Raw genomic sequence first — 54,298 nt, 5'->3', positions numbered from 1 at the left:
TGCGCGCACCCATCGCAGTCTCGATACGCTGGTGGATGTTTTGCACGGCCATGGCCTGCATGAAGTCGCGGATCTGATCGCGCAGGAAGCGCACTATCTGCTGTTCAAAGACCCGGTGAAGGCATGGAAGGCCTTCCACGAAATTCGCAACGATTCGCTCGCGATCGGCGTGCATCTGTACTACCACGGCCTCGTCGGCGAAGCCGCGGAACGCGCGCTCGATAAAGACGCGCATCGCAAGGCCTGAACTGCACCGGCAATTCAAACGTCCACTGAGCGAATGAACTCGTCGACGTAACGATTGAATGCTGCCGGATGCGCGAGATTCATCCCGTGCGAGGCGCCGCGCACCGTTTCGCGGCGTGTATCCGGCAGCCATGTTTGCAGGGCCGTCGCCGTGCGGCGGAACATGTCGGGACTCTTTTCTCCGTCGATCAGCAGCACCGGGCAGCGCACCTCGGCCGCCTGCTCGGGTAGGTAAGCCGGCAACGGGTCGCGGAATTGACGCGCGAGCGTGTGTGCGTTGTCAGTCGCCATCTTGCGAAAACCCGGCGTGCTCATCGCCCAGAAACCAGGGCGGCTCACCGAATCGACGAACAGTTGCAAGCCCGCTTCCACCTCACCTGTTTCGATCAACTGCGCGGCTTTTGCGCGCAATGCGTTCACGGTCTCCGGCAAACTCGCGGGCGGTCGCCCGGCAATCTGCAACGGTCCGCCAGGGTCGGCGAGCGTCAACGTGCGCACGTACTGCGGATGGCGCCGGGCGAAATGAAAGGCCACACACCCGCCGCGAGAATGACCCACCACGTGCGCCGGCCCGGCACCGAAACGATCGATGAATTCGGCCACGTCATCCGCATGTTCGCTCCAGCTAAACGGCTGGTCGGGCTCGGTATCCGTCACCGGCCAGTAATGCGTGAGACTCACCGTGACGCAGCGGTATTGCTTCGCCAGACCCGCGAGTTGTGGCTGCCAATAGCGGTAATCGCACAGCGAGCCATGCACGAACAGCAGCAGTTCACCTTCCCCGGCTTCCACATAGGGCATGCGCAAGCCGCTATGCAGTTCGATAAAGGACGGGGATGCGGGAGAGGAAGAAGCGGAAACGGATTGATTCACAGGTGGTTCACGAACGGCGCGGCAACGGCTGAAACCATCAGCGGTGCCGGCTAGAAAAGGATTTGAAGAAGAAAGCGTGTTCGCGTCCCTGAATTTGGGACAAGGGGCGTATTGTCACACAGCCATTCAATATGCGCCGAGGCTCGTTCGGCGTGCGTGTCGCGCCTTATATGCCGAGCGCCTCGCGAGCCGCGCGCCGTGCCCGAAGGGTCATGCCACCTGCAACGCGGGACGTCCCGCATCAAATCATTCGTAGGCGGTATCGTCGAGCAAACCGGCGGAGGCCGCCGCGCCCGCGCCACGCACCGCGCAAGTGAGCGGTTCATCGGCGACGCGGACCTCGAGCCCGAGTTCATTGGTCAGGCGGCGCCCCAGATTGCCGAGCAGCGCGCCACCGCCGGTCAACACGATGCCGCTGTGCGCAATATCGGTCACCAGTTCGGCCGGCGCCGTTTCAAGCGCACGTTTCACCGCGCCGATCACCTGACGCAGCGGACCCTCGATCGCATCGGCGACATCGTGATTGCTCAACTGAACCGTGCGCGGCAAGCCGTCGTCGACGCTGCGCCCGGTCGCGTTCATATGCTCGATCGGCACCTCGCGCAAGGCCGAACCGATGCCCTTCTTGACGTGTTCGGCGGTTTGTTCGCCGAGCAGCACGCCATACAGATTGCGCACGTAACTGACGATCGCCATGTCGAAACTGTCGCCGCCCACGCGAATCGAGCCGCTATACGCGAGGCCGCCGAGCGAGATCACGCCGACCTCGGTCGTGCCACCGCCGATGTCGACCACCATCGAGCCAGTCGCCTCCGAAACCGGCAGGCCCGCGCCGACCGCCGACGCCAGCGATTCGCCGATCAGACTGACCTTCCAAGCGCCGGCTGCCACCGCGGCTTCCTTGATCGCGCGACGCTCGACCTGGGTGGCGCCAGCCGGCACGCACAGGGTGAATGCGGCGCGCCGGCTGAACAGCGGCCGCGGCCGGGCCATGTCGACGAATTGCCGGATCATCTGTTCGGCAGCGGAAAAGTTGGCGATCACGCCGTGCCGCATCGGCCGTATGGCTTCGACGTTGCCCGGCGCGCGGCCGAGCAACTGGCGCGCTTCGGTGCCCACGGCCGTCACGCGTTTTTGCCCGGCGGCCGACTCTTTCTGGAAAGCCACGACGGACGGCTCGTTCAGCACGATGCCGCCGTTGTCGGTATAGATGAGGGTATTGGCCGTGCCGAGGTCCACCGCCACGGAATGACGGAACAGTCGATCGAAAAGCGGGTAATACGGCGTCGGTCTGGCCATAGGAAGGCTCTGATGTGTCGTTATCCGCCCTTGCAGGGCAATATGGAAAATGCGCCCCCGGTCACCCGAACCGCGTGGCACGCCCAGATGGGCGTTGCGCGGTCCGCGCGGCGGGAGTGATTTTCATGCTAATGAGCAGTTAACGGCAAGCAGATCAGAATCTTTAGGGCCACTTTTCAATTGGGACCGTGTCAGTCGCGCGACAAAGCGCCGAGCGCATGCTCCAGCGCCTGCTTGCCGAGTTCGACGCCGTCCGCGTTAATCGTGTGGCCAATGCCGGGCAAGGCGTACGCATCGACCGTGTAGCCGGCGTTGCTGAAGGCATCCGCAGCGTATTCCAGTTCCTGTACCGGGATCACTTCGTCTTCTTCGCCGTGCACGAGCGTGAGCGGCGTACCGTTCTGCGCGACGATCACCGAGGCGAGCCGCCCCGAAAATGCGACGACGGCCGCAGCGCCTTCCGCGCTAGTCGCCACGTGATGCATCGCCATGATGGAGCCTTGCGAGAAACCGACCAATGCAAGCCGATCGAAAGAAAGCTGCCAGTGCGCCAGTTCCACCTCGAGCATGTGCCGCAATGCCGGATAGGCGGCGGCCACACGCGCCTCGCGATTGCCCTCGTTGACATCGCGCAGGCTGAACCACTGGCGGCCGCCAAAGCCGCCGTCGAAAGCGTCAGTGCCGTCGAGCGAGACAAACGCCACGTCCGGCAGACTCTCGCTCCAGATGTCCGCGAGCGGCATCAGATCGCGCGCATTGCTGCCCACGCCGTGCATCAGCACCACGAGTGCCTTGGCCGGCGTGATCGCCGGCGCGCGCCGCCAGCCGTGTTCGAATTGCTCCCAAGCCATATTCAATTCCTCTCTCTGTACCCGCCGTACTTTCGGTTTCACCGCGCGTGGTGTCGCTCCATGCGGCCTCAGGCGGGAGCATACGCTGCCGGATTCAGTTCTGTCGCCCGATCTGCATGGCTCGACGACGCCAAAACGCGAATACAGGTATGCTTTTTTGCGAGCATTCGAGGGACCGCCCAGCTCATTGCCCGGGTGGTGAATAGAAAGCCGTGCAGAACGTCCGTCGCATCGCCATCCGGAGAATCGTTTGAGCCAGCCCTCTTCCGCGCCCGCCGCTGCCCCGCCTGCACCACCTACACCACCGCCTCTGCAAGGCGGCAAACTGGTTCTGGCGACCATCGCCGTTGCGCTCGCCACTTTCATGAACGTGCTCGACACGTCGATTGCAAACGTTGCGATCCCAACCATTTCGGGCAATCTCGGCGTCTCGGTCGATGAAGGCACGTGGGTCATCACGGTGTTCGCCGCGGCCAATGCCGTCTCGATTCCGCTGACCGGCTGGCTCACGCAACGCATCGGCCAGGTCAAGCTGTTCGTCGGCGCGATTCTGATGTTCGTGCTGGCTTCGTGGTTGTGCGGCATTGCGCCCACGCTGCCGATCCTGCTGGTCGCCCGGGTGTTCCAGGGCGCGGTGGCCGGGCCGCTGATCCCGCTCTCGCAAGCGATTCTGCTCGGCTCGTATCCCAAGGAGAAATCGTCGACCGCGCTCGCGCTATGGGCCATGACGGCCACTGTCGGCCCGATTGCCGGCCCCGCGCTCGGCGGCTGGATCACGGATAGCTACAGTTGGTCGTGGATCTTCTACATCAACATTCCGGTCGGCATTTTCGCCGCCGGCGTGACGTGGATGATCTATCGCACCCGCGAGTCGGCAACCCGCAAGCCACCCATCGACGTGGTCGGACTCGGCCTGCTGGTTACATGGGTCGCGTCGCTGCAGATCATGCTCGACAAGGGCAAGGACCTCGACTGGTTTTCGTCGCCGGTGATCGTGATTCTCGGCATCACCGCGGTGATCAGTTTCGCGTTTTTCCTTGTGTGGGAATTGACTGAAGAAAACCCGATCGTCGATTTACGGTTGTTCCAGCAGCGCAATTTTCTCGGCGGCACGATTGCAATTTCAGTGGCATACGGCGTGTTTTTCGGCAACCTGGTGCTGCTGCCGCAATGGATGCAGGAGTATCTGAACTATCGTTCCGTGGATGCCGGCCTCGTCACCGCGCCGCTCGGCGTCTTCGCGGTGCTGCTCGCGCCGGTGATGGGCCGCGTGCTGCCGCGCTCGGATGCGCGCATCATCGCCACGCTCGCATTTATCGGCTTTGCGATCGTGTTTTATATGCGCTCGAAGTACGTGATCGAAATCGACACGTGGCACCTCGTTCTCCCCACGCTGCTGCAAGGCATTCCGATGGCGCTGTTCTTCGTGCCGCTGACGGCGATCATTCTGTCCGGCCAGCCGCCGAACAAGATTCCGGCGGCCGCCGGCCTGTCGAATTTCGCGCGGGTGTTTTGCGGCGCGGTGGGCACCTCGATCGCCGGCAACGAGTGGAACAACCGCACGGTGCTGCACCATGAACGGCTTACCGAGCAGGCTACGGTGAACAACCCGCTGTTTAACCAGCAAATCGATTCGACACAGTCGTTGCTGCATCTGAATACGCAATCGTCGCACGCGCTGTTCGATTTCACGGTGAATACTCAGGCCGCGATGATGGGCCTGAACGACATCTTCTTTGTGTCGGCGATCATTTTCATTCTGATCATTCCGCTGATCTGGATTACGAAACCGGCCAAGGGCGGCGGCGGAGCGGCCGCGTCGGGCGCGCACTGATCGCGGTGTTTTTCGGCGCTGCCTCAACGGAGTTAACGGAGTCAGCGGAAATAGCGGGCGGGCGTGTCGCCGAAGGCATCCCGGAACACCGCGATAAACGAGGACACATCGTTGTAGCCAACTTCGAGCGCCACCTGCGTGACGCTCGCCCCGGCGCCGAGGTGCTCCAGTGCCACCAGCAATCGCAGTTGCTGCCGCCACTGGCCGAAGGTCTGCCCGGTCTCCTTGACGAAAAGGCGTGCCGCCGTGCGAGCGGTAACGCCGGCGGCCCGGGCCAGATCGTCGAGCACCGCCGGTTCCGCCGGGTTAGCGCTCAGCGCTTCGGCGATCCGCTGGATCCGTGGATCTTGTGGCCAGTGCAACGCCAGAGGGGCCGTGGGCAACCCCGACAGGCGGTCCAGCAAGACTTGCAGAAGACGCTCGGCGGGTTCGTCGAACGGTTTGTCGTACGGTAGTTCTGCTGCGGCACCCAGCAAAGCTTCCGCCAGAGGGTCGAGCGCCAGGGCAACGCTTTGCGCGGGTAGCGGCGCAGCGTCCGCATCGGCATACAGCGAATGGAGTTGCACCGGCTCGGCGGCCGACAGGTAATGCTGCACGTTCGCCATCAGCCAGAGCGCGTGCCCCGTTGGCACGACCCATCGTGAGGTTTCGGTGCGCACGGTCAGCACGCCGGCGCTCACGTGGATCAGCCGCGCGCGACGGTAGGCGCGCCACGGTTCGTCCAGCACGTTGTAACGCTCATCGACCACGAATACCGGACGCGCGACGCCGTCCGGATCGAAGGCTTGCGTCATGAAATGTCTGTTTTACCCGGTTACTGTAAGAAACACAGTAAGACTAGCATAGCCTTCGCGAAACGCTGTTCGAACCCGGCGCGCCTTGCCGCATGAACAATTTGCGCCAGGTTGCCAGTAGAATCGCGGCTTCAAACGGTCCGAGCCCAATGAACTACGCATCCATCCTCGAACATATTCATCGCGATCTCCAGCCTTTTCTGGGCACCGGCAAGGTCGCTGATTACATTCCCGAGCTGGCAAAAGTCCCGGCCAACAGCTTTGGCATGGCGATCGTCACGCCGTCCGGCGAGGTCTTCCGCATCGGCCAGGCCGATACACGCTTTTCGATTCAGAGTATCTCCAAGTTGTTCGCCTGCACCATGGCTTTCCGGCTGCTCGGCGACGAACTGTGGCAGCGCGTCGGCCGCGAACCGTCGGGCACGCCGTTCAATTCGCTGGTGCAGCTTGAAGCAGAGCAAGGCAAGCCGCGCAACCCGTTTATCAACGCTGGGGCACTGGTCGTCACCGATGTGCTGTGCCGCCGCTTCGTGCGTGCCGAGACGGCGCTGGTGGAGTTTATGCGGCGGCTGACCGGTGAGATCACGATCGACTACGATTCGCGCGTCGCGCAGTCAGAGCTTCAACATGCAGACCGCAACCAGGCGATGGCGCATTTCATCGCGAGCTTCGGCAACATGGACATGCCCGTCCACGCGGTGGTCGAGGCGTATTGCCGGCAATGCGCGATTTCGATGAGCTGTGTCGAGCTGGCCAAGGCTGCGTTGTTTCTGAGTAATGGAGGCGTTGTGCCTTCGACCGGGGAACGCATCCTCGACAGCAGTTCGACCAAGCGTTTGTCGGCCCTGATGCTAACCTGCGGCACCTACGACGCTGCCGGCGACTTCGTCTTTCGTGTCGGCTTGCCGGCGAAGAGCGGCGTGGGTGGTGGCATCGTCGCGATACTGCCGGGCGAGATGGCGGTCTGCGTGTGGTCGCCCGGGCTCGACGCGAACGGCAACTCACTTGCCGGCGCGAAGGCACTGGAATTGTTGACCACGATTACTGGGCGGTCGATTTTTTGATTCTTTGTCACCACCGCAGTTGCCGCGTGGCGCGCTTACCGGATGTTCTCCATCCTCGTCATGCCACCACCGCCCCCATCGGCCGACCTCCTAGCCCGCCCGCTCAACCAACTCCGCCAACACCGTCTGATAACCGGTGCTGCCAATCACCCGCTCATTAACGCCGCCTTCGAAATCGATCCACCCTGAATTGAAGCCGTCGATCATCTCGATGCGCGGCACAGGCCACGCCGTGCCTTGCGACTGGAACAGCGCCTCCCACTGATCGTGCGGCACAGCCTGAGCCATCACCGAGCATCCAAGCACGCCGCCCAGCATCGCGGCGATCTCGTTTTGCTTATAGCGCTGCGGCCCTTCCATCTCGATCACGCGGCGCCCCTGCCACGACTGAGTCAGCGTTTCAGCGATCACCCGGCCGATATCCGCGGTTGCAATCATCGGATACGCACGATCGAGCGGTTGCAGGAAGCTCGACATCACACCCGTCTCGCGCGCCGGCGCGATATCCCACAGCGAATTCTCCATAAACCACGCGGGCCGCAAAATTGCCGTCGGAATCTGCAGGTCCGCAAGTGCTTCCTCAAGAATATGCACCTGCGCAATGAGACCGAGACCCGACTCGCGCTGCCCGCCGATCGACGAGAGCGCCGCGACGCGCTGCGGCCTCGCCGTCACCAGCGCCTCTTTCAGCGCCGCCACCGCCGCGCGAGCGTTCGGATAGCCCGGCTGCGGCGCGAAATTCGGCGCCACCATCACGAAGGCGCCCGCCGTACCGCTAAACGCCGCGGCGAGTGCATCCGCGTCTTCGAAGGACGCGATCGCCACTTCGGCGCCCCGCTCAACCCACTCCGCCGCCTTCTTTTTGTCGCGTAAGACAGCGCGCACTGCGTGTCCCGCGTCCAATAACGCGCGTGCTGCCGCGCCGCCCACCTTCCCTGTCACACCGGTGATTGCATACATCTTCATCGCTCCTTGAACACGGTCAATACCGTTCTGAGCGTGATTCTCGGCGTTTCCCGATGATTTCACGAGAGCATGAATGTCATTTGCTTAATGACTCAGTGGCATTAAAAGCCCAATCCGAGCCACAGCGGTGCAAAAAATGAGTTTGACAAACTATCTTTAGATATATATCTTACGACACATCTTGAGACACAAATGGGAGTCCCCAGCATGCGTCATCACCATCGTTTTTCCCGTTCGCGTGGCGCGGACGAAGGTTTCTTCGCAGGGCATGACCGCCCGTCGCTGCATGCGCTTTGGCATGCCTTCGCCCGTCATTACGAGTTCCGCGGCGAGCGCGGCGGCGAACAACGCGGCGAAGACTTCGAACGCCGTCATGGCGGCCGCGGCGACTGGCACGAGTTTCATCGCGAAGAGCGTAGCCGCGGCGACCGGCACGAGTTCCACGGCAACGAGCGTAGCCATGGCCGCCACGGCGGACGCAATGACCACAGCGACCGCGACGGTTTCGGTCACGGTCACCGCTCCGGCCATCACGGCTACGACCGCTTCTCGCTTCACGCACTGTGGCACGCAATCGGCCGCCATGACGACTACCGCGGCGGCGGTCGCGGCGGACGCTTCGGCGGCGGTGGCCCGGGCGGCTTCGGCGGCGACGGCGACGGTTTTCCGCGCGGCCGCAAATTCAGCTCCGACGATCTGCAATTGCTGCTGCTCTCGATGATCAACGCGCAGCCGAGCCACGGCTACGAGCTGATCAAGGCGCTCGAAACGCGCTCGAACGGCTTCTACAGTCCGAGCCCGGGCATGGTCTATCCGGCGCTCACGTATCTGGAAGAACTCGGCTACGTGACCGTGCAACTCGAAGGCAATCGCAAGCGTTACGAACTGTCGGAAGCGGGCCGCGAGTACCTGGCCATCAACCGCGACCGCGTCGAATTGATGCTCGCCAAACTGTCGCATATCGCCCGCAAGATGGATTCCGTGCGCCGCGCGTTTGCCGGCGAGGAGCCCGCCGACATCAGCGAAGGCGGCTGGCTGCCCGAACTGAGCGAAGCACGTCGCGCGCTAAAGCATGCGCTCCTGCGCCGTGACAACGTGCCGGCCGCCGAACAGCGCCGCATCGCCGCGATCCTGATGCGTGCGGCGAATGAAATCGAAGGCGAAGGCAATCCCGGCAGCGATCAAGGCGGTAATCAAGGCAGCAAACCGGCCGCTTGAGATCGCGCTATCCAACACCCGCGTTCGAAGGTGCCCATGCGCACCTTCGCGCGCGAATCAAACCAACAGGAGTGGCACCCTTATGCTGACAAACGACAACCGAGCCGATCTGGCAGTCCACCGCGTGCGGCATCCGCTGAAGTTCCGTCTGTTGCAGGTCAAAAAGGTCCAAGCGCTGAACCCGCATCTGATTCGCGTGACCTTCACGGGCGAGGATCTGCACGACTTCGTCTCCGCTTCGTTCGACGATCACATCAAAGTGTTCTTCCCCGAACCCGGCGCCGACAAGCCCGTACTGCCAGAAGCCGGCCCTGACGGCCCCGTGTTTCCCGAGGGCCAGCGGCCGATTGCCCGCGATTTCACGCCGCGCCGCTTCGACGCTGAAGCGCGCGAACTGGACATCGAGTTCGCCATGCACAAGGCCGGCCCGGCTGCAACGTGGGCGGCGCAAGCCAAAGTGGGCCAGTACCTCGGTATCGGCGGCCCGCGCGGCTCGCTGGTGATACCGACGGGCTTCGACTGGCATCTGCTGATCGGCGACGACACCGCGCTGCCGGCAATTGCTCGCCGCCTGGAAGAGTTGCCTGCCGGCACACGCGTCGCGGCGGTGATCGAAGTGGCCGATCCGTCGGCACAGATCGAATTCGCAACGCAGGCCGAATTGCACATGGTCTGGCGCCATCGCAGCGAATCGGACTATCGCGGCGAGACGTTGCTGCAAGCGGTACGCGAAATCTACTTGCCCGAAGACGGTGAAGGCTATGTATGGGCCGCCGGCGAATCCGCGACGATGCGTGCAGTGCGCTACCACCTGTGCACGGAACGTGGCGTCGACAAGTCGCGCATTCGCGCGGCCAGCTACTGGAAACAGGGCGCCGAAGCGGTACATGAATCGCTCGACGACTGACTGTCCGCAGCATGCGCGCAACGAACTGCGCGAGCCTTGCAAGCGGCGTGCGTCGAACAAAAACAAGGAATTGACCGATGTATTCAATTAGCACAAAGCACGAGCGACGTTTGCTGTGGCTGCTTGCGCTGACGCAGTTCACCATCAGGTTTTCTCCTGGTCAGAGGGTGTCAACTTAGGACGGGAAAGCCCGGTGGCAAAGGATCCCGCCACGGATTTGGTGAGGTTGACACTCTCATACGGTCTGCAACCTCATATGGCCGGTCTGCCGCGATAACGGGGAGTTAGCAGTACCAGCGAGAAAAGCTCGGAGTCGCCTTTCCGCTTCGAGTACCTTGTGCAGAGGCACGCTTTCAAGCTGAGCATCATAGAGCGCGAGCAGCGCCTCAAAGTCGCTGATTGCCTCAGGTGCGAGTCGCCACTCCCCCGTCTCATGAGCGCACGCCAAGGTAGTCTCAACCGCGCACTCGGTAATCTTGAACTGCTCCGCCGGCTGATGGCCGTAGCCGGCGCGCTGCAAATACCAACCGAGGTACACCGCACGCATGAGTTCGTTGACTAGATGGCCATTCCCATGGCCGTCGCGACACGCCACCAGTGCAAGATGACAGGACAGGGACCGTTCGCGCGCCGAGGCGCGATCCATCGGCAGCAGGAGTGCCTTTGTCAGCGGCTTGCGGGTTCGCCCAACTAGAGACTTGTTTCGCTTGGAGGACATGTTTTCGAAAAGCTGGCGCCACTTGAAGACCGCTGGATTATACCGAAGCCGTGCAAACTGCAGCCCTCTGTAGCGTCAACCAAAGCCCGAGTTCGACCGAGGTGAAATGGACCCTGCCTTCCCTTTGGGGACGCAGGGTTCTACAGGAACGTAGAGGCCCTCCAGAACCGATTGGCATCAATGGGCCAGAGTGGAGTTTCGACGCGTCCACTTGCGGAATGGAGAGCCCGAATGAATGCTACGGCATACGGACTGGATGTCGCAAAGCAGATCTGATAAACGGAGCAAACCATGAATGCGAGGGAAGTCAGGTGAACTGAAGTTGAAGGAAGCGCAGAATCGGCGACATTACACCGGGTGACATCCACATCCTTGTTGCCCGGGGCAGCGATGCGGATACGGCGGCAATCGAACTCACGGCACAATAAGACGATCACCGAGCGCAATTGAAAACGCGGCACCATCACGGCGCCGCGTCTGCTGCGATGATTGGCAGCGAATGGGCTTGTTGACCTCGGCTCTTGACTTCGCTGGCGCGCTCCCTCAGCTGGCTCCCTTACTTGGGCTCTTGTGCCTCATTCTTGATCGCCTGGCCGCCCTTCGAAATGTCCTGGCCTGCGCCCGCCATCGTGCTGCAGCCCGCGAGAACCGCGGTACCGGCAATCAGCATCCATGCAATCAATCGAATCATTATCTTCCCCTTGTTCAAATCAGGATCGGAGCAGATTAATTTTAGACGATTTTGCTGTCGGTGCTGCCTGCTTGGCCTGTCGGCATCCCCTCTTTCGACCGACATCGGCCAATCCCTCGAACCGCTCGACATCTATTCGCCGACGTGGAACGCCGTGCCGGGCACTCGACAACTCGTCATTTACCCCGACTGCATCATTCGTAGTCTCAATTGGGGTTGTCGTCCTCCCGGGTCCGTCCCCCTGTTTCTCCCCAAAATCGTCACCTCACGCGCGGAAAATGTCGCATACAGCCCGTTTCTGAAAACTCTCTGGCGCTCGGGCCGTGTGATTGTGCCTGCGGACTCCTGGTACGAGTGGATCGGGACAGACGACGGTGTGAGGCACACCCTATGCGATATTGCCGAAAAGGTCGGGGCCACTGTTCCTCGCCGGGGTGGCCATCCTGCAACCAGACAACGAAGCACACGATGATGACGGGTTCATCGTCATCACAACAGCGGCCAGATCAGGCCTGTTCGATGTGCATGGCAGGAGTCTATTGATATTCGCGGCTGACGCCGCCCGCAAGTGGCTGGACCCAGCGACATCCGCTCGGGAGGTCGAAGATGTCGCGCGCAGCGCGGCAGTGCCCGCCGAAGAATTCGAGTGGTTTCCGGTTAGTCCGTCAGTCAACCGCGTTGGGAACGACGGTGCGGAATTAGTCAAACCAGTTTGACGGGCGCGTCATCAAGAGAAAAGACTGCCCGGGCGGCTGCTTTGAAGCGCAGTTAGCGTCGCGAAGTCGTCCGGGTTTCGCTCACCGACTCACTATGGTCGATGCACACGAACGGCGCTCTTTTATCGCGCCGTTAAATCAGGTAAGAGCCTGTCGAACTCGCGCCTCACCATGGCATAGCATTCGCACTCGCGCTTTTCGAGCCCTGGCCACTCCAACGCCGCGATATGGCTGCAGCGATGGTGACGAATCGGTCCGGCATCCTGCAGTTTCATCGCGGCGTCTGTAACCCCGGATCGCCGGACACCGGGCATGTTGGCAAAGCGGGCGGCGCCCACGGACCCCTCATCGTCACGAATTCCTCGGCCGAAGTCGGGTGAACGCCGACCGTCATGTCGAACTGCGCCTTGCTCGCGCCCATCTTTACCGCGATCGCGACGCCCTGGATGATTTCGGCCGCATCGCGTCCCACCATGTGGCTGTGCTCCCCGCGTGGGTTGAACCGGTAGACTGCTGGCGCCCCTTCAACGGCCCCTTGGTGCAAAAAAAAACAGACATTCGCGGACAGTGCTTGCCGGGCCGAAGACGCGTTCAACTTCCGCCCCTGAAAAATCGCGGTTGCTGCGTTGCACAGGTTCACTGTTCAACGCGCAGCAAGCCCCATGGTGATAGCAGCCAGGACTAGCGGCATCAGAACCGGCTTAACGAAATGGTGATCGAATCCGCTGTGCATCGATTCCGCCCGTTCAGAGAGCGCGGTTAGACCCGTAATGGCCACCAGCAGTGGCGCAGGTGTCGCCCGGACGCGGCGGATCTCTCTCGCCACCGCGCGCCCGTCGAGACGCGGCATTTCGATATCGAGCAACACTGCAGCGGGATGCCACGCGCCGTATTCGGCGAGCGCGTCTGCACCGTTCCTGGCGGTCCGGATGTCGAAACCGCAAACACAAAAGAACAGTACGTACGCGGCCAATAAATCTGGATCGTCGTCCCCGATGAGCAGGCGCGTGACTCCGGTAGTAAACATTTCGATTCCCCAGGTTGCTTTGCAGTTGCAGCAATTTCAGGACCTGGGTAACCAGTGAGAATTTTTGCCCGCATGGAGACTGGAGAAATATCGCTACGTTTCACCGTGAAGGCCCCACACGGGTCGGTTCAGCGGTGTGCCGCGACCCGCGTAGCGTGCGTAGATGACCCGGCAGCGGTAACGCTCAGCTTGCGGAGACTGCATATCGAGGCAAGGCGATCGTGAAGACACAACCGGTGCCGGGCACATCGCGGACGCTGAGAACACCGTTATTTGCCTCGACGCTGCGCCTGGCGATTGAAAGACCTAGCCCCAGTCCGGTCTTATCCGTGCCGTTCTGGGTAAACGGCAGGAACATTCTTTCTGCGTTACCGGACGGAAGACCGCCACAATGATCCTTCACATCGATCAGGACGCGGTCCGACGACGCGTACGCGTCCAACGTCACTTCGGTGTGATAGTGCGTGAATTTGAAGGCGTTTTGCAGCAGGTTTCCAACCGCCGAATAAAGCTGGTCGCGATCCCCGCTGATGGCAAGCCGCGGATCTACAGTGGAAACCGTCAATACGCATCCGCGAATCTGGGCCGCAAGGTCAGCGGCATATTTCACTTCAGCGATGAAGTCGGCAACAGAAAACATCCTCGATTGCAGAGAAATTCCTGCGGCCGTACGAACCTCGTCCAGAGAGTGAGCTATCACATCACGCAATCCGTCCAGGCTCCGCTCCAGAACCGACCCTGTGGCTCCAGACAGACTTAGATTTCCGGTTTTTGCTGCGGTAAACGCGAGCGTTGCAGTCTGAAGAAAGTTACGCAGTTCGTGCGCGAAAAACCCCAGCCGCTCATGCATTTCAACAGCTTGCCGATCCGCAAGCGCAAAATCGCGCTGATAGCTGAACTCGGTGACCGCATCGGCAATCGCGTTGTCCAGACAGCGGTTAAGGGTTCGAAACTCGTCTATCAGAAACGGTGCATCGCGCTCGTACGCGAGATCAGTAATTGCCTGGCACAGGTCCCCATAGTCGTGGACGACCTGGTCAACCGAGAACCCGAGCTTCAACAACTCCCGTCCGTGCTGCGCCGCTGACTCGCCGATTTCGGATAAGGACGCCCCCCCGCCTGAGGGACCTGAAATTTTGCGGCTGTCCAGGGGCTCCGATGTCTGTTCCGTTCGAAGCGTCCTGATGAGCTGATCCAGGAACAGCGGCACCCCATTCTGAAGTTGCTGCGCGGTTGCTTCTCGCGCGGGCCTCTGTGCCACCTTCGCCCGGCAGCGTTCTATCAGTTCATTGCGGTTGTTTGCCAGAAAAACGTGCATCATGATGCGCCCCTGGATGTTGGTTTCGTCTTTCTATGCGTGGCGCCAGCGGCACGGCCGGACGTTACTCACGGCGACGCGGTATTTGCCCACTGGCGCATCGATCGGCGATGTCGAAGCCCAATGACACGACACCCCCACTAGAACACCATGGCCGACTTCGTAGATCGCAAAAAACTGCTGCTATGGAGCAAATTCCCTTTGCGCTGACAAAGTGTGACCGAGATCTCTTTCGAGTAACAATTACCGCACGTACCATATTACGCGCTCTTCGCATTCGGGTACGTCTTTCGGCGAACGCGGGGAAATCAAGTTATCGCGCGCATATGAAGTCACTAAACCCGACATGTCGAGCCCGATCAGCGCCGCGGCAGCAAGCTAACCAAGGTTCACAAATAGCCTGCCGGCGCTGCCTTGAGACGACATACTTCAGGTACTTCAGCACTATTTTCAGTGCGGTGGCGCTCTCGATCAGAGCCTACTAAGCGAGTCATATCCCGCAACTTCAGTGTAGACAGCATCCCCGTGTTCTCCGTTGGCCGTTTTTTGCACAGGCGCGAATCTATCGGATCGAAGAAAACTCTTTCGAGGTCGCGGAGACTCAAACCGAACATGCTTAGAAATTCTTACCTCAATAACCCTGACGATCAAGGCCACGCGGAACGGCTCTCCTACCTGGTTATCGGGCAGCTTGCTGCGCACGCGCGCAGCAGTGAATGATTGAGAACAGATCACATGGCCGATCTGATGGGCATCTGGCTCACCGGCAATGGAGCGCATTGCGATTGGCCTAGGCGGATTGAACTGGGTCGGCTTTCGGAGGAGCTTGCCCCGTAATTTTCAACCATACCCGGCTTTACAAATTCCGTCGCACTCGCGACGTTGTTCACGGGGAACTGGTCCTTTGACTGCAGGTCGCCGATCACGCGTGGCATCTACGAAGTTTGTGAAGGCCGTTTGCAAAAAAGCTAACTTTCAAGCGGCGCCCCGAGTTGAGAGCCGCAGGCGAAGCAGACTCTCGGCGAGGTGCGCTGTCTACCCATTAACAGAGTCAGCGACTGTCTCGACACTTCGATATAGCAGGCTGGACAAAGGGGTGCACCCTCATCCATAAAATTGACCCAAGAGTCGAACAATTCGACCATCTGCACTTTTAAAGCGCCGGCGGCTTCAAGGTAATCCAACAGTCTGTGCAACAGCAACGGCTGCCGCGCGGCAGAACTCCGTTGAAAGCTCCCGCTTCGCACGCATGCAACGCGAGTTTGCGTAAAAGGCTGTGCGCGAGACCAGCCCCCTCCCGAAATTCCCGTGCCACCTGCTGTTTTTTTGTATCCGCACAAAAAGAAGCCGCAGCGACTGCCACGGCCATCGGAATCACACACGTCGGCATCAGCCATACGCCGCGCAATTATCCCCACGCGCGGAACGCCTGTCGGTACGCTACCGTACATCTTGTCAACGTGCCTTACGAAACGATGTTACGGTGACAGAAAAGTAACTCGAACAACGGCACCGAGATCACTGTCATCTCGGTTCAACGCGCGCAATCTCCCCATCTTGAGATGTCCCCACTATGAGGAAAGAGATGGGTTCGAACGATCAGAAATCCGCTGTCCTGTAGAAAAATCGGATACGGAACCCGAGCATCATGTCCAAAGCGCAGATCTCGCCCGCAGCGATCGTCACGCTGTCCGGTCGCACCATCCACGGCCTGGTGAGAAGTCGACCAGCGAGGAGTCGAACTCGGATTCCCTCTGCAACAGCGCGTCACCAGCACGTGCTGAACATGTTCATGTCTTTGGCGCAGCATGGGTCCGGCCGACGCAGCGCTGACGCAAGAATGACTGTCCGAAACCGGATACGGCACCGTACGGACTTCAATCCAGGTTACGAGCAGCGTACTCGCGTGCGCGTTGAAACTTCTGTTTCAACGCATTCGATATGGCCACACTCAGAATGGTCATCCTGGACTGCTCGGAACGACGGCCGACTTTTTCATGTCGGATAACGCCCATGAACCCGCCGGCCCTACCCTGTTCCTCCTGCCTCGAGCTGGCGGCCCCTGCCGTTGGCCAACGGGTGAACCTGCATCGGCTCCCTCTCGCTATATCGGCGCTACCCCGAATGCGTCAGCATGGTTGTCGTGGCGCGCAATCCCGATAGAGGTGGTTTGGTAGTACTCAAGACGGAATAGACGGAACGCTGTTCGCCTGAAGAAAGAGAAACTCTGGCGTGCCCGTGAGGCAGCCGGACAACGTGCTCGCTTCTGCGCTGACCAGCTCCCGCGATTCAGCAAGTGCGCTCCAGCGCGCAAGCGTCCGGCACCGGATAGACGCCGGTCGGAAGTCGGCGCAAAGATGATCTGTTCGATCGAATTCGCCGCACTGACGTTCATCCGTTCGCGAGTCCATCGAACTCCTTTGGAGACCGATCACGAGACTCATTGCACCTCCATCCCAACCGCGAGCTGCACCGGCGCTCGCGATAGCGTTTTTTCTCGCGATAACGGCGTTCGCCAATCCTGCGTGCGCTGCCTCGCCCACCCAGACTCAACCGCGCGCACGCGTGATGACCGTTGCGACCCATGACCAGGTCGATACGCGCATCAGTGGACTTCGCACGAGGCTTCAGATCACCGCGGCGCAGGAAGAACTTTGGCAAAAGGTCGCGCAGGTCATGCGTGACAATGCGGGCACGATGGACTCGCTCAGACAGGCGCGGACCAGTAACGCCAGCAGCATGAGCGCTGTCGACGATCTCAAGTCCTATGGCCAGATCGCCGATGCCCATGCGGAAGGCATCAGAAAGCTCACTCCCGCGTTTCAGGCACTGTACGACAGCATGTCCGACGTTCAGAAGAAGAATGCTGATCTGATTTTCCAGACTGACCATCACCACTCTGCAAAGAAAGGGTGATCTCGAGACACCCGCAACGGGAAGCGGACTGGCACCTCAATAAGGTCCCGGATCGCAGACAGGAGAACATCATGAAAACCCAAGGAGTGCGAGCCGCGTGCATGGGCTCGATGAGGACCAGAATCATGACTCCAGTTGGCCTGGCATTGGCCGTTGGCGGCATGTCCATGGCGCCGGACTTTGGGAAGGCAATGGCAACGACGGCAACGGCAACCACGAGGGCCAACAGCAGCATGGCGCGAATAACAACTATCAGCATAACCAGGGGCATTCACAGCAACATGGCATGGATAACGGCTCTCGGTATAACCAGGGGCATCAGTCGGATCAGGACAACCGGCAGGCTTATCAACATGCCGACAATGACCACCGTGGCGGCGACTATTACGGTAACCAGGACTATGTGTATGCGCCCCCAACCCGTGGTCTACGCCCCGGAGTCGGCACCAGGCATAAGCCTGTTTATACCGCTCCAGTTCCGGTAGAACGCAGGACTGCCCGGAAACTTCTCATCCGAAAACCCATTCGCTGATGACGCGGCGAACATTGCACAGTCGAAGCACGCCAGGATCACACTGATCCTGGCGGCTGCGCCCACGGCGCGAACAGGCCGAGATGTCGCGCTATCCTTACCAATATCCGTCCCTGCCGTGAAACTCGTGGAGCCTCTTTTCGTAATCGCGGGTGAGCGGAACGGAGTCGTCGTACTCAGGACTGCTCCTGATTGCGTCGCGACTGAGTCTGGTAGAAACAGTCGAGCCAACCCAGTCGATCAGGTCGATCCACCGCGTTGCCACCAGCACCTCCTTGCCACCGGGCCACCAGTTTCGCGTATCGACGGTCAGATAACGAATGGCCCACGCAACATCGTCGAAGATGAACCCGGAGACATGGCCTATGCTGCCATCGGCCACCTCGATGTGATAGCCCTCTACGGCATTTGTGCTGTGCAGATGGACATCCACGGGCGCCTGATGTGGGTCCGGGTCGGGGCGCGGGAGTGCCTCCGATGCCGGGTCTGGCGGCACGTCCTTTATGTCGAATGCGGGGGAGGAGCCCATCCCCCACAGGTTTAAACCACCCCAGTACGTCGGGTAGCCGTAGTAAAGGAGGTACTCGGTTTCGTGCTGACGCGACACCGGCTTATGCGTATCGATGTTCGGACTGTCCTGCACCTGTTGCCGTGCGAGATGCACGTGGACGGTGCCTGATTCCCGGTCCATGTGTTTGACCGAATACGGTGAGATCAGTACCTGCCGCTCACGCATCCAGTTTCCCCTGTCGACCACGAGATAGCGCACGCCCCAGGCTTCGTCGTCGAAATAAACATCATCGACACTTCCGATGTCGCCGTCACGCGCCGCGACGGTGCATCCATGAAGACTCTTTATGCTTCGCAACATGTTCGATACTCCTTCTCTGCTTCCGGCTGTCGACGCCCCGATGCCCCGAGATCTCCGTTAAAAAGGACCGATGTTCGCAACATGCTCTTTTACCGGGTGATTTCGGTTCAATGGAGATGTCCTCCGAACAGACCGAGCAGTCCAATGACGATCAGGTAGATCGCAACGATGTAATTCAACAGGCGAGGCACCACGAGAATCAGAATGCCGGCGATCAGCGAAACCAGCGGACCCGCGTTCGTGAGAATGTGCATGCCTCCTCCGTAAGATTGAAAACGGCAAATAGACACAAACCTGCACCGCCTGCGTCGCCCGCTATAGTGATTTGAGCCTGGTGACCTTCGTGCCTTCGAGCGTTACGCCGGCCATCAGCCCGCTGTTTGTGAGCACAAACGCTTCCACTGGCGCCGTCGCGGTGGTGGTATCAATGTTGCCGTTCGCGCCGACTTTCAGTACCGCCACTGACGCGTCACCGCCAGCCGACCAGCCTTCGCTATTACGGAATCGGGCGAGAGCATCCTCGGTCATGAACAGGAAAATGATGGCTTTCGATTGCGCGCCGATCTGAAGCCCGATCGAACCGGTCGTAGTGCTGTAGTACCCGACCGTGTTGCCACCGACTCGCAGCGAGCCTTCACCATACTGGCCGCCGACCCAGAAGCCGGCGGCGATGACCGACGGGAACACTAATACGCCACGCGCCTTGCCGACCAGTTCACGTGAGCCGTTGGCGGTCGTGTACAGACGTGCGAGGGTCGAATCGACGCCCGTGTCGATGGTGTGGCGCTTGTCGGCCTGGTGGCCACTGGCGTCGGATGTTCCGGTCGTCGTGCACCCCGAGACCGCGAGGCCAATAGCGAGGATCGATCCCGGCGTACTCCATATGAATGTCCGTCGCAGCATGATTTTCCCCAAGTTGTTCCTGGATGTCCCTGACGCTACGCGCAGGCGAACGCGAATGCGGTACGAAAGCGTACAAAAACGCGAAACAGGTCTCGATGAATAAGCCGGATTTGACTCGCAACCCGCGCATCACTTTCCAGTCGCTTTGGCGCATCGGCGCAGCGGTTGGTTTTTCCAGCAGTCCAGTCAGTATGTCTGTTGGCTTGATCCAGATACCCAATAGCCTGATCCACTGCGCTTTTCTGAACAGGTCCAGCTTTTCATGTGGAAACATGATTGCGGCGTCATCGCTTCGTCCTGGAAGACTGTCCAGGCGCCGATCAACCCGCGGCGGCACGTCGCAACACCGGGCGCCTTGATGCCTGGAGGAGTGACGTATAGCTGTCGACGTAATTCCTCGCCATCGTCCTGGCGCTGAAGCGGCGTTCGAACTGAGTTCGGATCTCTGTACGTGACAGGTCATCAAGACGTTGCAGTGCACCGACGGCACCCTGCACGTCTTCGCAGATATAGCCGGTGACACCTTGCTCGATTACCTCCGGTACCGAGCCGCGATTGAATGCAATCACTGGAGTCCCGCACGCCATCGCCTCAATCATGACAAGGCCGAACGGCTCGGACCAGTCGATCGGGAACAGCAGCGCCTTTGCACCCGAGAGGAACCCGGGCTTCTGCTGCTCGTTGATTTCGCCGAGGAATTGAACGTGCGCCTGCGACAGCAGCGGCTCAATCGCGGTCCTGAAGTATTCCTGGTCAGCTTTGTCCACCTTGGCGGCGATCTTCAACGGCAGGCCGCTTTTTGCAGCGATCTCGATAGCGAGATCGGGACGTTTCTCCGGACACATACGACCGAGGAAAGCGAGATATTGCGGCTCCTTCTGCGTTTGCGGCGTGAGCAAATCTTCGGGTAGACCGTGATGAATGGTGTCGAGCCAATTTGCCTGCGGTAGCGGCAAACGTTGCGAATTGGAGATCGACACGACCGGCGCCTTCGGAAACGTATTGAACACGGCTTGCAGTTCCGGCAGGTCGAGGCGGCCGTGCAGTGTCGTCACGAACGGCGTGTCGAGCCGCGAAAACAGCGAGAACGGCAGATAGTCGAGGTGGAAGTGCAACACGTCGAATTCGTGGGCAACACGGCGCACCTGTTCGAGCATCAGCATGTGCGGGGCGAGCACGTCGCGGGTAGACGGGTCGAGGCGCAATGCGCGCGGCCACGCTGCATCGAGCGTCGCCTTCGTGCGCGAGTCGCCGCTCGCGAACAGCGTCACGTCGTGCCCCAGGTCGACGAGCGCCTCGGTAAGGTAGGACACTACACGCTCGGTGCCGCCATAGAATTTCGGAGGAACAGCCTCGTGCAACGGGGCAATCTGTGCGATTCGCATTGGCCGTTCTCTCTGGAGCACGTGCTGTGGCTTCAAACTATTCCCGAATGACCAGCGATAGTCTCGAACGCTGGCGTCTGCGCGATTGCGCTGCCCCAGGTCTGTGACATGTGGTGAACCTCTCACCTGCGAGAACATACGTCTGTACGGTAGCGTTCAACGCCCCCGCCAATCGACCGGGCCATACCGTTTTCCTGTTTTTCACCGGATTGATCTTGCCGTCCGTGTGCGTAGCGGGCACAACGCGCGCTATTGCTCGGCCGCGCCCGGCGAGCCGCGTCAGCAGTCTGCGGTTTCGCTGAAGGTAGTCAAAAACTGGGCCTGGAGCCGGTACGTTCTGCGTCTCCGATGGGGGTATGATGGTCGTTGCTGGTCTCGTCAGCGTAGGAGGAAATCATGCCCTCAAACCCGACCACACGACCGATTCACCGGCCAGGACTTCCGGATCACCCCATCCACGGCGTTACGCCAGGCACCAGGGCGCCGGCGCCTGAACCTGCGCCAGGCACTCCGGGTGACGATCCTTATGCCGCAGGGGCGGAGCCGGTCCCGCACGAGCACCTACCGCGCAGGTCAGACGACAATTGAGTTATCTACGTGCTTAGCCTGACGCCGCCCGGGTGTGCTCAGCCAACCCGCACGTGACGGCGTCGAGTGAAGATCAGTGCTACACACCGAACCTACCGTGTGCCGCCTCAGCCGGGATTAGCCCGGCGTCATACAGGCACCGCGCACGCTCAATCCGTTCACCGTTGGCTTGATACGGCAGCAGCAACAGCCCGGCCCCGGCGCATTCGACAGGCCAGAGCGACGCCCATGCGCCCAGTTCTTCGGTCTGTTCGGCTGCAACGGTGTGGGACACACAACACCTCGATGTGTCCGTTAATACGTTCTCACCGCCGACACCGCAGATCTGTACGGCAGCGGTCAACACTCTTTGCACGATGCGTCAAGTCGCTGTTCCAATGCCATCGGGCGATCGATCGTGCCGTCCGTCCCTGCAGCGAGCGCATCGAGCGGCTATGGAGTAACCGGTTTTTGCAACGCGGCACGTTCGATACACGCGGAGACTGACGCGCACACAGGGAAATGCGTGTCCTGAGATCACCCCATGACACCTCCGACCTCAATGCGCCATCATCACCAGATCGCTCAGATCCCAAAAGTCCCGGGTCGGTCAATTGATGCAGCGCACAACGCTGCAGCCTGCACGATTCGGGAAGAACGCCACGATGGCGCACTTCCTCAACAGTCCGGGAAACGGGCGGGCTCAGCCAGCCCGCTTGCGCCACGCGGAAGGAACGGGACCTGTCTGATTGCAGTGGAGAGTTCTATAGTAAACAGGCCGCCACCCGTCGATTGGCTGAGAACCGCGGCGCAGCAATATGCCGGTTGGCTCAGGCAGACGAGGCTGACGGTACCGCGTTGGGATCCAGGAAAACGGCGCCCAAACTTACTGCGGAACAACCTTCGAGGAGGAGGTTCATCATGCTGCAAGCCAGTGAAATCCAGAAGCGTTTCACCCATCTGGAGCAAACCATTGAGAAAGCCTCGCAAGCCTGTCACGCCGACGCCACAGTGCCTAAGGAGCTTATGGACTGCGTTGATCAACTCGATAAAAAATCCGGAGGCGCAAAAAAAATAATTGAATCGAAAGACGAAAAGCGCATGCGTCAATGGATAGACGACCTTGAGCAGGTCGGCGACCGTGCAGAGCAGGCGTGTCAACGTGCAACCAATGTAAATGCGAAAGTAAAAAGTGCCGTCACCTCGGTTCATGCCGAACTTTCCGATCTGAAAAAACAGCTGCATTAACTCATTTTGAGTATGGGCAGCCCTGCCGCGGGCTCGAACGAAGGTAACGTTAGCCGTCGCGCACCAATCCGTGTCGGCACTCGCTCATGGCATGACGGTTGCGGGATAGAAGGTCTGGTCTTTTCACGAGGAGAACATCATGACCACACTTGACCCCAGCACCCAACCTGCAACTGGTGGCAGCGGCGCGAAGATTGTCGGCGGCAGAACTGGCGAAGGCCCCGGCCCGGATGTGATGGCGGCAGCCACGCTCGACGGTGACAAGGTCATCACTTCGGATGGCGAAGATATCGGCAAAATCTCCGACATCATGCTCGACGTGCGCGGCGGCCGGATCGCGTACGCCGTCCTGTCGAGCGGTGGGTTCCTGGGCATGGGCAACACCCTTTACGCAATCCCGTGGAGCGCGCTTGTCCTGGACGCCGACGAGAAGTGCTTCCGGCTCGGCGTCACCGCCGAGCGCATCAAGAACGCGCCCGGCTTCGACAAGGATCATTGGCCCGCGATGTCGGACCCGCAGTGGGGTTCGTCGCTGCACGAGTACTACAACCAGCGGCCCTACTGGCTGGCCACTCGCGGCGCAGTCGAAGGCCGGTCACTCGATCTTTAAGTCGCTAAAACCGGTGACGAGCGTGTCTATTGTGGTCGAGCCAACGGGACAACTTCCCAACTTATTCGAAATGCCGGCCGCAAGGTCGGCCTTTTCCTGTCACCAGCAGTTGCCGAAGGAGCTACGAGAGACAGGCTACAGGCGCGGGCTTCCGCAGAAGCACGCTCCAGAAATGTTCTTCACGCCGGCGAAGACGCGACTGAAACCGTTACGGTGGACACCGCGGCGTTGCGCGAGCACGAAACCCGGACACCCACCCATCTGCACAAGGTGGTCGCACACATGATGCAAATACAGTTCAGGGAGTTGAGTGCCCAACACCCGCACAAGGTGCAGTGCGGATAGGGATAATCGTTCGAATCGTGGAAAATCTGACGGCTGATGTTCGGGCAGCCTCATCTGGTCTGCGATTCGACGTTTGATCTGGTTTTGCCCTGCGCATGGTCGCGAGTTTATGAATATGCGCGCTACGATCAGAGGAGCTCTTTTATAGTGACGTGAGGTCAACCACGACGCGGCAGCGAAGAACGAACGTCGCTTCAAATACCCATGCAATCGAGCCGGTATGGAATCCGATATTGATCCGTCGTCAACGCCGCACAGCAACGTCAATTCGTGGATCGAGAAGTTAGGGCCCGGTCTGATTACCGGAGCGGCCGACGACGACCCGAGCGGCATCGCAACATACTCGCAGGCGGGCGCAGCGTTTGGTTACAACATTCTGTGGACGATCCTGCTGACCTATCCGCTGATTGTCGCCATCCAGGTCATCAGCGCCAGGATTGGTCGGGTCAGCGGCCACGGACTGGCGACCAATATTCGACGCCACTATCCCGCATGGCTGCTCTATGGCACGGTTATTCTCCTGCTCGTGGCGAACACGATCAATATTGCGGCCGACCTCTCGGCCATGGGCGCTGCCGTCAATCTGATCATCGGTGGACCGACGCATGTTTACACGGTCGGCCTCGCGCTGTTTTCGCTGGTGTTGCAGGTTTTTGTTCCGTATCGAAACTATGTCCGCGTTCTCAAATGGCTGACGCTTGTCCTGTTTGCCTACGTCGGCGTCGTGTTCGCCGTCCAGATTCCATGGATGACCGTCGCGATCCGGACCGTGTTTCCGCATCTGTCGTGGAACGGTGGCTACGTCACAACCGTCGTCGCGGTGTTCGGCACGACAATCAGTCCCTCCCTGTTTTTCTGGCAAGCCTCGCAGGAGGTGGAGGAGTTGCGGACACGACACGGGCGGCGCGCACTCAAGCATGCGCCGTCTCAAGGCGCGTCAAATCTGAAACGGTCGTGATGGCTGCTGCCGTTGTCGGGATGTTCTGCTTTCTGTAGGAAGCGAGCCCGACACATGATAGTTGTCCGGATGGGCCAGCCTCCGACCAGGAATCTGCCGCCACCGGCATTGATGCAGGCGGCAAGCGTGTCGCCTTTGATGTGGACAATCGCGGCGGTGCCCGACGGTTGATATGAACAATGACGCCGCCGTCTAATTGCGCTTTCTTACCGCCACTCGCAGAGGAAACCGCTTAGTGCCTCGACATTCCCGAGGCAACCGTGCGCAGCCGACATTTCTGAGCGAAGAGCCTGTTGCGCGAATCGCTCGCGCGTGATGTCGATCTGGCCGAGCGCAACCTGTTCGAATTCGGCAGTGACGATTGCGACCGTCTGCTTGCATCAGTGCTGTCGCGCGTAGAAGGAACCCGTATGAGTCGCCCACCCGATGGAACAGGAACACGGGTTTGACGCATCGAGTCAAGGGCGTTGACCGCTACCGTACAGACGTAGCCGGTCGTACGTGAGAACGTAGCGGTACACTCGCGCGCATCAACGATTCCCGGTCGCTCCCGTGAGGCATGCATTCGCGGACAGCCGGTGAACGGCGCAACGCAGCACGTCCTTGTTGTGACAGAACGCCTGATGCCACCGCACGTTTCGCCAGCTGGTCGCGATCGAAGTGTCGCGCGGCTGTTGAAGGGGTGTCGAATCTAAGGAGAGCGTCATGTACAACATCGTCTGGCTTGTGGGAGCCGTGGTCATCGTTCTGTTCGTGCTCGGCTATGTCGGATTGAGATAGACCTTCGCTGCAGGTAGAGAACATGGCCAGTGGGCCTGTCATGCATGAACGGCCGCTATGTGACGACGCGACTACGACTCACCGCTGGGATGATGATACGTCCCGGCCGCGATGGCACGCGCCGACCATGCATGACATCCGGTCCGACAATCCTGATCCAGCTTACTGAGAGGAGCCCGTGATGAAACTCGCCACGCAGACACCCGCCGACACCGCCCCTGTTGATCCGGCGAGCCGGCGCACCGCCACCCGGGCGGATGAGGATCAGGAGAACGTTGCGCCGCTGCCGCACGAGACCGATCAGTCAGCGGAATCGCAACATGAAGAGGGCACGCGCGCTGTCGGACGGCAGGCACATCAGGACCTTTCGCGCGGCCTGACCGATACTGACCGGCGCGGCGGCGACGCATATCAGAAACGCACCCAGAATGATGCGAATGCCAACACGCAGTCTCCCAAACACAAGGCCACGCGCAAGCGCTAGACGTTTGCATTCGCGTTTGCCGGCTGTGGGTCGCGTTCGTCAGCGTCGCCATTGCGTCGATAGTCGCGACGATCGGTCCGATCCCGGTCGGTCTGGGAACCTTCGAAGCGGCATCCGTGGCCATGCTGAGTCTGCTCGGCGTGTCGGTCGAGGCGGCACGGGCCGGAACACTGCTGTTGCGCGGCCTGACCTTCTGGTTGCCGATGCTGCCCGGCATCTGGCTGGCCCGGCGCGAGATCAGCCGAGCGAGGTAGCGGCCCGCGCCGAAGTTCGCGCGCTAGTGCCGCGAACAGGTTGGCTTTCTACGTGATCCTCAGATGTGCGAATAGCGGAATCTTCGCCGCGTCCAGCACGACCGCGAAAGCCGCCGCCCCAGCCAGCACACCCGTCACCACCGCGACGGGCAACGGTGTCATCGCGATCCCGCCAATCGCCAGGGTGATCGCGTTCAGCGTATAGGTCAGAATGCGTTGAAACGTGACGCGCCCCTCCTTCACCGCAGCCACGATGCCACTCAGCCCGGGTTCGATCAGCACCATACCGGCAGCGGATTTGGCGACGTCGGTCGCGGTCGACACCGCAATGCCGATTTGCGCCTGGCGCAGCGCGGTTGCGTCGTTAGCGCCGTCGCCGCGCATGCCGACTGCGTGCGTTACGGTTGAGCGGCATAAAGCGTAGCCGCATTCGCGTCAAACACCCCGTCGACCATCGCCCGAGCTTCGTCGACGATACGTGTCAGATGCCCGTCGCCAAGAAAGCTCTCCGCATAGATCTTGTAGATGTCCTCGGTTCCCGACGGGCGCGCGGCAAACCAGCCGTTCTTCGTGATCACCTTGATACCGCCGATCGCCGCATCATTGCCCGGCGCACGGTCGAGCACACGCTCGATCTTTTCGCCGGCCAGTTCGGTGTGAGGAAATTGCGCAGGCGACAGTCGCGCCAGCAGCGCGCGCTCCCGCACGCTCGCCTTGGCCTGCACGCGTCGTTCGACCGGCTCGCCCAGCCGCTGAGTCAGATCCCGGTAGATTTCTGCGGGATCGCGACCGGTGCGCGTGGTGATTTCCGCCGAGAGCAAAGCGGGCACGATGCCATCCTTGTCGGTAGTCCACGCGGTGCCGTCGCGTCGCAGACAGCTGGCGCCCGCGCTCTCTTCGCCCGCGAAGCCCAGCGAGCCATCGAGCAAGCCGCCGACAAACCATTTGAATCCGACCGGCGCTTCGTAAAGCGTACGGCCGCGCTTTGCCGTTACGCGGTCGATCATCTGACTGCTTACGACGGTCTTGCCAACCGCTGCGTGAGCGCCCCACTGCGGACGATGCGCATACAGGTAGTCGATCATGACCGCAAGGTAGTGATTCGGCGGCAGCAGCCCGGCGTGCCGGGTGACAACGCCATGCCTGTCGTGATCGCTGTCGCATGCAACGGCCACGTCGAAGTGGTCCTTCTGGTCAATCAGCGGTTGCATCGCATACGGCGACGATGGGTCCATTCGGATACGCCCATCCCAATCGACGCTCATGAAGCGGAAGGTCGGATCGACTTCGTCATTGATCAAGCTCAGGTTCAAACCGTAGCGTTCGGCAATCGGCCCCCAGTAGTGCACGCCCGCACCGCCGAGCGGATCGACGCCGAGGCGGATCGGTGCGCCGCGAAGCACGTCCATGTCGATAACGCTATCGAGGTCGCCGATATACGCGTTGAGGAAATCATGCCAGTGCGTCGTCGTGGCGCGCAACGCCTTGGACAGTGATACACGCAACAGGCCGTCGAGCCTGCTTTCGAGCAGCCCGTTCGCTGTTTCCTCGATCCAGCGGGTCACAGTTTCATCGGCCGGGCCACCGTTCGGCGGGTTGTATTTGAACCCGCCGCTATCCGGCGGGTTATGCGAGGGCGTTATCACGATGCCGTCCGCCAGTCCCGCGGTGCGGCCGCGGTTATACGCGACGATCGCGTGCGACACCGCCGGCGTAGGGGTATATTCGCCGTTTTGCGCGATCATGAGCTCGACGCCGTTAGCCGCCAGTACTTCGAGCGCGGTCGCGTACGCGGGTTCGGAGAGCGCATGCGTGTCGATGCCAAGAAACAGCGGACCATCGATACCCTGCCTCTTCCGATAGTGGCAAATGGCCTGGGTGATGGCCAGCACATGCCATTCGTTAAAGCTGCGCTCGAATGCGGACCCGCGATGCCCCGAGGTGCCGAAAGCGACCCGCTGCGCGGGGATCGAAGGGTCCGGAATATCGGTGTAGTACGCCGTGACAAGCCGGGGAACGTTGACCAGCATCCCGTGTGATGCGAGCTTGCCAGCAAGAGGACTGACGTTCATCGCGGTATCCTGTTGTAGTAGTGATTGGCGTGTCCGCCGCGTCATTGCAGATCGTCGGTACGTGCGGCAAGCGGACTTTTTTTACAGCGCCTTCAAATCAGGCAGCAGACGGTCGAATTCCCGCTTCACCACGCCATAGCACTCGCACACTCGCTTTTCGAGGCCGGGCCGGTCCAGCACCTCGATATTCCCATAGCTGTAGCGGATCAATTCGGCATCCTGCAACTTCATCGCCGCTTCCGTGACCCCAGGTCTCCTGACGCCGAGCATGTTGGCGATCAACTCCTGCGTCATCTTCAGCTCGTTCGACGGCAGGCGGTCCAGGCTGAGAAGCAGCCAGCGGCATAGCTGCTGATCGATTGAATGATGCCGGTTGCACACGGCGGTCTGCGCCATCTGCGTGATCAGTGCTTGCGTATAGCGCAGCAGCAGCCGCTGAACCGGACCGGCGCGGCGGAATTCCTCCTTCAGCAGGCGAGCATCCAGCCGGTATGCCAGCCCTGCGCTCTGCACGACCGCTCTGCTCGGGGTCGTTTCGCCGCCCATGAAGAGCGCAATGCCGATGAGCCCTTCGTTGCCGACGATCGCGATTTCGGCCGATGAACCGTCTTCCATCACGTACAGCAGCGAGACGATGGAGGTCGTCGGGAAATAGACGTGCGTGAGGCGATCTCCGGACTCATACACGACCTGTCCCAGCGGCATGTCCACCGACACCAGATGCGGGGCTATCCGCGCCCACTCCGCGTCGGGGAACACCGCGAGCAGATGATTCCCGTTTCGATGATGTTCGTGCTGCATGTTTCACTTTCCTCGCAGTCTGACAGAAAGCCGCGCTGCTGCCACGGTCTCATGTGCAATACGGTAAGTCTGTACGGTAACGTTCAGACCAGTAAAAACAACCATATCGCATCATTTATCAACATGACTGACACCGCGCATCCCGTCCAGCAACGGCACGAAGGCGAGTGTGAGAAGCACGGCGGCGAGCGGCAGCGTTGCGATGAAACCCATGTGCTTGAATCCCAACGCGCCCGTCACGCCGCCCACGAAGAACATCCCAAGCAGTGACGCCAGCAGCGCAAGTCTCTGGCGATCGGCGCGCACGCGTGGCGCTCGTAAACCTGGCGCGTTCCGATAGACCAGCTTTCCCAGTTCGATACCGATGTCAGTAACCAGGCCTGTCACATGGGTCGTACGGATTTCGGCTTTCGAAATCTTGGTGATGATCGCGTTCTGAAGACCCATCACGAAGCAAAGCACGCCTACCGTGGCGGAAACGAACAGGAGCCGGTGATGTTCCAGATTTGAGCCGAGCAACCCGAAGCCCAGCAGCAACGTTGCCTCCAGCAACAACGGCGTCGCATACACGCTTTGCGCGTGCCGGCGCCGTCCCCAGTTGATCAGGATCGCCGACGTGGCGGCGCCGGTGAGAAATGCAATGAGTGAACTGAGCCCCGCCACGACAAGGCCGATATCGCCAAGCGCGAGATTGTCGGCCAGCGACGACACGATACCGGTCATGTGCGACGTGTACTGTCCGACTGCCAGAAAGCCGCCCGCGTTGGCCGCGCCGGCAACGAACGCGAGCCAGCGCCCGAGACGCCGATTGGTCACGTCGGTCCGATGCGGGCTGGCGAATCCTCGAAGATAGTTTATCGGCATGATGGCGGATGAGTGTCAGTTGGATGCAGGTGCGGTAGAGGGCGCGCATCGCCATGATGCACCCGAACCGTGCCGGGTTCTATCACTGCCCGCCTCTTCGCCCCGATGCCGGTACGGCAGCGTACCGACTTCGGCCGCCGGCTGTTGCATGTTCGATACCTCGCCGCGGCCCGGTGCACCGATGAGCCGCACTCTGTCCAGCACCTCGATGTGGCGCAGTGTCCTCGAAGTCTTCAGGATGACATACCACTCACCGACGATCGGCATCGAGTGTGCGGTCGTACATAGAGACGCGTTTGTACGTTGTCGTACCGCATTCTCGTGCGCTTCAGTGTAGCGTGACCTCTATCGTCAACCAGCGGGGAGCAAATCATGCTTAGACGAACATTTATCTGGAGCACGTCCGGGTCCATTCTGGCACTCGGCGCGGTGGTTTCGGGTTGCACCATGACCGGCTCTTCCGACGCGAGCCGTGTTCAGCAAATGGACAAGCGCCACAGCATCGATGCTGGCGTCGATTCGACGCTAACGCGTCTTTACGGCATGGCGCCCGGCTCGCGCGAACTGATCGGCAAGGCACACGGGGTGCTGACGTTCCCTTCGGTGATCGACGCCGGCTTCGTGGTCGGCGGTCAGTATGGCGAAGGGTCCCTGCGTGTCGGCGGACGCACGATGGGTTACTACAGCACGGCGACCGGTTCGATCGGCTGGCAGATAGGCGCGCAATCGCGCGCGATCGTGTTCCTGTTCATGACCGACGAGTCGCTCAACCGCTTCCGCAGCAGAGACGGCTGGTCGGCTGGCGGCGACGCGTCAGTAGCCGTGCTGAAAGTGGGCGCGAACGGCAATCTCGACACCAGCACCGCTAGCGGACAGGTCGACGCGTTCGTTCTGACCAATAGTGGCTTGATGGCCGGCGCGTCGCTGGAAGGCACGAAAGTTACCCGGCTCACGTCGCTTTAAAAAGATGGACTCTGGGGCTCGCCGCTTGACGCGAGCCCCAGACTTTTCATGTTGCGGAGAAATCATGTTGCGAAGCATAAGAGACTTGCGCGGCAGCACCGTCCACGCATCCGACGGCGACATAGGCTCGGTCAGCCAGGTCTATTTCGATGACGAATCCTGGGGCGTCCGCTATCTTGTGGTCGAAACGGGCAACTGGCTCAACGACCGGCAAGTGCTGGTGTCGCCGTAATTCGGTCAAGCACACGGACCCTGGGTCGAGTGTCGTGCACGTCAGACTTTCCCGGCAGCAAGTCAGGGACAGCCCGGTTCTCGACACGCACAAGCCCGTATCGCGGCAGCACGAGATCGAATACCTGCGTTACTACAGCTATCCGACGTATTGGGGCGGCCCGAACCTGTGGGGCATGGGCGCCTACCCCGCCTACGATCCGACCGGCGTCCCGCCGGACGCGCTGCCCGATACGCCGTCACGGCCGACGTTGCACGTGGACCAGCCGCCTCCTGACATTCATCTGCGCAGTACCGACGAGGTCAAGGGCTACCACCTCAAGACAGCCGACGGCGGCATCGGCCATGTGTCGGACTTCATCTACGACGACACCGACTGGGCAATTCGTTATCTGGTGGTCGACACACACAACTGGTGGCCCGGCGGAAAAGCCGTGCTGATCGCGATTCACTGGATAGACGGAGTCGACTGGTTCGAGTCTGCAGTGTCGACGACACTCACTCGCGACGTGATCCAGAACAGCCCCGCATATGACGACTCGATACCGATCGACCGGCATTACGAAGTCGTGCTGCACCGGTTCTACGGTAGGCACGGGTATTGGTCGGATACCGATGCGGACGAGCGTGTTGCCGCGGAGTGATGTCTCGCGCAGGTCGCCCTTCTCGCCCAATCCGCACACCCCGGGATCGATGACCGTTCTCAGCGCAGTTAGACGATCTTGCGCGATGCCGCGATCGCTTCGTTGAGACAACGGAAAACGAATGCATGGAAAGGCACTGCAGGCAGGAGTAGATCATGAGACAAAATATTCAGAAACTGTATCAAGCCCGAATCCATACATTCACACCGGAGTGTCTGGAACTGCAAGATGGCAAATTTGATTTCCATCTTCGCCATGCGGTGGAAGGCTGCCTTCCTTCGGCCGACCAGCACTATGCCGTCGGCATTTTCGCAACCAGCGAGGAAGGCCATGCGGCGGCGCTTGCATACGGCGACAGATACATTTCGGAACACAAGTTCGGAATGTAGCGGCCCCGCCGTTCATTGATGAAAAGCTACTGTATCCGGCAGCGATCGGACCAGGTGTGGCCGTCGTTCAACCAGGAGCACTGCGTTATGGCAGACAAAATCATCTCAAGTGACACGCACGACGCCCATATGACCGTCAAGGATCACATTGCCGACGGCTGGGTGGCGACGCTCTGGATCGTTGCCAGGGGCGCCCCGAAAGGTAACGAACCCGCTACTACGCTCGACACTTTTTTCGATTGTGAAGACACGGCCTGGCATTCGGTCGAAACGCTTGCGCTCGCGAAGCTCAGCAACCTGAAATAAGGCCGGTCGCACATGCGCGCCGTGGAGCCGCTTGGCTGCGGCCTTGTCGCGACGCTTTTGCAGCAGGATATCGAGTTCAGCGCCTCGCTGATCAACTGCTCGCCACGCAGATAGGGCTCGCCGCGCGGCGCAACAAGCACTTCGTCGGTTTCTACAACGCCGTATGCATACATTCGACTTTGGGCTATCTGTCCTGAAAATCAGCTAAAAATCACCCGCTGCTCGACGCGATAGCAAGACGAGGTCGGACCGAACGTCTGAGAACCCGACGAGTCTGTTGGCGAGTCATCATTTGCCGGGCTTAGTGACCAAGACCGCTCCTGGCGATCTGCTGCTCTATGAACTGGGCGAACAGTGCATGCAGACGCGTCGTCGGATGAAGGTCGTCGGCGAAGATGTACGTCTGATCGGCATTGGGCGTCACGTAGGTCGCCGGTGAGCAAAGCAATGCTGTGTCATCCGGCGTTTTCGTGGGGTCGCAGGCCTGGCTGGTGTTTGACACGGCGAAGCCATTAGCCTGAAAGTGCCGCATGCTGTCGACAGCGAAATCACCGTGGCAAGAATTGCAGCACGTACCTTGTAATTTCTTTCTTGCATAGCTCATCTCCCGCTGGTCGACCGGGCAGATGCCCTCACGTGGCGGGCTTATCGCCAGCCTGCATATCGCTGTTGCGATAAGCAGCTTAGTTAAGCAAAGAGGATGCCCTATCGAGAAGCCATTCCGGACGGGCAGAACGCGCCAGCCTATTGCGACGCCGAGTCTTTAGTGCCACCCAGCCTCCCTTAGGGGTGCAGTCGCCCGCGGCAACCCATTCTCAACCGGCTATCCGCCTGCGACGATGAGGGCGGACGTGTCAACGCTCTTCACGCCTTTCACTTTCTCAGCGATGTCCTTCACATGATCGACGGCGTCCTGGTTCGACAGAGCTCCCTTCAGAACCACCACGCCATGAATCGTCTCCACGCTCACATCGAAACCCCTGCTGACGCTGTCCGCAAGGATCCCTGACTTTACCTTGGTTGTAATCCAGCTATCCGATGCGGCCCGCTCTGTCTTTGTGACGGCCTCGTGCGTCCGGGCCGATGCCTTGCTGCTCGCGGGTGTTTTCAGGTTGTTGTCGACGCTCTTGACGCCATCGACTGACTTTGTCGCAGCCTCAGCCACGGTCTTTGCGTTTGAGTTGCTTGCCGAGCCGTCAAGCGTGACCACGCCGTTAGTGGTGGTCACGCTGATATCAGATTTTTTGAGGCTGTCACTACCCATAAGTTTAGCCTTCACCCTGGTCGTGATGACGGTATCGGTGAGCGTCGCGCTTACGCTGTCGCTGTGGGGCTGCGGGATGGTGTCATCCCCCGATGCTGCGCCAGCCCTGCCGATGCTAACCCCAGTAACCAGACCGACGGCAATCAACACGTTGAGAACCGCGGTTCTGCAAAAATAGGTACTGCTCATGATGCTTCTCCGATTTGCTTTCTGTACGACTTGATTCACGAAAAGTGACTTGCCAATGTCCAAAGGAGCCGTTATTGCGAAGATGTCCAACTACTGGCGGTTCTGAATGTGGCCCCCGTCCTGGTTCTCGCCACGCTTGTCCGGCTCTCCAGCCTTGTTTTCTCGCCCGCTCTCTTGAGGCACCGCTTGAGCGCGTTGCATCTGCGACGAAGGCTGCATTGATTGCGCCTGATGCATCGGCTGTGAGGGTGGCGTCTGCTGCACGACGTGCTCTGGTTGTCGTTGTTGCTGTTGCTGTTGTTGCCGCTGCTGTAGCTGTTGTTGATTCGGCTGCGAATGCAGTTCCTGAGTCGACGATCGTTGCATAGGCGCTTGCTGCTGAGGCCCGGCGCGCGAGCTGCCCGGGTTGTCCTGCTGTTGATAATCCCGCCGCGTTACGGCATCACGTGGCTGATAGCCGTAGTTCGCGGATCGAATCGCATATTGTTGTTCTCCCGTACGTGGATACCGGTCCCCTGAGTACTGTCGCTGGTAGTCTGGCGGCGGGGCTGCACGTGGGGCGGCGCGCCGGTCACATTGGTCCCATCCGCTTCGACGAGCCTCCCAGTTGCGGCCCCAGTGCTCACTCCAGTGTGGCGGAGCGTTGGCACTCCAACCACGAAAATACGCAGGAGGCTCGCGGTAGTAACCCACGGGAATGCGCAGCACAAACGGTGGCACATCCATTGGCCCCACCGACTGCCACGGACCGTTGTACCAGTTGCTCGAATACCAGTTGTCCTGCTGGCACACCCAGTACAGGCCGTCGTAGAAGAAGTAATTCGAATTCGCTCGAGGCGCGTAGTACACGGGATAGCCCGGCACCGGAACGAGTTCGGGATACGACTGCATGTTGATACCAATGTTGACGCCAGGCACTTCGACGTCGACGCTGATCTGGCCGCGGACTGAGATTGCCGGGCACAACAATATCGACAACGCAATAATCAGGTAACGCATTTTTGCCCCCGATAAGGTGTACTTTTTCAGCGCAAGTGCCGGCTACTGTGTATTGATCCCTGCCAACCATTGCGCGCAGTTTCGGCGGACGGATGCCGATAGATACAATGAGTCCCCGAATTTGCAGCCGTAAAATCTCTTGAACGCCGAGCCCAGGACCCACACACGCCGCTATCGACGCGCAGCACATGTCGAAAATCTCCTCGCCACTGCGAAACCAGCACTCGACGTCACCCTGAACGGTCACCATCTTTCATTCCCACCGTGGTGTCACCCCACCCGGGGAGATATCCACGGATGATCTGACTCCGTCCGGGCGCGCCGGGCTATTTACCGATCTGGTTGCCGACCACGCCGCCTACGACCGCGCCGCCAACTGTGCCTACCGCGCTACCGCCTGTAAGCACCGCTCCCCCGACGGCGCCTATCCCGGCACCAGCAGCCGTGTCGACACCTCGCTGGGACATGCCGGAGCAACCCAAGCCTTCAATCGCGACAAAGAGCGTTAGCGTACCTATTGAAAATAAGCGAGTGCTGTTCATTTTGATACCACCTATATACGTAAATGACGCGATCCGATGCGTCTGCCACCAAGGGCCACCGATACAGGTTTCACTCGTCCGCCAGTAGACACTTTCTTGTTACCCGAATTGCCGGTTCCCGTCGGTCCGGCAGCGTACATGTGCGGCCGACCCCCATCCTTGAGATGTACGGTGGTAGAGGAAGCCGCTAAAAATAAATCGCAGGCGCGTCCGAATACGGTTTAGTCGAATCCCAACGCAATCAAAATCTACGGGAAAAATCGCTTTAATCTCGACAGACGGCCGGCGACATCTCTTTAAGCGCGGCAACTACATTGCCCAGACAAACGTCTGGCGCGCGTGAGCGGCATTTGAAATATTCATCGTACGATGTTCCGCTTGCCCCTTATAGCTAACGCTGACCGTGTAATGTCCACTGGGGAGAGAAACCAGCATGAACGGGCCATCCGAACTCGTCTCCAGAACAGTGTTCCCTTTGCCATCCGTGATCGTGACGGGGACATCCGAAAGATATTGATTCTGGTTGCTCGTCTTGCCGACGAACGTCAGCACCATGGGGTAGCTGTGCATGACGTCTTTGATCGCTCGTGCCTGGTCGCTCCCGATCCCCCCCGATAGATATGTCACGTCCCCTGCATGCTGTATCGCCGGAAGGTCCGTCTCCGCCGCAAAAGCGATATTCACGCCAAAAGCCACACCTAGAATCACTACCCATTGCAAGACGTTGCGCTTTTTCATGTCAGACTCCAATGAACACATCCATCCCGCGGCGCATCGGCCTGCTCATGCCTCGGGTAGTGTGATCATCGCGACATCAGATTGAATGCGCGCATTGCGCTGTGCTTCAACTTTTAACGAGTATGGTGTTCACCATTGCCGGCATTGCCTTGATGCATCGCATCCGCAGAACCCAAATCAGCTGTCTTTGAATTTTTCGCCGTAATGGCAGCAGCGGCCATTGCAAACGATCGAAGATTGCCGTTCTGTGTGCGGCGTGTCATGGGAAGTCCACGACACTCACGTACACGGTACGCGCAACACGAACCGTAGTCGGTACGGTGCCGTACTGGTTCCGGAGCAGCATGGTCGACCTGCACCGATGCAGCCCAATTGGCAAATACACAGGTATCTATATCAATAAGTAACGGCGGGTTTTGGCAAACTGGCTGACATGCCGTGATATGGATTGATTCCGCCGTTCAGGCAGCTGTGCAAACCAGTAACATTTCCGTCGAAACAGCTTCCGCAGTATGTCTTTGTGAGGTTTGCACAAGTGATTCTCAAAAGAGGGAGTCGAGTAGACGCTACCGTACAGACGAAAGAATGTCGTCCGGATCAAGATGATCTCAATAACAGGAGGCCACCATGTACATCCAACTTTCACCCGAGGCCATCCAGACTCTCAAATCGCTTGACCGAATTCCAGATCCACAGGCGCAGAGACTGTGCCCCGTGGCGGTGGAGCTATTGACGCTAGGGCTTGCATACGAGTCGCACAGCTATGGCGCCATCAATATGACCGCTGCGGGCCGGCTCTGGCTGAACCAGCATGCGGTGTAGCTCGCAATTGCACGCCGAACCCATTGCGCTGCCTGCAGTGGATATGCTCAAACCTGTTCCGGGTTCAGCCAATGGCGTAGTTGCCCTTGGGATGCTTGTGACTGCCATCCCACAGGGACTTACTTCGGTCGTAGTTGTCCACGATGCTGTGCGCGTCGAGTTCAGCCGGTACAGCCTTGTCGATTTCGTGCAAATCAACAGCAAAGGCGTCACGCGAGCACTTTGCCCCACTACGTGACGCCTCAAAACCTGTCGGCGCGAAAACAGCCTACGGCTGCTTCTTCAGTTGCTCCTTTGCATCGCCGTACGCGGCCCGTGTCTTGCCAACGACCTGTTCGACCTTACCCTTCACCTGGGTCGTTTCGCTCCCCGTGGCTTTGCCGACAGCTTCCTTGACCTTTCCCCTTGCTTCCTCGACGCGACCTTTCACCTGATCCTTGTTCATGACATTGCTCCTTGAAAATGACGGATGACCGAACTTCTCGACGCGTGCAGGTCACTCGTTTTCTGATGGCACGGTACGACAACGGCTGCCCGTGAACGGATCATCCAGACAGGAATTTTGCGCTCTTATATTCTGCCCAGAAGCAGCAATATGAGAACGACGACCAGCAGCACACCCAGCATCCCGCTTGGCATATAGCCCCACGAACGGCTGTGCGGCCAGGTCGGCATCGCTCCCATCAACAGGAACGCCAGCACGACTATCAATAGTATGCTCAACATGAAAGGACTCCTTTCCGACTCCGTGTTACGACGATCCCGTCGCCGCTCTCTCGTCACGTGCCTGAATCTTCAGGCCCTTCGCGAGGTATCTTCGCAAAATTAAAAGTGATACTGACCGGCTTCCGCACAACCCGGAAAAGACCCGCCCTGTAGCGTGAGGCTGGCATTGATTTGCCGCGCAGTCGGTACGGTGGTGGACATCGGGATTTCTTTTTTTTTCGCCCGGGGTTCGCGACTGCCGTGTGCCGGGGTACAGGGTTCAATTGCGTGCCCCCTTGATAAAGAGCACCAGCGGCATTCCACGGGAGTGCTGCAGGGGACACGCCCGTAGCTCGGCGCTGCCCGCCCGCGCAGGAATAGTGCGCGTTTAAATCGCCTTCAGATCAGGCAACAGCCGGTCGAACTCCCGTTTCACCACGCCATAGCACTCGCACACACGCTTTTCGAGTCCCGGTCGATCCAGGACCTCGATGTGGCCATGACCGTAGCGAATCAGCCCCGCGTCCTGGAGTTTCAGCGCCGCTTCCGTCACGCCGGATCTGCGCACGCCAAGCATGTTGGCGATCAGTTCCTGTGTCATCTTCAGCTCGTTTGACGGCAGGCGGTCCATGCTGAGCAGCAGCCAGCGGCACAACTGCTGGTCGATCGAATGATGCCGGTTGCAAACGGCGGTCTGGGCCATCTGGGTGATCAATGCCTGGGTATAGCGCAGCAATAACCGCTGAACCGGGCCGGCGCGATGAAATTCGTCTTTCAGGATGCGCGCATCGAGTCGATACGCCTGGCCTTCGCTTTGCACGACTGCCCGGTTTGGCGTTGTTTCACCGCCCATGAAGAGCGCAATACCGATGATCCCTTCGTTGCCCACAATTGCGATCTCGGCGGACGCGCCGTCCTCCATCACATAGAGCAGCGATACGATGGACGTTGTCGGAAAATAGACGTGATCTAGGCGATCGCCAGACTCGTACACGACCTGCCCCAGGGGCATTTCGACCGGTACGAGATGCGGCGCCACGCGCGCCCGCTCTGCTTCCGGTAGAACCGAAAGCAGGTGATTCTCTCTGGAATGTTGCTCGTTTTCCATGCCCCGCTCCCCGACATTCTCCAGAAAGTGCACCGTTTTCGCAGAATTGTTCTTAACAGTATCAGGCATCAGCGGCAGTTGCATGAATGCGCCAGACGAATCGGCGAGGATGTCGAACCTGACTAAACCGCGTTTAAATTATAGTTCGCGTGCGCCTGGTGGTACGTTGCGGCGCGCTGCGACGCGCCACCGGCCATGCCTTAACGGGTCTGCGCGGACAGGTCTGTCACCTGCGAGAAATGTGTCGTCCGCTGGCTGGCTCAGCAGCAGACTGAATGTGTGGCTGAATAGCCCGCCGTCACGCCGGCTCACCAGCCATGCGCCGTTCCAGCACGATCGGCAGCCGGAGCGTGAATTCGCTGCCCGTATCGGGGCCGGCACTGGTCGCCGACACCGTTCCGCCATGCGATTCGGCGACCGCTTTCACCACGGCAAGACCGACCCCCAAACCGCCGGCACTCGCCGCAATCGTTCTGCTGGATTGAGCGAAGAGCTCGAAGATATGTGGCAGGAGCGCCGCCGATATGCCCAGACCATTATCCTTGACGGACACCACAAGGTCCTTCCCGTCTGCGAGCACGTTCACGGTGATGCAACCTTTCTCCGGCGTGTATTTCACTGCGTTATGCAGGAGGTTGTTGACGGCCTGTGCAAGACGCACAGGATCGCCTTCAATGCGTAGTGCCCTGTCGGCAATCTGCACGGTGAGCGTCTGGCCGCGTTGGGCTGCCGCCAGTGCGGCTGCGGTGAGAGGGGCGGCCGGCGGAGAATGACTGGAAAAAGCGATCGACGCCCCTTGCAGCGGGCGTTCCATCATTTTATCTGTCACGTCCGCGTGGTGCGTGTCGGGCGTGCCAACAGACCACCGGAAAGATACTGGATGAGCTGACATGTTGATCCCCATATCGCGCCCTTCGGGTCGCGATGCGCCAATACCCGGTGGTTCGCCAATGCCTGCATCGCGAGAGCGACCCGAAGATCACTGGTACGCGCAGGTTGAAATAGCACGGTCTCACGGAGGATATGGTATGTCTGCACGGTGACGTTCAGATCAGTAAAAACAACCGCATCGAGCCCATCAAGGGGGATGGGCGGGCCCGCGTCGGCGTCCCGACTGCCTGCAGCGATGGATCACCGAACCTGCCGCCGTTTCTGACACCTATTTTCCGGCGACCCGCTCGCCGGCCTGCTTCCAGGAACAGGCCACATGATTGATTCGGGGCCGCACCTCGGTGGTTGCGGTAGGGGTTTGACTGCAGGTCATCGGCCTGCCACCGTACAGACATCTTCCGACGGACGTGAGACGCTGGCGCAGGATAGAACCGGATGCCCCCCATCATGACCAAGGTCGCTCTCAACACGCTAACCGTGCTCACTGCAATAGGCGCGGGGCTCATTCCAGTGACGTGCTGCGCCTACCCTCTCGATGCGCAACTCGACTGCAAATCGAACGCGCATGCGTTCATCGCCCCGCTATTGAACGCTCAATATATCGATCCGAAACCGATGCGTGTCGAAGTGAACTCGGTCAACGCATTTCGACCGACGCACGACAGCAACCTGACGGCTTTCGGGTTCCGTGTCTACGCCGTTCTCGGGTATGAGCGCGACGACACAATATTCAAACAGGGAAGTGGCCAGCCCATTACGCCGTCAGCATATGGCGCTGTAGTCCTTGGCCCCGCCGAGGCAGTAGAAGCCCGCGCACGCGAGGCTGGCAGCGACGCTGTCGTTCGCCAAGTCGTCCCCCTCCTGCTCACGGCCATCTTCTGCAGCGAGCACTGACGCACTATCCGCGCGTAGGAACACCCGCCGACGCTGCGTTCTGCCACGAGCGGCCGTAATGGCCGAAGCTCAGACGCTCGCGCCGATGCACTGATCGGCAACATTGGGCTCGCCGCAAATGTTCGTTTCAGGGGGGCTAATTGTCCGCAGCGGCCAGCATGCAACTGTCATTAACGTCGACATTGACCCGCACTAACAAGTCTATTGGCTCGATCCTCTCCCATCCGGCGTCTAACCAATGTATCCGTCAATACCCAATATATTAAATATGTAGTCCTTTGGTTTTAACAACTGCTGCTGAAGGCAGTCCGACGACGCGATGAGGGCTGGCATCGCCCAACTTGGTCCGCGGATTTCTAACTCAGAACACAGTCCACGCGTCGACCAGCAGGCAACGCCTACGCAGCAACCACGCAGTTGTGGCCTTCATGTTTCGCGCGATAGGGCCGTTTGTCGGCGAATTTGCACAAACCGATGAGGCTATATATTGCGGCTGCTCGCTCCCCACCCGAATCGGAATCCAGGAGCATATGTTCCGTCGCCCGATTGCGCACGCCCTCACGCCTCGTCATCCATTCTTTGGCGTTTCTCTCCTGCTTCGGCCTGACATCACTTCGCGATTGACCCTCCAGACTTGCAACGGCTTTGCGGGCCTCATTGGTCGCTCTCTGGGCGTCAGCGCTGCGCTTGGCGCGGCTCCCAGCCTGTCGACGGCCTGCGTCCACTACCGTACAAACTGATTTAACGGGTTGCGATATGATGCTTTCGAGGGCTCGCTGCAAGCCTTCGCAACGAGCCGCTAAGGTCGCCGCCAGTTTCCGCCGACCGATCGAAAAATCCAGGGAGGCGAGATGCTCAGGTTGGCGCTGTGGGCTATATTGGCCGTGCCGGTTTTTCTGGTTGGCCAGCTTGTCGTATTAGCCCTGCTTCTCATCGTCGTAACTCTGAACTGCCTCGATAGACTCACTGCACCGCACGCTAAGCGGATGTCGGGCGCCGCCGCGAAGGAGTGACGCCGCGAGAGACTGGTGCGCCAACTTGTGCCACGGGCAATATGCCGCGGTCGTCTATTGCGGGGGGATTGAGGTGGCGCTTAAGTCTGGCCGATGAACGCGCCCACAATCGTACAGGCAGATTTGGTGCCCTCCCAGTATGATTGTTTTCAGGCCGACAGCGGCTCTCGAGACGTGCGTTCAGGCCGCATCAACCCCTTGATGAGCGACCTTTTTTGTACAGCAAGGCAGTACGAAAATGAACCCTTTCGGTCGCGCTCGCTGGCTAGGACCGGCTCTGCCTCTCGGCGATGCGCGTCACTAAAGCGACGACCAATCAGTGACGAGCCTTCGTCCCCAGGTTGGCACCGGCTGGAAAAAGTGGATGCCAGCGCCAAAAAGGCCTGCGCGCTGTCGTGAATGATCGGCACCGCGCCATGAATGCCAGAGACAGGCGTTCCATTTCCGCAATCAATACACCTGGCACGATCGATGCTGCTGCTGCTCTGCAAGCGGCGGAATCGACGTTCGAAACCTCGCAACTGTTTGCGGCAGTCGATTCGCTTGACGTATTGCGCGCCCCTCGTTGCCCTCCAGTTTGATGGGGAACATTACCCGCGCCGTTTCGTATGTGTGAAACCGCACGCCTGCCTTCAACTTTCTCTGCGCGCCGAGCCTGGATAGCTCATATGCTGACCAGATGGCCCGGCCACTGATATTTTCAATCCGCTCAGCCTGACGAGAACGTCCATGAAAAAGATACTTGCTCCCCGGATGTCCGCGGTCGCGCTACTTGCCGCCACTGGCATCGCCTTGATACCAGCCCTCACACAAGCCGAGGATGGCGCCCGCATTGCCGGGCAGATTTGCTCCGGCTGCCACGGCGTACACGGGCGCAGCGAATCGCCGATGTTTCCGAAGCTCAACGCCCAGACACCTGAATACATCGAAGCCCAGCTCAAGGGATTCCACGAACACGCGCGTGGCGAAACCGCTGCCCGCGATTACATGTGGGGCATGGCCGCACTGCTGGACGAGGCAGCCGTCAAATCGCTGGCGGATTACTACTCGCATCAGGCCGCAACCCGGGGCGCGGCGGGCGACCCCACCTTGATGGCCAAGGGCCAGGAAATCTTCGAACACGGCGTGCCGGACAAGGGCGTGCCGGCCTGCGCTTCATGCCACGGCGCGCAGGCCCAGGGGGTCGGTACGTTTCCGCGCCTCGCAGGGCAGCATCAGGAGTATCTGCTGCGTCAGATCCAGGTCTTCCAGAACGGTACCCGCGCCAACGCGCCCGTGATGACCGCCGTCGCGCATACGTTGAGCGCCGACCAGGCCAAGGCGGTTGCGGCCTTTCTGCAATCCAGATAAGCAGTTGCCAAATTATGCGGTCGACGGGCGCTGACCCCATGCGCCACCCTGCCCGCACAGCCGTTGATCTCCATCAAAGCAGTGGCGCGGCGCGCTTTGATGTCGAGCGGCGGATGACTAGCATTAAGGTACCGGCGCAGCTTCCTTCTCATGCCGCTGGTGTGAAGCGGCAAATCGATTCGCCAATGCTTTTCATATTCTGCTTCGGAGTTTGATATGCAGTCTCTGGGACCGCGCTCTGCCATAACCGTCATCCTTCATGAACACGAGCAGATGTCGGCCGTGGTAGAGGGCATGCGACGCTTTGTGGGCCTGCTGGCAGCAGGTACGCCGGCTCCGGGCGTCATGGTGCTTCGGGCGATGCTTTACTACATCCGCGAGTACCCTCAGCAGGTGCACCATCCCAAAGAGGATCGTTACCTGTTCACGCCGCTGCGGGATCGGACTGATGAATTTGACCACGTCCTTACGGAACTGGAGTCCCAGCACGCTCGAGGTGACGTGAGGTTGAGGGATATCGAGCACGCGCTGACCCGGTATGAATTGAAGGGCGCTCCCGCACTTCGGGAGTTGCGAGCCTTGGTGGATGCGTATGCCGAGTTCTATGCAGACCACCGGTGCATGGAAGAGACGTTGATCTTGCCGGCCGCCAGACGTCTGCTGACAAACGAAGACTGGGCGGAAGTCGACGCCGCTTTTGGAGCAAATCGCGATCCGTTCGACGGGGTAAAACTTGAAGACGATCTCGGCAAATTATTCTCGATGATCGTCAGAACGATCCCGGAGGCGGAAAGTTAGCAGTTCGGTTGCGCGTCGCGATGGGCGGCCGGTCACGTGATACAAATGCGGATCAGCGGGATCCGTTGGCGCGTAATTGAACAAAGAGTTCTTTTGAGCACCAAACGCCGACGCGGGAGGGGATATGCGTGGATGAGCCGGGATCACGATTTCGAACATCGGGTCGCGAATTTCCTCGCAGGCCTCGGCTGTTCGCTAGTCGTCATCGGTTTCGACCTGGCTTTGCAGTACTCGCTGTAGCGCGAGTTCTGCGGGGTCGGCCAGGTCCGCTTTCAGCAACGCCGACTGTCTCGTTATGGTCGACCAGAGGCTGTCGTGCCTGCCCGAATTGAATAGCCGCGCGGGTGTCTGGCTCCCGCATCACACATCAGCTGATCAGAACTTGTACTCCGGATTCTTTGGATCGAATACCGAGTCGTCGAAATGTTTCGGCGTCACCTCCGTGAACGAAAACTTCTCCAAGAGTTCCTTGTCGTTGTCCCACGCTTCGCTCGTGCGAAAAAAAGGTTGCCGCAAGTCGAGGCCGAGCCGCTCCTTCTTTGCATAGAAGTCGGGCCGCCCGGTAGGTGTTTCCCACGTGAACGCCACTACGCGCGCACCATGATCGTTTAGCACCTCGATCTTGGAGGACTTCTCGACGCCTGCCGCGCGATACTTCTTCAGCTCAGCCAGAAACAGATCCGTGAAATAGTCTATGCCCAGTTCACGCACGGTATGGTTCGACTGCGCCTTGACGCGAGCGCCATCGATTGGTACCCACAACGACACGAGGTTGAGGATCCCACCCGGATGCGCGTAAAGCTGGTCTGGATCCTTCTTCTCGTCATAAATCATTTCCTGCCCGGCATTCCTGCCGTCAGCCAGCCACTTGACATAGACTTGCCGTGGCTCCTGACGATAGCGGACCAGCATGTGAGCCGGCTTCGTCTGCCACTTGCCTTTCACGCGTTGTTGGCTGAACGTCTGGAACTCGCACTCCCGGTAGCGCGTGATGCCCGTCTGCACGTAGCGAGGCACAGTGTCGGGCGCGAGCGCTTGAAAGAGTTCGATCAGTTGCGCGTCGTCCAATCTCTCGAGCTCACCGCTTTGCGCGGCGCGGCTTAGCCAGGCGACCTGGCGCTCGACAGGCAGACTCGCCACCTGCGCGATCGCGACGGGTGACTGATCTGCCGGCGCTGGATGGCTCGCCGGTGTCGGCGCGTCCTCAGCATGCCCCGGCGCGACAATCATTGCAGCCGATATGAGCGCTAGAAATGCGAGCCTCGCGAACCCTGCGGCGCGGGACTTTATTGACGTCTTGGCGACACCCAGCATGTGGCACCTCGGTTTCGTCGATTTTTCGTTAAGACAGCGAGGCAAGCACGATCTGCAGCCTTCTGACATGAGCCTTGAACGCGTCGCGCGTTTCGCGATCGGCTGTCGATCAAGTGCGACGTCTCGGCGATTTCGACGTGCTCATGGAAGTCATCGGCGACCTTGCTCCTTATGTCCGGTGGCAACGATCGAACGATAGCGACCAGTAAAGCCTCCTCAGCGTGAATCATCCCAGTATGGAACGGTTATCGAAGCGAAGGTCCGGTGGATCACAGGTGCGATGTTCGGGTCGGCCAACCACATGATCTTTTGCGCATCCGCCAGCGCCCTGCGCACAAGCGTCACTCGGCTAGTAACGAAGTCAACGCGAACTCCATCAATGGCGTTGATGGACATCGCTGGTCCCGTCGTGAGTCTCGAGGAATCCTGGCACGATCAATTCATGGGTTGACTCGCTTAGGGCACGGTTTCAGCCGCGCGTCGCGCGGCCGGATCAATTGTGCGTCTCCCGCACGTACGCCCGCCCCTTCTCTGTGATCAGACGCCCGCCGTGTGGGGCCGCCGAAATCAGGTCGCGCTTTTCCAGTTCGGTCTGGATGTCCCATTCAACCATGAGAGGTTGGTCGCTCGCCGCGCGTTGGCTGAGTTCCAGAAGCGTTTCTTGCGCTCTGGTGCTGAGCTCTTGTGCCATGGTCGTCTCCTTCCAGGTGTTCAAGGAATTCTAGTATGAAGCAACGTCCAATCCTTTCACCGACGCAATGGCGCGCGTTCGCAGCGGTAAGTCTTCACAGTCGCCGCCGAAACGCTCGGCTAACAATAGGTCCCGCGTCGGTCTTGCGACGTTGCGGCGCAACCCTGCTTCCTCGCACCACCAACGCTGCCCACGTCCCGCTGATCATTTAACCTCGACCAAAACAAAACTGCGTGCGTGGTTGCGCTGGATCAGCACGGCTACTTGTTTCCCTGCCTTGGCTTCCAGCGCAGTCACGTCCGCCTGCGTTTCGACCAACGTGTCGTTGAGCGACAGGACGATATCGCCAGACTGGATGCCGGCTTTTGCCGCCGGGCCCATCAACTCCGTCCACCATCAGACCGACGGCCAGGTCGCTCGCGCGCCGCTCGTCCTCATTCAGCGGATGCATGCTCAAGCCCAGGCGATCCCCTGAGCCGCTTTCGCTTGGTCGGGCTTTGGGGCTGGAGCTTTCCGCGGACGCGCCGACCATGACCGTGATTGTCATCGGCCTTCGATTGCGGATCAGCTTGAGTGCGGTTTTTGTCCCAGGAGGCAAAGCAGCGGCATCCTCGCCGAGTTCGGCCGAGCGATCAATCGGCTTGTCGCCGATCCGGATGATCACGTCGCCTGGCTTGAGACCGCTTGCGGCGGCCGTTGTGCCGGGCGCGACGGAATTGACCAGCGCACCTGCCGGTCGCGGCAGGCCAAAGGCCACGGCCAGGCCGGGGCCGACGTCCTGCACTTCCACGCCAAGGCCGCCCGGAGAGGTCGCTTGCGTGGCTTGCACCTGCAATCGCACCTTGGCCGCCATGTTGATCGGGATGGCAAAGGCCAGGCTGGGGTACCTGTCTGAGTCCGCATAAACCTGCACGTCAATGCCGACCACCTCGCCAGCACGGTTGAACAGCGGGCCGCCCGAGTTGTCGGGGTTGACGGAGACGTCGGTCTGGAAAAGGGGAAAATTGCTGCCATCCGGTAGCGTGCGGGAAGTGGCGCTGACTATGCCGGCTGTGACGGTATTCTGGAAGCGGTCGGGCGAGCCGATCGCCAGGACCTGTTCGCCGACGCGCACTCGCGACGGCTCTGTCAGCTTGGCGGGGAGGCGGCGGTAGAATGAAGTGATGAAGAAAACGAAATCGCTTTATCACGGTCACCGCTTCCCTGCCGTCGTCATCAGCTGCGCGGTTCGCTGGTATTTCTGGTTCAGCCTGAGCCTTCGCGACATCGAGGAGTTGTTGCTTGAGCGTGGTGTCGTGGTCACATACGAAACGATCCGTTGCTGGTGCGACAAGTTCGGCGCTCGATTCGCCCATTGTGCCAAAGCGGCGCGGCGCAAGCCGGGCAGCACATGGCATCTGGACGAAATGTTCGTGACGCTGCGCGGCGAGCCGTATCTGTTGTGGCGAGCGGTCGACGAGCATGGTGCCGAACTCGACGTGCTGGTGCAAAAGCGGCGCGACAAGGCTGCGGCAAAGCGCTTCTTCCGGCGGGTGCTGCGTTCAAACCCGCTGCCGCGCAAGATCGTTACCGACCAGTTGCGCAGCTATCGCGCAGCAAACGCTGACATTCCCGAGCTCGCTCATGTAAAGCACGTCTTCGTCCAAGCGGCTGCACGCGTGAACAACCGTGCCGAGAACAGCCATCAGCCGACCCGTAGGCGCGAACGCCAGATGTGCGGCTTTCGCGATGCGCGTCGCACGCAGGCATTCCTCTCATGCTTCGGCCCAATCCGGCAGCACTTCGCGTTGCCCAGACATCAAATGAACGCGGCATGTCATCGTGCCGTACTCAAAGAACGCTTCGCCACATGGCATGGTTGGACTGTTACTGTCGCACTCGAGGAAGCTATCTGATACGGATACCTACGCTTTAGCAACACGGGCAGTCGACGGCCGCCAAGTTGATAATCATTGAAAGGCCTCCTGGCCGCCCCAGAAAAGGGGGCGGCCAGGGTCTAGAGTTGAGATGCAACCCTCAACCGACCCTTTCAGGAGGCTGAAATGAAGTATAGCGGCATCGATCTGCACTCGAACAACGCCGTAGTCGCCGTGATTGACGACCGGGACCGGGTGCTGTACTGCAAGCGGCTGGCCAATGATCTCCGACTCATAATGGCCGCGCTGGAGCCCTATCGGGATGAACTGCAGGGAGTGGTCGTGGAATCAACGTTCAACTGGTACTGGCTTGTCGACGGACTGATGGCCGACGGTTTTGCCGTACATCTGGCCAATACCGCAGCGATCAAACAGTACGAGGGCCTGAAGTACTCAGGTGACGAACACGACGCCGTATTCCTTGCCCACATTTTTCGGCTTGGACTACTGCCCGAAGGCTACATTTATCCGTCGCACGAACGCGCGTTGCGCGACCTGGCCCGCAAGCGCATGCAGCTTGTCCAGCAACGCACCCTGAACATCCTGAGTATCGAAAGCCTGCTTGCCAGGCAGCTCAATCTACGCATCAACGGAGAACACGTGCGGCGTCTCGACGACGCAGCGGTGCGAGCACTCGCGTTGCCGCCGCACGTCGAGCGCGCGCTGATGGCCAACCTTGCCGTGCTCCATACGCTGTGCGCAGAGATTGAGGCGCTTGAGGTCATTCTCCACAAGGAAGTCAAGCTGCGCCCGCAGTTCGACATCCTCAAGAGCGCGCCCGGAATCGGCAACATCCTTGCGGTCACCATCATGCTAGAAACCGGCACCATCACACGCTTCGCCAGCGTCGGCCATTTCAGCTCCTATTGCCGCTGCGTGGAAAGCAAGCGCATCTCCAACGGCAAGAAGAAGGGCGAAGGAAATGCACGCAACGGCAACCGTTACCTTGCCTGGGCATTCGTCGAGGCTGCTGCCGGAGCGTTGCGCTGCTGTCCAGAGGCCAGGCGTTTCTATGACCGCAAAAAGTCAAAGCGCCTGCCCGTCGTGGCCATGAAGGCGCTCGCACACAAGCTCGCGCGTGCCGCTTATTACATGATGCGGGAGGGCAAACCCTTTGACCTCAACCGATGTTTCGGCTGACCTTGGCGGGGGGTGACGAGCCCGGCGGCTTTGTTGGCATCAAACCAGCAAGTTGATTGGGACACATCCCCGGCCATCCCCGATGCAGCGTAACGACTGAAACGCCCAGACCATGAGCCCGAACAAGCCTGGTACCCACACAGGTAACCACATTGTTGTCTCAACCCCTGGACATTGGCCTGGTACCGACGGTTTTCTGGGGCTCCACGTGAGCCAGGGGCGAAGGGCAGAACACCGCCACTCGCCTTGAACCCGATGGGTGACTGGTGCGGATCAGTTCCGCAACCAGATGAACGAAATACCGGATGCGCCGCGACGCTTCGCTTCGCACGGGGCTGGCGACCGCTTCGCAACAACCCAAGGCCGCGCCTTGTGGGTAGAACTGTACCGCTTTCCAACGGCCTTTCAATGGGTGACAGAGCCGGTGAAAGTGCAACGAGCCGATGTGGTTTTGCCGATATCTCCTGGCCCTTCACAACAGCGGGAGAAGTCAATGCTTCGTGAGCCGTTTCGCTGGTCAGAATTCTGAAAATAAGCGATTCGCATGCGATGTAATAAATGTTTCTCAATAACAGGTTATAAGCGGCCTTTCTGAAAAAGACAATGCTTGCCTATAAATGGCGCATTCAAATATGAATTGGTGGCGTTGCGCGGTGCCGTTGATTGGACTGCCAATTCAGACATCGGGTGCGCGGCCAGATCGACCTGGGCCACACCAGTCAAGGCTTTCATGGCCTCCGCACCGGCATGGCGAGGGCAATGCGTTGTCGTCGATATGCAGACTAAATAAACAGACAAATCAAAAGTGTACTTCGCATATTGCAATTGAAAATTGTGCGGTTATGATGACGTCTCCGTAAGGATTTCCTGAACGCGCTTCGCAAAGGCGAGGAAATATTTGCTGCCACTCGGCCGCAGAGAAGGTAATTAACGCCTGCGGCGCAGACAGACTAAATGGAGGAGACGATATGCTGAGTCCCCATGAATTCGCCACCCTAATGCTCATCAAGGACGCGCCGGATCAGATCGAACTGGGCCGTGCTGAACTCGATATGTTGCTGGAGCGTCAACTCATAGCACTGGAACGCCTCGCGTCGGGCCATCCTCGTCCTCATGTCACAAGCGAAGGCGCTTCCCTTCTCAAAGCCGTCGCGCGTAGGCGCTAGGGAATTACGGCGGGTGCCGCTGCATCACGCCGCGAGCGCGCCGAAGAAAAGTAAGCGAAGTAAGCTTTTGTTGGACTTTAATGTGTAGTGCCTCCTGCTGTAACGACCCTCCGAAGTGTTCGCGACGCATGCTGCCTGGCAGGCGTCCTTGCGCTTCGGTCCATCCATCATCGCCATTCGCCGTGCTACATCCGGTCAATCGGGGTTTCGCGCGGCGGACTGAATCCTGAGGAATTTCAACAATGGCTCTATCGAGTCCCGAGCAAATCGCCGCATCGCAGAAGGCCAGCCTCGACGCATTCTTCGGATTGACCGGCAAGGTCTTTGAAGGCGTCGAAAAACTGGTTGCTCTGAACCTGCAGGTCGTCAGGTCCGCGCTGGCGGAATCGCAGGAGAACCTGACGAAGGCGCCCGCCACGACAGACCCGCAGCAGTGGTTCACGCTGCAAGCCGGTTTCACCGCGCCTTTTTCGGAGAAGTCACTGGCATACGGCCGTCAACTCTTCGACATTGCGTCAACCACTCAGGCCGAGGTCGCGCAACTCGCACAGTCGCAATACGAACGCTACAACGCTAAGGTTCAGGCACTCGTCGAGGACGCGGCGAAGAGTGCTCCCGCGGGTTCCGAAGCGGCGATCGCCGCATGGAAGTCCGCGATCAGCGCCACCACCACGCTGTACGAATCGCTGCAGAAGACGGGGCAACAGGCCGTGGAGATGGCCGGGACCAATCTCGAAGCCGTCACGGCCTCAGCGTCCAAGGCCGCCAAACGTAGCGCCGCCGAGTCGGCTGCCGTAGCCGCGAGCGCGAAGCGCTAGGACTCACGCGGGCAGCGATGCCCGCGTTATCGGTTCCATATATATATGTAGGATTCCTTTTATTCATTTTGGATAAGAATCCGGCATTTCAATGCATCCAATTTTTGACTGAAGGCAGTGTCGCTCCAGACGAGCACGCCGCTGGTATTTGTGAGGACGATTCGATGGCAAAGCAGATCGCGGTAGTAACGGGTGGCATGGGTGGACTGGGCGAGGCGATCAGCATCAAGTTGGATGACGCCGGTTATGCAGTCGTAGTCACCTATTCGCCCGGCAACACCGGTGCGAACGAGTGGCTCGCACGCATGGAAGCCGAGGGACGACAGTTCCGCGCGTACGCGGTCGACGTCGCCGACTACGACTCGTGCGAAAAATGCATGGCGCAGATCAAAGCGGAAGTCGGACCGGTCGATATCCTGATCAACAACGCCGGCATCACGCGCGACGCCAGCTTCAAGAAGCTCGACAAGGTCAATTGGGACGCGGTGATCCGCACCAACCTCGATTCGGTGTTCAACATGACGAAGCCGGTGTGCGACAGCATGGTCGAGCGCGGCTGGGGCCGCATCATCAACGTGTCGTCGATCATCGGCTCCAAAGGTGGGTTCGGCCAGACCAACTATGCGGCGGCAAAGGCCGGCATGCACGGTTTCACGAAATCGCTGGCGCTCGAGGTGGCGAAAAAAGGCGTCACTGTCAACACGATCTCGCCCGGCTATATTGCGACGAAGATGGTGATGGCGGTGCCCGAGGACATCCGCGAGACGAAGATCATTCCGCAGATTCCGGTCGGCCGGCTCGGACAGCCCGACGAGGTCGCCGCACTCGTGCTCTATCTGTGTTCGCGCGAAGCGGGTTTCGTGACCGGCGCCAACATCGCAATCAACGGGGGGCAGCACCTGCAGTGAAGCCGATAGTTCTGCAAGGGAGGTTCCGATGAGTGAAGCAGTGGGATTCGTGATGGGTTCGTTCGTGCTGGCGATGGCAACCGTGTTCGTCGCCGCTCATTATTACCGGGAGCAAATGCGCCGAAAACTGCTCAGACGGCTGGATCACCATCGTGACTGGTGGGACTGGGGCAGCGTACCTGTGCGAAAGGAATGCGGTTGACTTCAGCCCGGTCAAGGGCGCGAAGCGCCCGGAGGTCGACAGCCACGAGAGCAAAACACCGGCGCTCGGTGATCATCAGGCCCGCGCCCTGCTCGATGCGCCCGATCCAACCACACTCAAGGGACAGCGTGATCGTGCAATGCTGGCCGTGCTGCTGTATCACGGGCTGCGCCGCGAGGAACTGTGCCTGTTGAAGGTCCGTGACATTCACGACCGCCGCGGCGTGCCGCATCTGCGCGTGCACGGCAAGGGCGGCAGGACCCGTTACGTCCCGCTCCGTCCGACAAGCGCGGAACGCCTCCACACGTACATGGAAGCGGCCGGCCACGCGATCACACCGGACGCCGCGCTGTTTCAGCAGATCCGGAAAACCGGCAACGCCATTACGGCCGATGGCGTGTACAAGTGCGTGCTCGCGTATGCGGCGCAGGCCAGGATCAGCGTGGAGGGCTTTGGAGTGCACAGTCTGCGTGCGACCGCTGCGACCAATGCGCTCGACCACGAGGCCGACATCGCGAAAGTGCAGGAATGGCTGGGGCACGCTAACATTGCCACCACCCGGATCTACGATCGCCGACGCAGCCGGCCGGAAGATTCGCCGACCTTCAAGGTCGCGTACTAGAAGTCAGGCTGAGCGGTGTACAGCGCGTTGCCGAGCGGCCAAAGCGCTCAGTAACGCGCCTCAATAAGTGACGTCGCTTCGCAAGTGGACCGGCGCATCGAAATGCGTCCCCGTATACTCACCGCAGGCGAAATTTTCCGTTGGGATCGTGGCGCGGCTGCCAGGCTATCGGGCATTACGCGCCGAGTTGCTAGCGCTGCTCGAACGCGTGGGGCCATGTCGGCTCGTTCAAGTCGTGGTTGGTCCGCCCGATCGTGTTCCGGAGGCGACCCGAGCGTTTTCGGGTCGCCCTCCACGGATATTGGTTAGCACGTCGAATGGGCGAGTTATCGATAGGCACATCGTGATGGTAAGCGGCGCCCACGCGCGTGGCGTTCATCATCCCGGCGAACGTGCCGCGCTCCCGATCACGAATTACATCGTCGCTATGGAGGCTATCGGATGCGAGCCGCGTGCAACCCCGCATCACGCGCCTTTTGCCGCGAGAGCAAATCCTGCTTCAGCATGAGTGCCTCGCTATTGTCCGGCTGCAACGAAAGCGCCCAATAGATCCCTGATCGGGCCATAGCCAGATCATTTTTCTCGAGACCGCTGTGCGCTCGCGCAAGCGCGAGCGCCATCAGCCTGTGATTCCTGTCGCCATACCCCTTGTTGCTCGCTGTCGAGCTCGGTGACGAGGCTTTTTCGTCCTGCGAATGTGTCTCGCGATCCGCGATCGCAGGCGCAACGGGTTGCGCGGACGCCACCGAGGAAGCAGCTGCAGCAGGCGCCGTCGAAGAAGCGATCGCCGCTGCCGCGACAGCTGCGGCCGTCGCCGGGTCTTGCCCCGCCGTCGGACTTTGCGGCGTGATCGAGCCTTGTGTCGCCCTGGGGCCCTGGACCATCGTCGGCGCGGAGCCCTGGTTAGCCTGGCTCACGCCATCTGTCGTTACGCTGCCTTCCACCGTGCTCGACGTCGTCTGCTGTTCACGCGTGGCGGAGTCATCCCGGTGCAACAGCACCGTTCCGCCATAAAGGGCGACGCATGCCAGCAACGCCAGCGCTACGCTCGCTTTCAATCGCCAATGGCGGGCACCGCCAAGCGAATGCGGGCGCGTGTGGCCATATGGATGGACATCGGCCGACGCGAACACGGGTCTCGACTGCGACGGCCACAGCAGCTTGTCATGCGGAACATGCGCACGCGCGTGCGCTGCGCTCGCCGTGGCTACATCGGGCTTCTTCGTCCACGCACGATCGCCGAACGCAAGCCACGCATGCGCGCCACAATGCGGACAGAAAGAAACCGCCTCCGAAACCCTGCCGCCGCAGCGCACGCAGGTTGCCGGAAAAATCGGGTCACGTGTGGTTTCATCGCCCATTGTTGAACCTTCCGTCATACGAAAACGCGAACGGTGCTTCGGGAGTGGACGATGGGGTCGAAAGGACAGGTACAAGTACCCGCTCGGTTCGACGTGAGTAAGCATTTATTGCCATGACGACAGGACCGAATCGAACTACCCGCCCAATATAGGTCAGCGACGGACCAGCGTCAACCCGCCATCGGCAGATTTGCGCGCTCGA

60 protein-coding genes and 7 pseudogenes (1 of these 67 only partly in view) are annotated in these 54,298 nt (G+C 60.0%); 29 read left to right on the top strand and 38 right to left on the bottom strand.

Annotated elements, in window-relative coordinates; translation table 11 throughout:
- A protein-coding gene (locus P3T25_RS04785; protein ID WP_154561757.1) for a hypothetical protein crosses the window boundary here: on the top strand, window positions 1–247 show its 3' portion. The gene continues 155 nt to the left of window position 1, outside the view; 247 of the gene's 402 nt are visible here — the last part of the coding sequence; its start codon lies beyond the left edge, outside the window; its stop codon occupies window positions 245–247.
- Window positions 248–261: 14 nt separating this feature from the next.
- Here P3T25_RS04785 and P3T25_RS04780 read toward each other — a convergent pair whose 3' ends face one another.
- The 3 genes from P3T25_RS04780 to P3T25_RS04770 all read right to left on the bottom strand — a co-directional run bounded on the left by P3T25_RS04780 (window position 262) and on the right by P3T25_RS04770 (window position 3,269).
- The gene (locus P3T25_RS04780) at window positions 262–1,047 is read right to left on the bottom strand and encodes an alpha/beta fold hydrolase (RefSeq protein WP_154561869.1); all 786 of its coding nucleotides are present in this window, start codon (window positions 1,045–1,047) and stop codon (window positions 262–264) included.
- 318 nt (window positions 1,048–1,365) lie between these two features.
- Window positions 1,366–2,418 (bottom strand): rod shape-determining protein, encoded by a 1,053-nt coding sequence (locus P3T25_RS04775; protein ID WP_429357610.1) that lies wholly within the window; start codon window positions 2,416–2,418, stop codon window positions 1,366–1,368.
- A 191-nt stretch (window positions 2,419–2,609) separates the two neighbouring features.
- Window positions 2,610–3,269 (bottom strand): alpha/beta hydrolase, encoded by a 660-nt coding sequence (locus P3T25_RS04770; RefSeq protein ID WP_154561753.1) that lies wholly within the window; start codon window positions 3,267–3,269, stop codon window positions 2,610–2,612.
- 250 nt (window positions 3,270–3,519) lie between these two features.
- On the opposite strand from P3T25_RS04770, the gene P3T25_RS04765 reads away from it, so the two are divergent.
- Window positions 3,520–5,103 (top strand): DHA2 family efflux MFS transporter permease subunit, encoded by a 1,584-nt coding sequence (locus tag P3T25_RS04765; RefSeq protein WP_171929507.1) that lies wholly within the window; start codon window positions 3,520–3,522, stop codon window positions 5,101–5,103.
- A 41-nt stretch (window positions 5,104–5,144) separates the two neighbouring features.
- On the opposite strand, the gene P3T25_RS04760 is transcribed toward P3T25_RS04765, so the two are convergent.
- Complete coding sequence (locus P3T25_RS04760; RefSeq protein WP_171929508.1) at window positions 5,145–5,897, bottom strand: AraC family transcriptional regulator; 753 nt, start codon at window positions 5,895–5,897, stop codon at window positions 5,145–5,147.
- Window positions 5,898–6,046: 149 nt separating this feature from the next.
- Here P3T25_RS04760 and P3T25_RS04755 point away from each other — a divergent pair, with 149 nt between their 5' ends.
- Window positions 6,047–6,961, top strand: a complete 915-nt coding sequence (locus P3T25_RS04755) for a glutaminase (protein WP_171929509.1) — start codon at window positions 6,047–6,049, stop codon at window positions 6,959–6,961.
- A gap of 90 nt (window positions 6,962–7,051) precedes the next feature.
- Here the strand turns inward: P3T25_RS04755 and P3T25_RS04750 are convergent, their stop codons facing one another.
- Entirely contained in the window at window positions 7,052–7,921 is an 870-nt protein-coding gene (locus P3T25_RS04750; protein ID WP_429357609.1) for an NmrA family NAD(P)-binding protein, read from the bottom strand.
- Window positions 7,922–8,134: 213 nt separating this feature from the next.
- Here P3T25_RS04750 and P3T25_RS04745 point away from each other — a divergent pair, with 213 nt between their 5' ends.
- Window positions 8,135–9,145, top strand: a complete 1,011-nt coding sequence (locus P3T25_RS04745) for a PadR family transcriptional regulator (protein WP_429357691.1) — start codon at window positions 8,135–8,137, stop codon at window positions 9,143–9,145.
- Between the two features lie 82 nt (window positions 9,146–9,227).
- On the top strand, window positions 9,228–10,052 hold the full coding sequence (locus tag P3T25_RS04740; protein ID WP_429357608.1) for a siderophore-interacting protein: 825 nt from the start codon (window positions 9,228–9,230) through the stop codon (window positions 10,050–10,052).
- A 235-nt stretch (window positions 10,053–10,287) separates the two neighbouring features.
- Here P3T25_RS04740 and P3T25_RS04735 read toward each other — a convergent pair whose 3' ends face one another.
- On the bottom strand, window positions 10,288–10,770 hold the full coding sequence (locus P3T25_RS04735; RefSeq protein ID WP_429357607.1) for a hypothetical protein: 483 nt from the start codon (window positions 10,768–10,770) through the stop codon (window positions 10,288–10,290).
- Window positions 10,771–11,326: 556 nt separating this feature from the next.
- Entirely contained in the window at window positions 11,327–11,461 is a 135-nt protein-coding gene (locus P3T25_RS04730) for an entericidin A/B family lipoprotein (protein ID WP_154565978.1), read from the bottom strand.
- Here P3T25_RS04730 and P3T25_RS04725 point away from each other — a divergent pair.
- Window positions 11,400–11,933, top strand: a complete 534-nt coding sequence (locus P3T25_RS04725; protein WP_429357606.1) for an SOS response-associated peptidase family protein — start codon at window positions 11,400–11,402, stop codon at window positions 11,931–11,933. The genes P3T25_RS04730 and P3T25_RS04725 overlap by 62 nt on opposite strands.
- Window positions 11,857–12,177, top strand: a complete 321-nt coding sequence (locus tag P3T25_RS04720) for an SOS response-associated peptidase family protein (RefSeq protein WP_429357690.1) — start codon at window positions 11,857–11,859, stop codon at window positions 12,175–12,177. The genes P3T25_RS04725 and P3T25_RS04720 overlap by 77 nt, the downstream gene beginning before the upstream one ends.
- 122 nt (window positions 12,178–12,299) lie before the next feature.
- Here the strand turns inward: P3T25_RS04720 and P3T25_RS04715 are convergent.
- The 4 genes and pseudogenes from P3T25_RS04715 to P3T25_RS04700 form a co-directional block, all read right to left on the bottom strand.
- A pseudogene (locus P3T25_RS04715) lies at window positions 12,300–12,497 on the bottom strand (Crp/Fnr family transcriptional regulator); the annotation flags it as partial.
- A pseudogene (locus P3T25_RS04710) lies at window positions 12,449–12,661 on the bottom strand (hypothetical protein); the annotation flags it as partial. The pseudogenes P3T25_RS04710 and P3T25_RS04715, both read right to left, overlap by 49 nt.
- A 159-nt stretch (window positions 12,662–12,820) precedes the next feature.
- Window positions 12,821–13,204 carry a response regulator gene (locus P3T25_RS04705; protein ID WP_171928724.1) on the bottom strand — a complete coding sequence of 128 codons (384 nt, stop codon included), beginning with the start codon at window positions 13,202–13,204 and terminating at the stop codon, window positions 12,821–12,823.
- Window positions 13,205–13,388: 184 nt separating this feature from the next.
- A complete protein-coding gene (locus P3T25_RS04700) occupies window positions 13,389–14,525 on the bottom strand; it encodes a sensor histidine kinase (protein WP_429357605.1) in 1,137 nt (378 codons plus the stop codon).
- Between the two features lie 2,565 nt (window positions 14,526–17,090).
- On the opposite strand from P3T25_RS04700, the gene P3T25_RS04695 reads away from it, so the two are divergent.
- Both P3T25_RS04695 and P3T25_RS04690 read left to right on the top strand, forming a co-directional pair.
- Window positions 17,091–17,438, top strand: coding sequence for a Spy/CpxP family protein refolding chaperone (locus P3T25_RS04695; RefSeq protein WP_171928722.1), 348 nt, complete (start codon window positions 17,091–17,093; stop codon window positions 17,436–17,438).
- 97 nt (window positions 17,439–17,535) lie between these two features.
- Entirely contained in the window at window positions 17,536–17,970 is a 435-nt protein-coding gene (locus P3T25_RS04690) for a hypothetical protein (protein ID WP_429357604.1), read from the top strand.
- A gap of 97 nt (window positions 17,971–18,067) precedes the next feature.
- Here P3T25_RS04690 and P3T25_RS04685 read toward each other — a convergent pair whose 3' ends face one another.
- The 5 genes from P3T25_RS04685 to P3T25_RS04665 all read right to left on the bottom strand — a co-directional run bounded on the left by P3T25_RS04685 (window position 18,068) and on the right by P3T25_RS04665 (window position 21,991).
- Window positions 18,068–18,841 (bottom strand): PRC-barrel domain-containing protein, encoded by a 774-nt coding sequence (locus P3T25_RS04685; RefSeq protein ID WP_429357603.1) that lies wholly within the window; start codon window positions 18,839–18,841, stop codon window positions 18,068–18,070.
- A 107-nt stretch (window positions 18,842–18,948) separates the two neighbouring features.
- Window positions 18,949–19,095: a DUF3096 domain-containing protein gene (locus P3T25_RS04680; protein WP_115102851.1), complete on the bottom strand. Its 147-nt coding sequence runs from the start codon at window positions 19,093–19,095 to the stop codon at window positions 18,949–18,951.
- 61 nt (window positions 19,096–19,156) lie between these two features.
- On the bottom strand, window positions 19,157–19,744 hold the full coding sequence (locus P3T25_RS04675) for a BPSL1445 family SYLF domain-containing lipoprotein (RefSeq protein ID WP_408517112.1): 588 nt from the start codon (window positions 19,742–19,744) through the stop codon (window positions 19,157–19,159).
- 320 nt (window positions 19,745–20,064) lie between these two features.
- Complete coding sequence (locus tag P3T25_RS04670; RefSeq protein ID WP_429357602.1) at window positions 20,065–21,129, bottom strand: glycosyltransferase family 4 protein; 1,065 nt, start codon at window positions 21,127–21,129, stop codon at window positions 20,065–20,067.
- Between the two features lie 667 nt (window positions 21,130–21,796).
- Window positions 21,797–21,991, bottom strand: a complete 195-nt coding sequence (locus P3T25_RS04665) for a hypothetical protein (RefSeq protein WP_429357601.1) — start codon at window positions 21,989–21,991, stop codon at window positions 21,797–21,799.
- A gap of 626 nt (window positions 21,992–22,617) precedes the next feature.
- Here P3T25_RS04665 and P3T25_RS04660 point away from each other — a divergent pair.
- From P3T25_RS04660 to P3T25_RS04640, 5 genes and pseudogenes are all read left to right on the top strand, one after another.
- On the top strand, window positions 22,618–22,944 hold the full coding sequence (locus tag P3T25_RS04660) for a hypothetical protein (protein ID WP_154565968.1): 327 nt from the start codon (window positions 22,618–22,620) through the stop codon (window positions 22,942–22,944).
- 139 nt (window positions 22,945–23,083) lie between these two features.
- The gene (locus tag P3T25_RS04655; RefSeq protein ID WP_154565967.1) at window positions 23,084–23,554 is read left to right on the top strand and encodes a PRC-barrel domain-containing protein; all 471 of its coding nucleotides are present in this window, start codon (window positions 23,084–23,086) and stop codon (window positions 23,552–23,554) included.
- Window positions 23,555–24,119: 565 nt separating this feature from the next.
- Window positions 24,120–24,851, top strand: a pseudogene (locus P3T25_RS04650) (NRAMP family divalent metal transporter); the annotation flags it as partial.
- A gap of 967 nt (window positions 24,852–25,818) precedes the next feature.
- Complete coding sequence (locus P3T25_RS04645; RefSeq protein ID WP_154565966.1) at window positions 25,819–26,121, top strand: hypothetical protein; 303 nt, start codon at window positions 25,819–25,821, stop codon at window positions 26,119–26,121.
- An 8-nt stretch (window positions 26,122–26,129) separates the two neighbouring features.
- Window positions 26,130–26,375: a lysylphosphatidylglycerol synthase domain-containing protein gene (locus P3T25_RS04640; protein WP_325063545.1), complete on the top strand. Its 246-nt coding sequence runs from the start codon at window positions 26,130–26,132 to the stop codon at window positions 26,373–26,375.
- Between the two features lie 48 nt (window positions 26,376–26,423).
- Here the strand turns inward: P3T25_RS04640 and P3T25_RS04635 are convergent, their stop codons facing one another.
- From P3T25_RS04635 to P3T25_RS04615, 5 genes are all read right to left on the bottom strand, one after another.
- Window positions 26,424–26,759, bottom strand: a complete 336-nt coding sequence (locus tag P3T25_RS04635; RefSeq protein WP_408517114.1) for an HAD hydrolase family protein — start codon at window positions 26,757–26,759, stop codon at window positions 26,424–26,426.
- A 14-nt stretch (window positions 26,760–26,773) separates the two neighbouring features.
- Window positions 26,774–28,447: a phosphoglucomutase (alpha-D-glucose-1,6-bisphosphate-dependent) gene (gene pgm, locus P3T25_RS04630; protein WP_429357600.1), complete on the bottom strand. Its 1,674-nt coding sequence runs from the start codon at window positions 28,445–28,447 to the stop codon at window positions 26,774–26,776.
- An 81-nt stretch (window positions 28,448–28,528) separates the two neighbouring features.
- Window positions 28,529–29,248, bottom strand: coding sequence for a Crp/Fnr family transcriptional regulator (locus P3T25_RS04625; protein ID WP_154565964.1), 720 nt, complete (start codon window positions 29,246–29,248; stop codon window positions 28,529–28,531).
- A 111-nt stretch (window positions 29,249–29,359) separates the two neighbouring features.
- The gene (locus P3T25_RS04620) at window positions 29,360–30,112 is read right to left on the bottom strand and encodes a YoaK family protein (protein WP_429357599.1); all 753 of its coding nucleotides are present in this window, start codon (window positions 30,110–30,112) and stop codon (window positions 29,360–29,362) included.
- A gap of 15 nt (window positions 30,113–30,127) precedes the next feature.
- Window positions 30,128–30,379, bottom strand: a complete 252-nt coding sequence (locus tag P3T25_RS04615; RefSeq protein WP_154565962.1) for a hypothetical protein — start codon at window positions 30,377–30,379, stop codon at window positions 30,128–30,130.
- Between the two features lie 105 nt (window positions 30,380–30,484).
- On the opposite strand from P3T25_RS04615, the gene P3T25_RS04610 reads away from it, so the two are divergent.
- The 4 genes and pseudogenes from P3T25_RS04610 to P3T25_RS04595 all read left to right on the top strand — a co-directional run bounded on the left by P3T25_RS04610 (window position 30,485) and on the right by P3T25_RS04595 (window position 32,645).
- Entirely contained in the window at window positions 30,485–31,075 is a 591-nt protein-coding gene (locus P3T25_RS04610; protein WP_429357598.1) for a BPSL1445 family SYLF domain-containing lipoprotein, read from the top strand.
- A 64-nt stretch (window positions 31,076–31,139) separates the two neighbouring features.
- A pseudogene (locus tag P3T25_RS04605) lies at window positions 31,140–31,950 on the top strand (PRC-barrel domain-containing protein).
- Window positions 31,951–32,105: 155 nt separating this feature from the next.
- Window positions 32,106–32,339 (top strand): hypothetical protein, encoded by a 234-nt coding sequence (locus P3T25_RS04600; RefSeq protein ID WP_154565960.1) that lies wholly within the window; start codon window positions 32,106–32,108, stop codon window positions 32,337–32,339.
- Window positions 32,340–32,426: 87 nt separating this feature from the next.
- The gene (locus P3T25_RS04595) at window positions 32,427–32,645 is read left to right on the top strand and encodes a hypothetical protein (protein ID WP_166618305.1); all 219 of its coding nucleotides are present in this window, start codon (window positions 32,427–32,429) and stop codon (window positions 32,643–32,645) included.
- 27 nt (window positions 32,646–32,672) lie between these two features.
- On the opposite strand, the pseudogene P3T25_RS04590 reads toward P3T25_RS04595, so the two are convergent.
- From P3T25_RS04590 to P3T25_RS04560, 7 genes and pseudogenes are all read right to left on the bottom strand, one after another.
- Window positions 32,673–32,791 (bottom strand): annotated as a pseudogene (locus tag P3T25_RS04590) (DDE-type integrase/transposase/recombinase); the annotation flags it as partial.
- 155 nt (window positions 32,792–32,946) lie between these two features.
- A pseudogene (locus P3T25_RS04585) lies at window positions 32,947–33,171 on the bottom strand (SGNH/GDSL hydrolase family protein); the annotation flags it as partial.
- A gap of 297 nt (window positions 33,172–33,468) precedes the next feature.
- Entirely contained in the window at window positions 33,469–34,098 is a 630-nt protein-coding gene (locus tag P3T25_RS04580; RefSeq protein WP_429357597.1) for a BON domain-containing protein, read from the bottom strand.
- 90 nt (window positions 34,099–34,188) lie between these two features.
- Complete coding sequence (locus P3T25_RS04575) at window positions 34,189–35,097, bottom strand: hypothetical protein (RefSeq protein ID WP_429357596.1); 909 nt, start codon at window positions 35,095–35,097, stop codon at window positions 34,189–34,191.
- Between the two features lie 326 nt (window positions 35,098–35,423).
- The gene (locus P3T25_RS04570; protein ID WP_154565957.1) at window positions 35,424–35,639 is read right to left on the bottom strand and encodes a glycine zipper 2TM domain-containing protein; all 216 of its coding nucleotides are present in this window, start codon (window positions 35,637–35,639) and stop codon (window positions 35,424–35,426) included.
- Between the two features lie 309 nt (window positions 35,640–35,948).
- Complete coding sequence (locus P3T25_RS04565; RefSeq protein WP_154565956.1) at window positions 35,949–36,377, bottom strand: carboxypeptidase-like regulatory domain-containing protein; 429 nt, start codon at window positions 36,375–36,377, stop codon at window positions 35,949–35,951.
- A gap of 113 nt (window positions 36,378–36,490) precedes the next feature.
- On the bottom strand, window positions 36,491–36,640 hold the full coding sequence (locus P3T25_RS04560) for a hypothetical protein (protein WP_154565955.1): 150 nt from the start codon (window positions 36,638–36,640) through the stop codon (window positions 36,491–36,493).
- 364 nt (window positions 36,641–37,004) lie between these two features.
- Between P3T25_RS04560 and P3T25_RS04555 the strand changes: the two genes are divergently transcribed.
- The gene (locus P3T25_RS04555; protein ID WP_154565954.1) at window positions 37,005–37,199 is read left to right on the top strand and encodes a hypothetical protein; all 195 of its coding nucleotides are present in this window, start codon (window positions 37,005–37,007) and stop codon (window positions 37,197–37,199) included.
- 268 nt (window positions 37,200–37,467) lie between these two features.
- Here the strand turns inward: P3T25_RS04555 and P3T25_RS04550 are convergent, their stop codons facing one another.
- From P3T25_RS04550 to P3T25_RS04535, 4 genes are all read right to left on the bottom strand, one after another.
- Window positions 37,468–37,644: a CsbD family protein gene (locus P3T25_RS04550; RefSeq protein WP_154565953.1), complete on the bottom strand. Its 177-nt coding sequence runs from the start codon at window positions 37,642–37,644 to the stop codon at window positions 37,468–37,470.
- Between the two features lie 125 nt (window positions 37,645–37,769).
- Entirely contained in the window at window positions 37,770–37,925 is a 156-nt protein-coding gene (locus P3T25_RS04545) for a DUF3309 family protein (protein WP_154565952.1), read from the bottom strand.
- A 367-nt stretch (window positions 37,926–38,292) separates the two neighbouring features.
- Window positions 38,293–39,012, bottom strand: a complete 720-nt coding sequence (locus P3T25_RS04540) for a Crp/Fnr family transcriptional regulator (protein ID WP_171928732.1) — start codon at window positions 39,010–39,012, stop codon at window positions 38,293–38,295.
- A gap of 298 nt (window positions 39,013–39,310) precedes the next feature.
- Complete coding sequence (locus P3T25_RS04535; protein ID WP_171928713.1) at window positions 39,311–39,916, bottom strand: sensor histidine kinase; 606 nt, start codon at window positions 39,914–39,916, stop codon at window positions 39,311–39,313.
- Between the two features lie 434 nt (window positions 39,917–40,350).
- Between P3T25_RS04535 and P3T25_RS04530 the strand changes: the two genes are divergently transcribed.
- The 3 genes from P3T25_RS04530 (at window position 40,351) to P3T25_RS04520 (ending at window position 43,958) form a co-directional block, all read left to right on the top strand.
- Window positions 40,351–40,797 carry a hypothetical protein gene (locus tag P3T25_RS04530; protein WP_154565983.1) on the top strand — a complete coding sequence of 149 codons (447 nt, stop codon included), beginning with the start codon at window positions 40,351–40,353 and terminating at the stop codon, window positions 40,795–40,797.
- 1,742 nt (window positions 40,798–42,539) lie between these two features.
- Window positions 42,540–43,160 (top strand): c-type cytochrome, encoded by a 621-nt coding sequence (locus P3T25_RS04525; RefSeq protein WP_429357595.1) that lies wholly within the window; start codon window positions 42,540–42,542, stop codon window positions 43,158–43,160.
- 216 nt (window positions 43,161–43,376) lie between these two features.
- Window positions 43,377–43,958: a hemerythrin domain-containing protein gene (locus tag P3T25_RS04520; RefSeq protein WP_429357594.1), complete on the top strand. Its 582-nt coding sequence runs from the start codon at window positions 43,377–43,379 to the stop codon at window positions 43,956–43,958.
- Between the two features lie 375 nt (window positions 43,959–44,333).
- Here P3T25_RS04520 and P3T25_RS04515 read toward each other — a convergent pair whose 3' ends face one another.
- From P3T25_RS04515 to P3T25_RS04500, 4 genes and pseudogenes are all read right to left on the bottom strand, one after another.
- Window positions 44,334–45,272 carry a DUF1571 domain-containing protein gene (locus P3T25_RS04515; protein ID WP_154565948.1) on the bottom strand — a complete coding sequence of 313 codons (939 nt, stop codon included), beginning with the start codon at window positions 45,270–45,272 and terminating at the stop codon, window positions 44,334–44,336.
- A 216-nt stretch (window positions 45,273–45,488) separates the two neighbouring features.
- Entirely contained in the window at window positions 45,489–45,668 is a 180-nt protein-coding gene (locus tag P3T25_RS04510) for a hypothetical protein (protein ID WP_154565947.1), read from the bottom strand.
- 97 nt (window positions 45,669–45,765) lie between these two features.
- On the bottom strand, window positions 45,766–45,963 hold the full coding sequence (locus P3T25_RS04505; protein ID WP_154567992.1) for a hypothetical protein: 198 nt from the start codon (window positions 45,961–45,963) through the stop codon (window positions 45,766–45,768).
- 204 nt (window positions 45,964–46,167) lie between these two features.
- Window positions 46,168–47,110, bottom strand: a pseudogene (locus P3T25_RS04500) (PDZ domain-containing protein); the annotation flags it as partial.
- A 16-nt stretch (window positions 47,111–47,126) separates the two neighbouring features.
- Here P3T25_RS04500 and P3T25_RS04495 point away from each other — a divergent pair.
- Window positions 47,127–47,858, top strand: a complete 732-nt coding sequence (locus tag P3T25_RS04495) for an IS6 family transposase (RefSeq protein ID WP_429357593.1) — start codon at window positions 47,127–47,129, stop codon at window positions 47,856–47,858.
- 147 nt (window positions 47,859–48,005) lie between these two features.
- Window positions 48,006–49,019, top strand: coding sequence for an IS110 family transposase (locus P3T25_RS04490; protein WP_429357592.1), 1,014 nt, complete (start codon window positions 48,006–48,008; stop codon window positions 49,017–49,019).
- 576 nt (window positions 49,020–49,595) lie between these two features.
- Here the strand turns inward: P3T25_RS04490 and P3T25_RS04485 are convergent.
- Window positions 49,596–49,751: a hypothetical protein gene (locus P3T25_RS04485; protein WP_154567738.1), complete on the bottom strand. Its 156-nt coding sequence runs from the start codon at window positions 49,749–49,751 to the stop codon at window positions 49,596–49,598.
- Window positions 49,752–49,987: 236 nt separating this feature from the next.
- Between P3T25_RS04485 and P3T25_RS04480 the strand changes: the two genes are divergently transcribed.
- The 5 genes from P3T25_RS04480 (at window position 49,988) to P3T25_RS04460 (ending at window position 52,735) form a co-directional block, all read left to right on the top strand.
- The gene (locus P3T25_RS04480; protein WP_154567740.1) at window positions 49,988–50,185 is read left to right on the top strand and encodes a hypothetical protein; all 198 of its coding nucleotides are present in this window, start codon (window positions 49,988–49,990) and stop codon (window positions 50,183–50,185) included.
- 242 nt (window positions 50,186–50,427) lie between these two features.
- On the top strand, window positions 50,428–51,003 hold the full coding sequence (locus P3T25_RS04475) for a phasin family protein (protein ID WP_171929527.1): 576 nt from the start codon (window positions 50,428–50,430) through the stop codon (window positions 51,001–51,003).
- 164 nt (window positions 51,004–51,167) lie between these two features.
- On the top strand, window positions 51,168–51,911 hold the full coding sequence (gene phbB, locus P3T25_RS04470) for an acetoacetyl-CoA reductase (RefSeq protein ID WP_171929528.1): 744 nt from the start codon (window positions 51,168–51,170) through the stop codon (window positions 51,909–51,911).
- Window positions 51,912–51,939: 28 nt separating this feature from the next.
- Entirely contained in the window at window positions 51,940–52,113 is a 174-nt protein-coding gene (locus P3T25_RS04465; protein WP_166618389.1) for a hypothetical protein, read from the top strand.
- Window positions 52,064–52,735, top strand: a complete 672-nt coding sequence (locus P3T25_RS04460) for a tyrosine-type recombinase/integrase (RefSeq protein ID WP_429357591.1) — start codon at window positions 52,064–52,066, stop codon at window positions 52,733–52,735. Before P3T25_RS04465 ends, P3T25_RS04460 begins: the two co-directional genes overlap by 50 nt.
- Window positions 52,736–53,169: 434 nt before the next feature.
- On the opposite strand, the gene P3T25_RS04455 is transcribed toward P3T25_RS04460, so the two are convergent.
- On the bottom strand, window positions 53,170–54,096 hold the full coding sequence (locus P3T25_RS04455) for a zinc ribbon domain-containing protein (protein WP_429357590.1): 927 nt from the start codon (window positions 54,094–54,096) through the stop codon (window positions 53,170–53,172).
- Window positions 54,097–54,298: the final 202 nt, after the last annotated feature.

It is taken from the genome of Paraburkholderia sp. GAS32, from assembly GCF_050434225.1.
Taxonomy (GTDB): Bacteria; Pseudomonadota; Gammaproteobacteria; order Burkholderiales; family Burkholderiaceae; genus Paraburkholderia; species Paraburkholderia madseniana.
Note: the sequence above shows the minus strand (reverse complement) of the source record. Positions and strands in the feature narration are given on the sequence as shown.

Bases quoted from the DNA above. Each gene is read 5' to 3' on its own strand.
- P3T25_RS04675 (WP_408517112.1), bottom strand. From the start codon at position 19,744: ATGCTGCGACGGACATTCATATGGAGTACGCCGGGATCGATCCTCGCT.
- P3T25_RS04550 (WP_154565953.1), bottom strand. From the start codon at position 37,644: ATGAACAAGGATCAGGTGAAAGGTCGCGTCGAGGAAGCAAGGGGAAAG.
- P3T25_RS04610 (WP_429357598.1), top strand. From the start codon at position 30,485: ATGCTTAGACGAACATTTATCTGGAGCACGTCCGGGTCCATTCTGGCA.
- P3T25_RS04645 (WP_154565966.1), top strand. From the start codon at position 25,819: ATGAAACTCGCCACGCAGACACCCGCCGACACCGCCCCTGTTGATCCG.
- P3T25_RS04565 (WP_154565956.1), bottom strand. From the start codon at position 36,377: ATGAAAAAGCGCAACGTCTTGCAATGGGTAGTGATTCTAGGTGTGGCT.
- P3T25_RS04475 (WP_171929527.1), top strand. From the start codon at position 50,428: ATGGCTCTATCGAGTCCCGAGCAAATCGCCGCATCGCAGAAGGCCAGC.
- P3T25_RS04705 (WP_171928724.1), bottom strand. From the start codon at position 13,204: ATGTTTACTACCGGAGTCACGCGCCTGCTCATCGGGGACGACGATCCA.
- P3T25_RS04755 (WP_171929509.1), top strand. From the start codon at position 6,047: ATGAACTACGCATCCATCCTCGAACATATTCATCGCGATCTCCAGCCT.
- P3T25_RS04495 (WP_429357593.1), top strand. From the start codon at position 47,127: ATGAAGAAAACGAAATCGCTTTATCACGGTCACCGCTTCCCTGCCGTC.
- P3T25_RS04620 (WP_429357599.1), bottom strand. From the start codon at position 30,112: ATGCCGATAAACTATCTTCGAGGATTCGCCAGCCCGCATCGGACCGAC.
- P3T25_RS04730 (WP_154565978.1), bottom strand. From the start codon at position 11,461: ATGATTCGATTGATTGCATGGATGCTGATTGCCGGTACCGCGGTTCTC.
- P3T25_RS04545 (WP_154565952.1), bottom strand. From the start codon at position 37,925: ATGTTGAGCATACTATTGATAGTCGTGCTGGCGTTCCTGTTGATGGGA.
- P3T25_RS04465 (WP_166618389.1), top strand. From the start codon at position 51,940: ATGAGTGAAGCAGTGGGATTCGTGATGGGTTCGTTCGTGCTGGCGATG.
- P3T25_RS04660 (WP_154565968.1), top strand. From the start codon at position 22,618: ATGCTGCAAGCCAGTGAAATCCAGAAGCGTTTCACCCATCTGGAGCAA.
- P3T25_RS04685 (WP_429357603.1), bottom strand. From the start codon at position 18,841: ATGTTGCGAAGCATAAAGAGTCTTCATGGATGCACCGTCGCGGCGCGT.
- P3T25_RS04575 (WP_429357596.1), bottom strand. From the start codon at position 35,097: ATGCGTTACCTGATTATTGCGTTGTCGATATTGTTGTGCCCGGCAATC.
- P3T25_RS04480 (WP_154567740.1), top strand. From the start codon at position 49,988: ATGCTGAGTCCCCATGAATTCGCCACCCTAATGCTCATCAAGGACGCG.
- P3T25_RS04510 (WP_154565947.1), bottom strand. From the start codon at position 45,668: ATGTCCATCAACGCCATTGATGGAGTTCGCGTTGACTTCGTTACTAGC.
- P3T25_RS04775 (WP_429357610.1), bottom strand. From the start codon at position 2,418: ATGGCCAGACCGACGCCGTATTACCCGCTTTTCGATCGACTGTTCCGT.
- P3T25_RS04615 (WP_154565962.1), bottom strand. From the start codon at position 30,379: ATGCCGATCGTCGGTGAGTGGTATGTCATCCTGAAGACTTCGAGGACA.
- P3T25_RS04595 (WP_166618305.1), top strand. From the start codon at position 32,427: ATGGCAGACAAAATCATCTCAAGTGACACGCACGACGCCCATATGACC.
- P3T25_RS04780 (WP_154561869.1), bottom strand. From the start codon at position 1,047: ATGCCCTATGTGGAAGCCGGGGAAGGTGAACTGCTGCTGTTCGTGCAT.
- P3T25_RS04540 (WP_171928732.1), bottom strand. From the start codon at position 39,012: ATGGAAAACGAGCAACATTCCAGAGAGAATCACCTGCTTTCGGTTCTA.
- P3T25_RS04525 (WP_429357595.1), top strand. From the start codon at position 42,540: ATGAAAAAGATACTTGCTCCCCGGATGTCCGCGGTCGCGCTACTTGCC.
- P3T25_RS04560 (WP_154565955.1), bottom strand. From the start codon at position 36,640: ATGACACGCCGCACACAGAACGGCAATCTTCGATCGTTTGCAATGGCC.
- P3T25_RS04520 (WP_429357594.1), top strand. From the start codon at position 43,377: ATGCAGTCTCTGGGACCGCGCTCTGCCATAACCGTCATCCTTCATGAA.
- P3T25_RS04530 (WP_154565983.1), top strand. From the start codon at position 40,351: ATGACCAAGGTCGCTCTCAACACGCTAACCGTGCTCACTGCAATAGGC.
- pgm (WP_429357600.1), bottom strand. From the start codon at position 28,447: ATGAACGTCAGTCCTCTTGCTGGCAAGCTCGCATCACACGGGATGCTG.
- P3T25_RS04735 (WP_429357607.1), bottom strand. From the start codon at position 10,770: ATGTCCTCCAAGCGAAACAAGTCTCTAGTTGGGCGAACCCGCAAGCCG.
- P3T25_RS04535 (WP_171928713.1), bottom strand. From the start codon at position 39,916: ATGGGGATCAACATGTCAGCTCATCCAGTATCTTTCCGGTGGTCTGTT.
- P3T25_RS04745 (WP_429357691.1), top strand. From the start codon at position 8,135: ATGCGTCATCACCATCGTTTTTCCCGTTCGCGTGGCGCGGACGAAGGT.
- P3T25_RS04740 (WP_429357608.1), top strand. From the start codon at position 9,228: ATGCTGACAAACGACAACCGAGCCGATCTGGCAGTCCACCGCGTGCGG.
- P3T25_RS04580 (WP_429357597.1), bottom strand. From the start codon at position 34,098: ATGAGCAGTACCTATTTTTGCAGAACCGCGGTTCTCAACGTGTTGATT.
- P3T25_RS04750 (WP_429357609.1), bottom strand. From the start codon at position 7,921: ATGTATGCAATCACCGGTGTGACAGGGAAGGTGGGCGGCGCGGCAGCA.
- P3T25_RS04600 (WP_154565960.1), top strand. From the start codon at position 32,106: ATGAGACAAAATATTCAGAAACTGTATCAAGCCCGAATCCATACATTC.
- P3T25_RS04670 (WP_429357602.1), bottom strand. From the start codon at position 21,129: ATGCGAATCGCACAGATTGCCCCGTTGCACGAGGCTGTTCCTCCGAAA.
- P3T25_RS04635 (WP_408517114.1), bottom strand. From the start codon at position 26,759: ATGCGCGGCGACGGCGCTAACGACGCAACCGCGCTGCGCCAGGCGCAA.
- P3T25_RS04570 (WP_154565957.1), bottom strand. From the start codon at position 35,639: ATGAACAGCACTCGCTTATTTTCAATAGGTACGCTAACGCTCTTTGTC.
- P3T25_RS04490 (WP_429357592.1), top strand. From the start codon at position 48,006: ATGAAGTATAGCGGCATCGATCTGCACTCGAACAACGCCGTAGTCGCC.
- P3T25_RS04555 (WP_154565954.1), top strand. From the start codon at position 37,005: ATGTACATCCAACTTTCACCCGAGGCCATCCAGACTCTCAAATCGCTT.
- P3T25_RS04655 (WP_154565967.1), top strand. From the start codon at position 23,084: ATGACCACACTTGACCCCAGCACCCAACCTGCAACTGGTGGCAGCGGC.
- P3T25_RS04680 (WP_115102851.1), bottom strand. From the start codon at position 19,095: ATGCACATTCTCACGAACGCGGGTCCGCTGGTTTCGCTGATCGCCGGC.
- P3T25_RS04505 (WP_154567992.1), bottom strand. From the start codon at position 45,963: ATGGCACAAGAGCTCAGCACCAGAGCGCAAGAAACGCTTCTGGAACTC.
- P3T25_RS04515 (WP_154565948.1), bottom strand. From the start codon at position 45,272: ATGCTGGGTGTCGCCAAGACGTCAATAAAGTCCCGCGCCGCAGGGTTC.
- P3T25_RS04760 (WP_171929508.1), bottom strand. From the start codon at position 5,897: ATGACGCAAGCCTTCGATCCGGACGGCGTCGCGCGTCCGGTATTCGTG.
- P3T25_RS04485 (WP_154567738.1), bottom strand. From the start codon at position 49,751: ATGAAAGCCTTGACTGGTGTGGCCCAGGTCGATCTGGCCGCGCACCCG.
- P3T25_RS04695 (WP_171928722.1), top strand. From the start codon at position 17,091: ATGACCGTTGCGACCCATGACCAGGTCGATACGCGCATCAGTGGACTT.
- P3T25_RS04625 (WP_154565964.1), bottom strand. From the start codon at position 29,248: ATGCAGCACGAACATCATCGAAACGGGAATCATCTGCTCGCGGTGTTC.
- P3T25_RS04770 (WP_154561753.1), bottom strand. From the start codon at position 3,269: ATGGCTTGGGAGCAATTCGAACACGGCTGGCGGCGCGCGCCGGCGATC.
- phbB (WP_171929528.1), top strand. From the start codon at position 51,168: ATGGCAAAGCAGATCGCGGTAGTAACGGGTGGCATGGGTGGACTGGGC.
- P3T25_RS04700 (WP_429357605.1), bottom strand. From the start codon at position 14,525: ATGATGCACGTTTTTCTGGCAAACAACCGCAATGAACTGATAGAACGC.
- P3T25_RS04455 (WP_429357590.1), bottom strand. From the start codon at position 54,096: ATGGGCGATGAAACCACACGTGACCCGATTTTTCCGGCAACCTGCGTG.